We start from the raw sequence: 57,671 nt of genomic DNA, 5'->3' as shown, positions 1-57,671 counted from the left end.
CATCGACGCGATCGGAAAGCGCCTCATCCCTCTGCCAAACTCCAGGCGAGAACTAGCTGGCGGAGCTAACGCGCAACCCGCGCAGATAAGCTTCACCCCAGATGGCAACGAGATACTCGTAACCGAGAAGGGAACACAGCTCATTGATACCTTCCACGTCGGCACGCTCGGTTATACGACCGGTCCCGTACCGCATCCTTCGAACGGGGTGACGCCTTTCGGGTTCTCTATCACCAATCGAGGCTATGCCATGGTAGCCGAAGCGGGTTCAGGATCCGCGTCTTCCTACGAAGTCGAAGACAATCGGCACCTCACTTCGATCAGCACGTCTATCCGCTTGACGCAAACCGCTCCGTGCTGGCTTGTTACCACGGGCGATGGCCGTTACGCTTATACGGCAAACGCTGGCAGCCAAACGATCAGCAGCCTCAGAATTGGCGCGGATGGCACGACCCGCCTGGTGAACGCAACTGCCGCTGTGCTGAGTGCACCGTTTGATCTCGCGATTACCAAAAACAGCAAATTTTTATACGTACGCGAAGGAAACGGCGCCATCAGCGGTTTTCGCGTTTCCACTGACGGTACGCTAAGCCCGGTAGGGAGCGCGACTGGAGTACCCGCAGGTGCACAAGGAATTGCGGCACGCTGAATCCGGCACAGCGAAGTGAGCACACCGATCCTCACGCCGCGGTGGCGAACGTTGCGCAACAATTGAAACGCGGCAGATTTGATGGAGGCTCAACCTCTTGGGAAGTGGAGCCATCCCCCATCATAAGGAGTGCGGGTTTGGCTTTTCTTTTAGCCAATATTGCTTGCGCAGATGGATGGATTTAACTGCCGTTGCCACGCAGTCTCTATCGCTTAGCGAGACAGCGCACGAGCACGGCGTTAAGTTGCTCTGTACTCACGTGTCCGTCCGCGTCCGGAAGACGAATGCCGAAAGTATGCTCGAGCACATGACGCAGTTCCGCAACGTCTCTCAGTTCGCGATGCGATGGCGTGGGTGCGTAGTGGCCAAGCTTACTGTTAAGAAGCGTGTGACGCTCGCCCTCAGCGACACGCGCCACCATCAGCTGGTTGACGAACAGCGACTCCGGATGGGCGTTCACGTAGAAGTTCGACACCGCGTAATCCGCATCGTGCTGAGGGGTGAGATCAAAGCGATACACGTCCTGCCAGCGTTCGCCGAGCTGCACCTGCAACAGCCAGTCTCCTCCTTCCAGCAAATTGAGGCGGAAGGTCTCGTGAGGTGTTTCCTGCGCGATGCCCGCTTCGAGCCGCAGCGGCGCCGAAAGCGTGACACCACCGAACCCGACGTCGGCAATCCAACGCGCACCACCCACGTCGACGAGCAACAGCATGTGGTTACGCGGTGGCAACGCGGGTCGCGGCGGCCCCCACAGCACGCGGGCTGCGAGCGGCACGGTCTGAAAGCCGATCGTTTCGAGTGCCGTGCGAAAAAGATGCCCGTGCTCGTAACAATAGCCCCCGCGATGCGCGCCGACGAGCTTCGCCGCAATATCGCCGATATCGAGGCTCACGGTTTGCCCGAGGAGCGGCGTGAGGTTTTCAAAAGGAATCGCATCTGGATGGCGCGCATGGAGTCCGCGCAACGTCTCAAGTGTGGGGGTTCGCGGACCTTCGTAACCGATACGGTCGAGGTAAGCATCGAGATCGAACAAGGCTTCTCCCGTGGAGTGATGTCTCGTCGGTGATTGTAACCATCTTGACTCCTGATTACCTGACTACCTCGCGAAGTCTATACATTCGTATACGGGCTACGACCCCTGGATCAATCCCCGCGGCTTAGCACCTTGAGCATCGCGTCCATCAAACGTTGGTCCGCGCTAACGGAGCCCACACCGCGCCACGCGACATGTGCGTCTGGCCGCACGAGAATGCAACCCGCTTCGTCGATCTCGCGAATGCGCGCCCATTCACCGTACGGATCGTCGAACTGACGGCCCGGACCAATCACGAAGCCTTCAATCGGCACGCCTAATACGTCATGAACGTGCTTGATCGCGCCCATCCATGGATCGCCGCCGATGCCCGTCAGCAATACGAAACGCGTCTTTCCCACCACGTCCAGAGTCGAAACGCGATGACCGCCGCGCGTCAGCCACGCATGCGGCAGGCGTGCGCCGGGCCACGTGGTGGGATGGTAGTAAAGCTCCTGATCACGTTCCCACGCCGGTTCGTCGGTGCCATCGCTGACGATCGCCGCAGAGCGATAGCGCTGGTTCATTTCCACGCCATGGGCGTCGAACTCATACGCCTTGTCTGCGATCGCCTCGCGTAACTTCTGTCGCTGCACGGTGGCAGCCGTACTGTCATGCTGGCGCGCGGCCATATTGGCCTGCATTCTATCGACGTCGGTGGTGTCGAGCAGGCCAAGCGCGTCGAAGATCGGCCCAAACTCCCGAATACTCTGATTCGCGCGCGTGACAATCTGCTTCGCAACGGGCGAACGCTCGACGTCGTAGGTGTCGAGCAGAGGCGGATTCGCGAAGCCTTTTAGCACGGCAGCGAGCTTCCAGCAGAGATTGTAGGCATCTTGAATCGACGTATTGGAGCCAAGACCGTTCGACGGCGGATGACGGTGCACGGCATCGCCCATGCAGAAGACGCGCCCGACCGTGTTTCGCGTCGCATACATATCATTGACGCTCCACAGCGACGTCGAACGAATCTTGACAGCGATGTCAGCATCGCCGACGAGGCGCCGCACGATCGCCGTCGCTGCCGCGTCATCTATCACGGGCGGTGGCTGGTCGATATCGAAACCCCAAATGACCATCCACTGATGCCACGGACGCACCATCCGTATCAGGCCCATGCCGATACCGCCGATGTCCGAGCCGGGTTGCAGCACCCAGTACAGCAAGCTTGGCCGATGCGCGACATAACGCGTCAGATCGGCGTCGAATACGATGTTCATGCTGCCTGCCACCCCCATGCGGCCTTGCATCGGCAAGCCGATATCCTCGGCTACCTTGCTGCGGCCGCCGTCCGCGCCTATCAGATATCGCGCGCGAATCTGGTATTGCAGGCCGCTCAGACGGTCCTGCACAGTCGCCGTCACGCCGTCGGCATCCTGCTCGAGCGACAGGTATTCCGTATCGAAGCGCACGTGCGAGCCGCGTGACGCAGCATTGCCGAGCAGGATGGGTTCGAGCAGGTTTTGTGGGAGATCGCAGCAACTGGACGGACTGCCGAGAGCGTGATCCGCACGGCGTTGCGGATGCGTTCCCCAGGTCTGGATGCGCCCAAGTTCATCGCCGGCGAGGCTGGTGCAGAACACCGTATCGCCCAGCAATTTCTGCGGTGTTGCGCGCGCGATGGCTTCCTGTTCGATGTCAAGGTCGCGGAGTATTTCCATCGTACGTTGATTGGTGAAGTGTGCGCGTGGCGTGTCGGCAAGCCAGCGATATTTCGTCACCACAATGTTCGCGATGCCGTACGTGCTCAGCATCAGTGCGGCAGCGGAGCCGGCTGGGCCGCTTCCTACGATCAAAACGTCGGTATGAATCACACTCTATTCCCTTGATTGCTGTCCTCGCCAAGAGTTGCATTCCGATGATCTTCAGGTAACGACCGTCAACCGTTCGCAAGAGCGAGGACATGGACAGCGCACATTCTATGAACTCCGTCACATGTCGGTTGGCGCAACATTCGCATTAGCAGGCAAGCGTTCGCATAGGCCGTGCGGGTATCCGGAAATTCATCAGCGCTCGTCGCCGATACTTACGTATAGAAAATGTGTACTCCAACGCCGCGAACAACTGGCATCAAGATCTTACAATTGATTGACGGCATCGTTCTCGCGAAACGCTTTGGTATCCATAGGACCCGATGCAAGCGCCTTGGCGGCAGTGCTCGCGCTGATCTCGCTATCGCATTCCCACGACAATGTCTGCGCTGAGGACATCCGTCGAAACACAACCACGATGCAATCTTCTCTTTTTGAACAAACGATATGAGTTTTGACGATACCCCCACTCTGTCGGGCAGCACGTCCGGATGGGCGCGCGAAGCACCCGATAGTTACGACTTCATCGTTTGCGGTGCTGGCCCGGCGGGCTCGGTCATCGCCGCTCGGCTTGCCGACGACCTGAACGTACGCGTACTGTTGATCGAAGCCGGCGACAACGACGCCGCGCCCGAAGTAGCGACGCCCGAGCAATGGCGGGCGAATCTCGGCTCGCCGCGCGACTGGGCGTTTACCGCGCAGCCGAATCCACATCTGAACGGCCGCGCGATTCCGTTGAACATGGGCAGGGTGCTCGGCGGCAGCTCGAGCATCAACGTGGGCGTCTGGGCGCGCGGACATAAGAACGACTGGGAACGTTTCGCCGCCGAGGCCGGCGACCCCGCATGGGGCTACCAGTCCGTGCTTTCGATCTATCGGCGTATCGAAGACTGGCAAGGCGTACAGGATCCACTGCGGCGCGGCGTCGGCGGCCCGGTGCACGTCGAAACGTGCAAAGACCCGATTCCGGCAGCCAATGCCCTGCTTGACGCAGCGCGCGAGCTCGGGTTGCCGACCTTCGACAGTTCAAATGGCGCGATGATGGAAGGTCGTGGCGGCGCCGCTATCACCGAGCTGATCGTACGTCGCGGCCAGCGCCAGTCGATCTTTCGATCCTACATCGGCGACCCGGAAAGCGTCAGTTCGAACCTGACCATCATGACTGGAACGCTCGTCAGCAAGGTGTTGCTTCGTGGTACGACGGCAATCGGCGTCGAGATTATCGCCAATGGCACACGCCGGCGCGTTCTTGCACGACACGAAGTGATCCTGTCGCTCGGTGCGATCCACACGCCGAAGGTATTGATGCAGTCGGGTCTCGGTCCACCAGACGAACTCGAGCGTCACGGCATCCGCGTGATTCAGGCGCTGCACGGGGTTGGGATGAACCATCAGGATCATGTGGCGTTTGGCTGCGTGTTTGAATATCGCGAACCGCAACGCATCGGGAATACAGGTTCCGAAGCGACGCTCTACTGGTCGAGCGACGCGCGCCTTGCCGTGCCTGACATGTTCCACTGCCAACTCGAGTTTCCGATCGCGAGTCACGAGACAGCGGCACGCGGGATGCCGGAACACGGCTGGTCGATGTTTGCCGGCATCGCACATCCAAAAAGCCGCGGGCAAGTGCGACTGTCCGGTGCCGACGTAATCGACCCGGTGCTGATCTACGCGAATACACTGTCCCATCCGGACGACCTTGCGAGCGGCATCGCGACTATCGAACTGTGCCGTGAGCTGGGAAACAGCCAGGCATTCCATGGTCTGGTCAGCCGCGAAAGACTGCCGGGCAAATTGAACGCGTCGGCAATGCTGGACTTTGCGCGCGACGCGGCGCTCACCTTCTGGCATCAGTGCGGAACAGCAAAGATGGGACGCGACGAGATGTCGGTCGTCGACGCGCGACTCAAGGTGTACGGCATCGAGAATTTACGGGTCGCGGACGCGTCGATCATGCCGGAGATTACGAGCGGCAATACGATGGCACCGTGCGTTGTGATTGGTGAGCGGGCGGCAGAGATGATTATCGACGATCACTGCGTCGATGGAGCCTGGCGCCCGCGCTGCTGACGGGCGGAGCTGCTGCAAGCGGGACGGCCGCAGTGCCGTCCGTACGCGGAAAAATATGGTCTTATGTTGCTTTACCCCCCCATGAGTTAGCCGGGCGGCTAGAATCCCGCCAATCCCTGCGGACTGTTGTACGGAATCTCTATTCTCGTGTGCTCTTTCAGAGAACCGTCGTCCTGCACCGCATAGCCAACCAGTACAGAGGCATTGCCGTATATCTGGTAGAGGTGTTTTCCGTCCGGAGACAGCCAGTTGTCGCTTGGGCCGCTGCTTACGAGGCCATTTACTGCGCGGAACGTGCCATCGCCGGATATCGCATCGCTGGCCGGATCTTTCGCGACATGGAGCCCATTGTCTGAAATCCGATAGCTGCTGATGTTGCTATAACCGAAATTCGTCGCGAACACCCACCTGTTATCGGGTGTGATCGCCAACCAGCATAGCTCGGATGGCTTGCCAGCTTCCGTTGCAATCGTGACGAGCTCGCCGACACTAATCCTGCCCTCGCGATCAATCCTGCTCATGACCAGGCCGTCGCCGACCGCCGTGCCATTCAAAAACATCTCGGTACTTCCGTTGAGAAAGGCGATGTAAAACGGCCCGGCACCGCCCGCATCCTGAAAGGATGGTGCACCGAGCTCGCCGCTTGCCGCAACCGGGAAGACTACGACGCCGTCGTGGTCCGGCGCATTCGCCACGATCAGCTGCGTCATACCGTCCGCCGACGTCGTCGGCCTTGCATCGAAAAGAATGTCGACAAGCAGAAACCTGGCGTCCGGCGACAGTACTGCCTGAGTCGGAACCCTGTCCGTCTTGTGACCGACGTTTACCGTATGTCGTTCGCTTCGCAGAGATAAGGCGCCATCCTCATTGACCGAAAAGAGACGTATATGGTCGGGACCGAATGCGTGCAACGCATAGAGCGTGCGACTTGACGCCGCATAAGCAAGCGACTTCACCGTCCCACTTTTTCCTGCCACCTCATTTCCGGTACGCTCGACTCCGATAAGGCGGAGATCGCCATCGCTGCCCACTGCAAAGCTGGAAACACTGTTGTCTCCTCCATTCGTGGCAAAGAGGTACTTGCTGTCTGCCGAGAGAATCACGCTACCGGCGCCTTCGAATGCGTTCGGCGCACTTGCCTGACCGCTGACAGGCTTGAACACACCGGATCCTTTTCCGCCAGTCGCGATGCGCTGCGTCTCTTCCAGGCTACCGGTATGCGCGCGTCGGTAGTGAACGATCGAATTCTGGAGTTCGTTGGTTTGCATGTAGAGGTGGCCGACGCTCGCTGCCTCGCGGTTGGTATCGCTTGTCGGGAGCTTCGTGTGCTGCGACATATTCATGTTTATCTCGGCAAGAAGGGCGTGCGTGCCTCCGGATAGATCAGGTGCGCACTGGTAACAACGATGAACACAACTTTAGGCGGAGTAAGCCTTGGTCGTCAGCGCGCGTAAGTACACTGAAAAATACGAACATATAGCGCAACGCAATGTCCGGCGCACACAGTCACGCGCACAGAACGAAGCCTCATCAGCATCAGTGAAGAAGCGATATACGAATGTATCGACACACATACATCTTTCTGATTGCTGTCGATCGTGGTGTCGACTTAAATTCGCATACGGGATGTGTCACGGCATGCCGCCACATACGCCCCAAGCAAATTGCGCCTAATGAAAACGGGCGCATTCCGATAATCGATCTGATGTTAAGGAGCGCCTATGTTCAGGACACGCATTCCACTCGCTGTGGCAGCAGCTTTGTTAGCTTCATCGGCTCTGCCGGCGCTTGCGCAGTCGCCGTCGACACGAAGCCACGGACAACCCGCGCGCTATCTCCCCGAGTACACGGCCTCCGGAGATCTGAAGCTCCCGAAGAATTTTCACGAATGGATCTATGTCGGATCGCCGCTCACGCCAAATGGGCTCAACAACGGCAAGGCGAATTTTCCGGAATACCATAACGTCTACATCGAGCCGGGCTCCTACGCGATCTACAAGAAAACCGGGCAGTTTCCGGAGGGAACCATCATGTTCAAGGAGCTCCAGCTGACCAAAGACGCGCAATTCCCAGATGGCTCACGCGCCGAGCCGTCGGGCCGCGGGTATTTCCCCGCAGGCTTCAATGGCGCGGACGTAACAGTGAAGGACTCGAAGCGCTTCGCGCTGACCGAGGGTTGGGGCTTCTTCAATTTCAACCATCACGAGCCCAAGGCGATGACCGCGTCGGTCAAGCCGAAAAGCGAGTGCGCTTTCTGCCATATTGCGAGCGCCAAGAAAGACCAGGTCTGGACGCAGTTTTACCGCCTGCTCGACGACGATACGAAGACCCCCTGATCCACTTTTGACGAATGACTGGGCAGCACTCGGACGAGGCAACCGGCGTGCCGGCCGGGCTCTCGTCAATTGCCGGCCGCATGTTCCAGACAATGCCATGGCGTGCGAAATCTTACAGGTCGACCGATAGACAGCGAATGATTTTTAGCGAAGAGCATGAAGCCGATATCGAAAGTATCGTGCAAGCGGGCCCAGCGGGAGCGATTGTCGTCGCAGGCACGGCGACGACAATCGTCATCGCGCTATGGTTTGCCTTCTATTTTTTCGTCTTCCTGCCGCGCGGAGTCATTCAATGAGCGCTCGCGGAACCGGGGCGGCATCGCGCAGCGTCATCGAGCGTATCGAAAGGAAGTGGGCCATCGCGATGAGCACCCTCCTCTTTTTGCTCGTGGCCATCGTGGTCTTTACCGGGCTGCACTGGGCGATGATGCCGCCTTCACGAGTCGAAACCGTTCGACCTGAAACGCTGAACAGCAGTGGTGAATTTGTCGAAGAGAATCTAGGCACCGAGATCACGCCCGACGGGTCGGTCACGGTGCGCATGGTCGCTCAACAGTACTCGTTTACGCCGCAATGCATCCTTGTACCTGCAAACGTGCCGGTCACGTTCCGCGCGACTAGCGCCGACGTGATTCACGGCATGCTGATCACCGATACCAACATCAATTCAATGATAGAACCCGGCTATGTATCGACGTTTCGCACGAAGTTTGCGCATCCCGCCGATCATCTGATGCCGTGTCATGAATTCTGCGGAACCGGGCATCAAGGCATGTGGGCCCACGTGAAAGTGATCGACAAGCAAGCTTTCGACGCTCTCGAACGCAATAGCGCCGGGCGGAGGTTGAGCTGTGCTGGTTAACCGACGACTCATACTCGCTCATTTCTGGCTGGCATTCGCGAGCTTCGCCATCGCAATTGTATTGGGCACGTGGCAGATGTACGCACGCAGCCCGTTGCAGACGCCGCTCGACAACCCAGACCTCTACTACCGGTCGGTAACCGCGCACGGTACGACAATGGGCTACGTGTTCCCCACCCTGGTGGCGATGGCGTTCGGCTACGCGATCACCGAGCTTTCGCTAAAGACTGCGCTCATTGGCGTGCGGTGGGCGTGGACAGGGTTCGCGCTGGTGCTCGGCGGCTTCACGATGGCCGTGATTGCGATCGCCATCGGCACGGCGTCAGTGCTTTATACCTTCTACCCACCCCTGATCGGCAGCGCGCTGTATTACGTAGGCATCGTCCTGATCGTCGCGGGTTCGTGGATCTGGGTGGCGCTGATGTCCGTCAATCTGTTTGTCTGGAAGCGCGCGCATCCGGGTGCGCCCGTTCCGCTCCCCATGTTCGCGAGTGTCGCTAGCGCCTATCTGTGGGGCTGGACGGCGGTCGGCGCAGCGATCGAACTGGTTTTTCAGATACTTCCCGTGGCGCTGGGGTTCAAAACGACTATCGATGCGGGCCTCGCTCGCGTGTTCTTTTCGTGGACCCTGCACGCGATCGTCTACTTCTGGTTGATGCCGGCGTACATCGCGTATTACACGATCGTGCCACGAGCCATTGGTGGCCGCCTTTACAGCGATTCGATGGCGCGCATTTCGTTTGTATTGTTTCTGGTCGTGTCGATGCCGATCGGCATTCATCATCTGTTCGCCGATCCCCAGGTGGGCTCGGGCTTCAAGTTTCTTCACTCCGTGTTCACTGCGCTCGTCGCCGTTCCGACGCTACTGACAGTATTTACGATCTGCGCATCGATCGAGATCGCCGCGCGCATGCGCGGAGGGACCGGCAGGCTAGGTTGGCTCAAGGCGCTGCCGTGGGACAACCCGATGATGCTGGCCATTTGCTTCTCGTTCATCATGCTCGGCCTGGGTGGCGCAGGCGGGCTTATCAACATGAGTTATCAACTCGACTCGACGGTTCACAATACGCAGTGGGTGACCGGACACTTCCATCTGATCTTCGCGGGCGCGGTGGTCATCATGTACTTCGTGATCGCCTACGACCTCTGGCCACATCTGACAGGTCGCGCGCTGCCCTGCTTCCGGCTGATACGCGTGCAGTTGTGGCTATGGTTCATCGGCATGCTCGTGCTGACACTGCCATGGCATCTGACCGGCATTCAGGGCATGCCGCGGCGCATGGCCTATTTCGACTATACGAATAGCGGGATCGCGGCGCAGGCCGTGCCGGTCATCGTATCAGTAGTCGGCGCACTGATCGTGCTTGCTTCGGCGGCGTTGTTTATCGCGATTCTATTGCGCGCGCATACGGCGCCGCGCATCGAACCGGTCGAGTATCGCTTCAGTCTCGCGGTCCATCAAAGCGATGCCGTGCCGGTCGCACTGAACAGTTTCCGGCTGTGGCTCGCGCTGATGATCGGCCTCACGGTGTTCAACTACGGGTATCCGGTGGTGTCGCTGCTCATGCGGACCGGAACTTCCGTACCGGCGATCCCGGTTGCAGGGGAACGCGTCCGTGGATAACGAACCACTCTTCTCGCTGCGCAACCGCTGGTTCGTCGCTTCTGCGGGCGGCATGCTGGCCGTCGCGTTGACCTCGACGCTGATCGGCTTCGTATGGCTCCCCGGAGCGCAGCGCGACCCGCAATTCCAGGGCATCTGGAACGCCATTTGCAGCGCGGCCGGCGTCCCGCATCGCTGGCTTGCGCAGGGCAGCGTGATACCCGATCAGCGCTCGACCAGGAGCACCGTTACGGTGACACCGCAACTGCTACGCGTTCCTGACGAAGAGGCGATAGGCCGCGGCGCGTCGCTCGCGGCACGCTGCGCCGGCTGCCACAACGCAAGCCTTCTGGTTGCGCCGGATCTCGTTGCACAGGACCCCGCTTTCATCTACAAGCAACTGATCGATTTCAAATCCGGGGCACGCTCGAACGTCATCATGACGACGATCGCAGCGGGGCTGACCGAGCGTAACGCGCGCGATCTCGCCACCTACTTCGGCTCGAGAAAAGCCGACGGGCCGCGCCGCTACGGTGACGAACCCACGGCGCCGCCGATCGTCGCACGAGGCTCGCCGACACGCAATATCGTGGCCTGTGCGGCTTGCCACGGAGGTGTAGGTCACAAAGCGGCGGCGCCGTTTTTACAGAGCATGCCGGAAGTCTATCTGCGCGCACAATTGACAGCCTTTGCGACCGGAGAGCGTCACAACGATATCGCCGCGCAGATGCGTAATATCGCTCGAAACATGACCGATGCCGAAATCGCGGCGGCTGCCCGCTTTTTTTCTACCAGCGGACAGCAGCCGGCCCGCAGTCACAAATAATCGCAGCTCGCGGCCGGGACAATGCGAAACCGCGAAGCGCAAAAATCGAATGGTTTGTGGCGGGAGCGCTAGCGTGAGGCAAATATGGGTTTTATAGCCACAGATGAAAAAGCGAAGCCGGGCAGGCCTGCGATTGGCCGTTTTCTGGAGCTCGGCGGTTCGATGCGCTTTGCGATCGCCTTGCTGGTCATACTGGCTGTTGCCAGCACGATCGGCACTGTGGTGGAGCAGGGTGCCCCGTATCCGGACTATGTGAACCAGTTCGGCCCGTTTTGGGCCGAACTGTTTCGAGGGCTCGGCCTTTTCGACATATACGGTGCGTGGTGGTTCGTCCTGATTGTCTGCTTTCTCCTTGTCTCCATCGCATTGTGCGTGTCGAGAAACGGGCCGAAAATTCTCGCCGACATGCTGTCATGGAAAGACCGTGTCCAGGAGCAGGGACTGCGTGCGCACAGGCTTCACTACGAGCGCATGGCGCCCGCTGCAAGGCAGGACGTCGTCACCGCAGTCAACAACATATGTGGCACGCTGGGCTACCGCTTCGTTACGCGCGACATATCGCCACTTGCCACACTGGTCGCAGCAAAGCGCGGTTCGTGGGGCCGGCTGGGCTACCTGTCCTCTCATCTCGCGGTGATCGTCATTTGCCTGGGTGGCCTGCTAGACAGTGAACTGCCCGTCGCCCTACTACGCTGGACGCTGCATAAAACCTGGGTAACACCCGGCACGGCAGACAGTGGAAACCCCGAATCGCACCGGCTCGCGTCGTGGAATCCGGCGTTTCGCGGCTATGCGTGGATTCCCGAAGGACAGCAGGTCGATTCAGCGACGCTGTTCCAGCAAGGTGCGACATTGTTTCAGGCCTTACCGTTCTCGATCCGGCTCGAGCGTTTCAGGATCGAGTATTACACGACCGGTATGCCCAAAGCCTTTCTGAGCGACATTGTCGTAACGGACGCTCGCAGCGGTAAATCGGTTCACGCGTCGGTGTCCGTCAACAAGCCGTTTGCGTACGACGGGGTATCGATTTATCAGTCGAGTTATCAGGATGGTGGCTCGACACTCGATCTGACCGCATGGCCAATGCAAGGCGTCGACGCGCAAGGCTACGCGGCAGTCGGCGTGGTTGGCAGCAGCGACACTGTCGATCCGCGGATTGCCGGCGACACGGGTCAGTCTGTCGAATTCACCGATTTCCGTGCCATCAACGTTGAAGATATAACCGACCCAGGCAGCATTCAATCTGGGTTATCCGGACCCGCGCGTGCGCCGCAGCAAGCGCTTCGCGCGTTGTTAGGGTCTGCCGTGAAATCAGGCGATCGGCCTGACAAGCGGAACGTCGGTCCGTCAATTCAGTACAAGGTGCGTGACGCCGACGGCCAGGCGCGCGAATTCAGGAACTTTATGCTGCCGATGGAGATGGATGGCGCCCGCGTGTTTCTAGCCGGGGTTCGTAGCGAAGAAAGCGCTCCATTCGAGTACATGCGCATTCCCGCCGACGAACACGGTTCGGTTAGCGAATGGATTGCGCTGCGAGCCGCGCTCTCGCAGCCGGCACTGCGCGCCGAGGCCGCGCGCAGCTTTGTCGATCGCACATTGCTGCGCGCATCAGCGACAGAACGCAATGCAGCAGAAAAAGAAGCTCGAAATCTACTGGACCTGTTTGCACAAGGCGACCAGTCGACCCGTCAGGCACAGGGTCGCGTGCGCGGCTTCCGTGCGCTTGCAACTTACCTGGAGGAATCTACCCCCGCCTCAGGGCGGCGCGCGGCGGTGATCTCGACCTTGCGCACCCTGCGCGGTGCAACATGGGACTTGTGGCAACTCGCTCGTGCCCGCAGCGGGCTAAGCCCGCGCGAACATGCAGTCGACGACGATCGTTTCATAGCACTCGCGGTCGACGCCCTGTCGGATAGTGCATCGTATGGCGCACCAGTCTTCTATCAGCTCAACGCGTTTAGACAGGTTCAGGCATCGGTACTGCAATTGACCCGATCCCCAGGTGAGCCCGTCGTTTTTCTTGGCAGCGTGATGCTGGTAATAGGGATCTTCGTGATGTTCTATGTACGCCAACGCCGCCTATGGTTCGTGGTCAAGACAACCGAACGAGGTACGCAGGTGCTGATAGCAATGTCCGCAATCCGTGGCACGCTCGATGTTCAGCGGGAATTCGATGAGTTGCGCGCGCTTGTCGACAGGCGCCTGATAGAGCCTTCCTGAGCCGGTTTCGAATGCATGAATCGGCGAACGACGACGTGTGTTGTCGTGCGGAACCGGAGTCACGGCTCGCGCGTTCGTCGGGTGTCGGATCCAATACAGATTGCGAGGCAATAGCCTCGCGACCGCTCAGCGATTAAGCCTTCTTGACGTAACCCGCGCACCAGCCCTTGCCACTAACCGCTTTGCTACCCAAGAGCGGACACGGTGCGCTCGGCGCGGTCGCTTGCCCCTGATAGAACTGGCAATTCGCGCAAGTCTCGCCAGCCATATATGTGCTGTACTTTGCCCTGTCGACTTTCGTTGCGTCGGCTTTATACCCAAGCGCTTGAGCGGTCGGATCCGACTCGGAAATGGTGCCGTCGTCCGCGTATGCATCGCTTATGAAAGGCAGACCAGATGCAAACCCTGCAAGGGTAGTGACAAATGCGCGGCGAGAGAAAGGCATACTCTTCTCCTATGAGAGATAGCTTTGACCGTTAGAATCGTTTTGATAATAGCGTCATATATCCTGTATTTCCGTATGAAATTGGTATAACTACATATCCATGAATGTCCGGCTAACCCGACGGGGACGCTCGAGACCAGGTGGCGATTATCCGCAGGGGTCAGGGAATCGCCCCCAGAGTCATCCGCGTATTCGCCGGTTCATCGGCGCATAGCCGCAGCTTCCGATGCTAAAAGCTATGCCGGACTGCGTTTCCAGAGAAGCGGCCGCGGCGTAAAGCCGAGTTCCTGCTTGGCACGCCTGTTTGAAGCTCCAGTCAGACGGGTATGGTAGTAGACGGCTTCCTCACCCACTGCCCTTAGCGCATCCTCCACACTCACTCGCGGCGGCTCCGGTGCGTCGACCCAACGGGCGAAAGCCGGAAGCCATTCAGAGACGGGCAGCGGATCGTCGTCGACGATGTTGTAGACGCCAGTTGCCGACTCCAACGATGCAACGGTCGCCGCAATCGCGTCGTCGATATGGACGAAAGACCACACGGCATTGCCTTCACCGATGATAGTTGCTTCGCCATTGCGTACCTGATCCGCGATCGCGCCGTCAGGCCTGTACCAAGTCCCAGGACCATAGAAGAAACCGTAGCGCAGAACAATTCCATCCAACGAAGTGGCGGCGAGCACATTTTCCTCATATTTGCCGATCGCGCGCGCACTGTCGCCAATCTCGCCCGGAGCGTCGTATCGGAGTCTGGCTGCTTCGTCCGCAAGCGCTCCCTCCGGAGCGTCCAGGTAGAATCCGCGAGATTGCATGATATAGCGACTAACGCCAAACTCCTGCGCTGCCGCGAGGAGATTGGCTCCTCCCTCACGATGAAGGCGTGTGTCGTTGGGCATGGCCTTGATAATGTCTGCGGGATTCGCCGGAAGCCAGGTCAACTGGTCGATCACGACGTCCGGCGAGGCCGCGTCGATCGCCGAACGGACCGCCGCAGAGTCGAACGCATCGGCAAAAGAAGGCTTGGCGCCTAGTTCCCGCAACAGGGCAACCCCTGCTCTCGCAGCATCGGATCATTTGACTGGGGTCGTCAGAGCCTTGTCGTTGGTATCTACGACAAACACCGCAAGCAACTTCGCAGGCCTGGTCTTGCTCGCATTGCGGCTCACACGATGCAGCGCACCAGGTTCCTCGAAGAAGCTCTCACCAGCGTGATAGATGTGCTTCGGTCCGTCGCTCACCTGGGACTCGATCGCGCCCGAAACGACATAGGCATAGATGAACGCCGACTTTGCATGCTCATGAGAAGGCGACGCCCCACCGGGAGCATAGTCAACCACCACGGCAGTCAGTGACTTGCCAGGAATATTGGGAATGACGTGATCAAAGTTCGGCGTGACGGTTTCTCCATTGCCGTGCGCAATAGCAGGCGGCGCGATCGTCAATGTTAGAGCTGTGCAGGTCGCGCCGATGACCGAACGGATGTTCATGAATGGTTTCTCCTTGAGAGGAACCTGTATTGTTGTTCCGTTTTGGGTCACTGGGAAGAACCAGGACTCAGTCTTTTTCATGTACTAAGAAGCGAAGATGGCCGCCGGAGATCCGCCTCGGTATCTTGTCGAGGTGAACGCGAGCTCGGGAACCATGTTCTTGGTACACACGAAAATCGCTCATCTTGGTTCTTTCATTTGCACCATCGAAAGCACAGAATATAGCGGTCGAGACGGAGCAAGTTGAGACATGATCATATGTCCGATTCTGACTGCATTTCGCGCGACAGTTGCGACCTTCGCCAAGGTCGGCTTTGCGACGAACGGGTTCGGTGAAAATCGCGAAAGCATCTTCCGAGCAAACCACCTCCGATTTTCCGAACGGATCGCTCGTCGAAATAGACGGTAATTGCCCTCCTGGTGTTGCCTCGCTACGTTCCGTCCTGCGGCGATCGGCGTCAGCGAAGCGCCAGTACGAGTGCACCCGATCGAGATCCTTAATACTGGATCACATTTCGTTTAGCGCACTGAAACGAATATTAGACATACTGATAGTGGCCCGCTAGCCCGCTCCAATTCGTCGCCGGGCATCGGAAAATAATGTTGAGTCTCGCTGGCTTGCGCCAGCTCAAGCGCTCTCGAAGCCACCGACATCGGTGGCGCCGCGGATAGGTCCCGTTACTCCTGCAAGATATGCACAAGCGCTGACTCCAGGCGGTAGGTCATTTCGCTTGCGCCGCCCTCGTGTGACGTGCGCGTTTTCTGGCTGTTTAGCCCCGCTATCACACTTTCCATTTTTATAAGTTGCGCAAAGTTGCGTGCCTTCATTTTTCTCATCAACGTGCGCCGCCCTACCTTGACGGTGATTTCGCTTACACAAAGTCTCGATGCAATCTGCTTGTTCATCAGCCCATCGCCCAACATTCTCAGAACCGCGCGCTCGCGATCTGAAAGAGAACGATAACGCTCCTGCAGACTTTCGCGCGACTCGACGATCTCACGCATCTGCTGGTCATATTTCAGCGCGGCCACAACTGCATCGAGCATGTCCTGGTCGCGAAATGGCTTCGGCAGGAAATCTCTCGCACCAGCCTTCATCGCTTGCACCGTCATTGCAACGTCGCCGAACGCCGACATGAAAATGATCGGCGGAACGCGAGGCCCTTTCACGAGACGGCTTTGCAGATCAAGACCGCCCATTCCGGGCATACGTACGTCGACAATCAGGCAGCTCGCGTGTAAATCAGAGCCGCTCCTGTCGAAATCGAGGAATTCCTGGGCGGTTGCAAAAGCCCTTGAACGGAGGCCGACCGATGACAGCAGTCCTTGAAGAGCCTCTCGAACTGAATCGTCATCGTCGACAACGAAAACCGTCGAAGCAAGCTGATCGCCCGATCCGATTTCAGATGCTGCCACGCTTGGCTCCTATGCGATAGTGTGCGAAGTCACTTCGGCGCCCTGTGTCCACGCCAGGTGGAACCACATGAACGGACAAGAGAGTACGGACGACTTCCAAGTTTATAGAGCAGTTCGAAACAGAAAATCCCAAACAAGTCGCTATTCGTCCATTTTTTGGATTGCGCTCTCTTTAGCCATGGCACCCGACTGAAACTGTTGCTTAAAATGTCGCGCCGGCTAGCAGCATGACAAGCGGCGGCCTTGCGGATACGCCGTAAGGCTGCGTAGTAGCAGTGAAGTATCTAAAATGGAAGAATCAGGAATGATGCAAACGATCAGAGTGCAGTGGTGTTGGCTTCCGGGTTACGGAAAGCCAACCTGTGCAAGCCGCTTCGCGGCAGCTGCGGCTCGGAGCAAAACCAGGATGTGGCAATGACGCGAATTTCCAGAATCTCGACGAACGATCTCGACATCCTGCTTACTCGACTGGATGTGAGATTTGTCGACCTTGCCGAATGCCATGTGAGTTCAGGTTGGCGCCTATCGTTTACTCCTTCGAAAATGCCGGCCTTGCACTACAACCTCGACGGAACCGGCGAACTTGTGGTGGGCGAAAGTGCTCCGATCCGTCTTTCGCCGCACATGTTGATCATCGTGCCGGCTGAGCGCCCGTTCCACATTACCGCTTTCGATCACAACAACCGCGCTCCGATGCTAAAAATGGTGGACCTGCAGGCCATCGAGCCGACTGGCGCTCTGATGCGATACGTGGCGGGAAAGGAGAAACCGGAAGTTATGCTCGTGTGTGGCTATTTTCATGCAACCTATGGCACAACGATCGAGTTATTCTCGGGCCTGACGTCACCGATCGTCGAGCATTTCGAGGCGAAAGACCGGCTCGATCAAAAACTGAAATCGGTGCTTGACGAGCTCGCGGAGCAGCAGATCGGCGTCGGCGCGATGACCACGACACTACTCAAGCAAGTGCTGGTGATGCTTCTGCGCCGTTCGCTCACATCGACTAGCGTGTTAGGCGACCGCTTCTCGATGCTTAGAGACCCGCAGATCGCACGCGCATTCTCGGAGATGGTCAATCGACCCGGCGCGCCACATTCGATCCGCTCGCTCGCGGAGCTGGCCGGGCTCAGCAGATCGTCGTTCATGCTACGGTTTGCCGACCTGATCGGCGAGTCGCCGATCGCCGTACTGCGGCAATTGCGTATGCAACAGGCGGCGGCAATGCTCACCTCGAATGATGAATCCTCGATCGACCAGATTGCGCGGAACGTCGGCTATTCGAGCCGAAGCAGTTTTCTGCGAGCATTCCGCAAGGTTTACGGCATGGACCCCTCTGAATATATGGTTACCGAGCAGCAATAACGTGCGGTAGCCCGATGCTATCGGGACAACGGCTCTCTTTGCTGGCGCCACAGCTAACGTGGCGAATCAGGTATCGATTTCTATACAAAAGTATCAACCAGCGGACACACACTTCACAAGAGACTAAACTGCTTCGGTACGCCATAAACATTTCGCTTCACAGTGCGGTCTCCATGATCTGGTTATTCGCATAACCAACAAATTCCAAACCTGACTGTCTGATGTGTTGAGAATCACATCATCGCTTTGCGGGCGCCACGCGCGTCTCCCGCGGCAGTGCATATCCATATCCATGCCTAACGCATCTCAATGAGATATCGAGTTTCCCAATTTCTATGTCATCGCTTAACGAAGCTGCGGTTCGATACGTGACTGGACTTTCGGCACTATTGAACTGGTCTTCGAAGATTCGCAACGCGACCGATTCGCGAGAAATTATCGATATCCTCATAAGAGGTGCGCTTTCATTGTGCGATGCGCGTCGCGCATTGATCGTTTCGCGTGTGCCTGGCAAGCCGGTCATCCTTTGCCAGGCCAGTCGTATTGCCGACGATGTCATCACGCAAACGCACGACAAAGTCACGGAAGACGATCACGTAGCAGCCGCGTTGGCCCGTCTCGCGCATGTTTTTGCGTGCGTACCCTTTGATGAGGCCGCTGACCGCAGCAGCGGGGCGCAATCCTCGGTGGCGTCCGATGTTCATTGGGTATCGCTCGATGCGGACGAAATCGGCGGAGACCTGTTGTTGATCGGTGATGCGGGTGACAGGTTCGCGCTAACGACTACAGCACGCGCGTTCATTCTCCTGCTCTGCGCACATGCGGACCTCGCGTTGCGCAACATTCGTCTGGGCATGTATGCCGTCCAGGCGGAAAGCGCGAGGCAAGCCGCCGAGCGTGATCTGCTCGCGAGCGAACTTGCGCTCGCGGAAGGGCAAAGAATCAGTCGCACAGGCAGTTGGCGATGGAACGCACGCACCCAACGGATGATCGGATCGAAAGAGTTTTTTCAGATCTACGACCTGCCGGATGAACACGAACTGTCTCACCAGGCCTTTGTCGCGCGCGTGTACGCAGACGACCGACCTCTTTTCGAACAGACATTGGCGGACGCGGCGACGCGATGCAGCGTGTTCAAGCTTGAATACCGGATCCTTGTCGAGGACGGCAGTATCCGCTATCTGAGCGCGGAAGGACATCCCAATCTCGATGCGCAATGCGGCCTGGAGTTCGTGGGCATTGTGATGGACACGACAGAAAGACGGCTCGCGGAAGAGGCCCTGCAGGCGGCGCAGGCCGACCTTGCGCGCTCCCTTAGATTTTCGGCAATGGGCGAACTGGCCGTGTCTATTATCCATGAGATCAATCAACCGCTGACCGCGGTCGTGACGAACTCTGAAACCTGCTTACGCTGGCTCACGCGTTCCAGACCGGATATCGAGCAGGCTCGACAGGCCGCAACCCGTACGACGCGTGATGCGGAACGTGTCGCGAAGGTCGTCACCGGATTGCGCGCGCTCGCATGGAAAACCGGCTTCGTCAAAACGGAAGTGGACGTTGACGATGCGATACGCGAAGTCGCGATGATGTTGCGCAGCGACATCGAGCGCAACATGATCGGCCTGAGATTAGTGCTCGCTGCAAGCCGCCCGGTGCTCGGCGATCGCGTACAACTTCAGCAGGTGCTGCTCAATCTGATGCGCAATGCAATCGAAGCGATGGCTACGAAGGAGGGGCCACGGCGATTGCAGGTGTCGACAGCGGTGATCGGGGATGAAGCGGTGCAAATTACCGTGCACGACAACGGCGTGGGATTCAGCTCCGATCTGAAGGGTAGCGTATTCGAAGCAATGTATTCGACGAAGAAAGACGGAATGGGTATGGGACTGTCGATATCCCGCTCGATCGTCGAAGCTCATGGCGGAAAACTGGCTGTGTGCTCGAGCCCGGAACAAGGGACGTCGTTGCAGTTCGCTGTACCGTTCGCCGCCAATTGAGCGTGGCCGATCATTACGCACGCGTGGATTAGCGAAGTTGAAACAAAGCCGCGCGGTGAAAATAATCATTGCCGGCTAGAATCATGGCGATTCGCGTGATGACAGCGCCCTTTCGATCTCTCCAATCAGCGCGGCACAACTGAAAGGCTTTACCAGATACGCGGCGGCGCCACACGCTCTCGCCTCTCGCATTGCACTTTCGTCGAAATATGCGGTCATCAGAATGACAGGTGCGGGACAACGAATCGCACGGAGATACTTCTGCAACTGCGTACCACTCATTCCCGGCATCTGAATATCCGTTACCACACACCTGACCAGGTCAAAATTGCCTGATGCGATGAATTGCTCAGCGGAACCGTAACTTTTAACTGCAAAGCCCGCGGATGCAATAAGGTTTTCGACGGCCTCACGAACTGAGGGATCGTCGTCTATCACTACGATCATCTTGTGCTCTCGAGAACAGAAAGCGGGATCTGCTTGAACGACAATGTCAGGCTCGGCTTCATTGATTTTTTTCGGCGAGCCCCCTCCCCGCGCAAACCGATCGATGTACAGGACGAAACACGCGGCGTTAGAAGAATATTACGCCAGACCTGACGGACCCTGCTTATACATTCGTATCGACTTTGCCGGTTCCTTTGGCAGGCTGCCGTATGAATATAACCATTCTGGACGAATGTGCAGCACTGACTTAAGTCGCAATCAGGCGTACGCCGTGGACGACGGTATCCCGCCAGCCCGCAATCCAGGACACACCATCGGGGCATCAGATTTTATGGCATTCGAGATATGTCGTGCATGTAATCTCATAGGATCGAAATGAATACCTTGGTCTAATTGTTTAATCTGCCTGACTATGGCGTAATGGGTATGCGGGCTGATTGCCGATATTGGCTGGCGCGACGTAGCGTGGGACGTAGACGCAGACGGGCGGCCATCTGTGAAAGCACCGGCAGGCACATCAGAGGGTACTGCTTTTGAGCGCTAGCTCATGCGTAACCCGGATGCCCGTCGGCCCTCATCGTTGACGCGCGCAACTCATACGTTTCGATTAGTTAGTATGCCTATAGCAGTATAAAAATGGAAAATAAAATGGAATACGCGACTTTCCCAGCGGAGCGGAGTTATTGCAGGGAAACGACCTTCGATGTGCGAGTCGCCATTCTTTCAGCCGTTACGAGGTCACTCATGCATGCAGCAACCAGATAGCCGGGCCCACTGACAGCTTGAAGAACTATCACTGGAGGGAAAGTATGAACCGGATGGGAAAAGATGAAGTCATCGCGCGTGCGCTCGTGGACCTCGTTGTTCAACCAACACAAACCACCCAGGAAATACGCGCGCGAATTCACAAACGATGGGCAAAGATCCGCGTGTGTAGCGCGCTAAACGACGAGACTGACACAGTCAGCGCGGATGCGACAACGCTCAAGGCCGCGATTCTCGACAGGTTGACTTACAGCACAATCGCGGTGCGCTGGAGCGATTCGCAATCGGGTTTCTATGGCGAGCAGATCTGGCGTATAGGGAGGGCTTATCGGCACTCGCATTGTGCAGCCACGGGGCTGCGAATCCAGCCTGGCGATATCGTATTCAAACCAAAGATCAGCCAGTACAAGATGCCATTCAACGGAAGCCGGATGATTCTGGCGTCGGCGGTCGAATCGAACATGATTGGATACGGAGAATAGAGGCCGATATTCCGATCCCGAACGCACCGCGGCGAGCAGATTCCATCTGCTCGCCGCTCCGATCATACTGATCGCATCCCGTTACTCTTCGGCGATGCGCAGAATCGCCTTGAGGGTGGTGCCGTTAGCGCTGTCCTCGGCAGCCTGGTTGATCTGTTCGAATGGGTAGAATCTGACCAGCCGATCGAAGGGAAACCGTCCCTGCTGATACAGTTCGACCAGTTGAGGAATGAACACCTGAGGCACGCTGTCACCCTCCACGATCCCTCGAACGCTGCGCCCGCCCAAGATCAGATTGTTGATGTCGAAGCTTGCCGTGGTCCCCAGTTTCGGCACGCCGACGATACCCAATGTACCCATTCCACCAAGAGCCTCGACGCCAGCTTCGACGACTTCCGGCCGGCCCGTGGATTCAAGTGCGAAATCCGCACCGCCGCCAGTAATCTCCCGGACAGCTTTGACGACGTCGACCTCCCGGCTGTTTATCGTGTGTGTCGCGCCGAGATCGCCGGCGAGCTCCAGCCGGGAATTCACCACATCGACCGCGATGATGGTCGTGGCGCCTGCAATGCGCGCGGCCATCACCGCGCTCAATCCCACTGCGCCCGCGCCATAGGCGACGAAGCTGCTGCCAGGCCGCACCTTCAGCGAATTGATGACAGCGCCTGCGCCAGTCTGGATGCCACAACCCAATGGGCCAAGCAACTCCAGCGGAGCCTCCGCCGGTACTTTGATCGCATTTCTCTCGCGGGCCAGCGCGTAGCTGGCGAACGATGACTGCGAGAAAAAGTGGTCGTGCAGCGGCTCGCCGTCTGCACTTTGCAGGGCGATGTCTCCGTCCAGACCGATACCGCTAAAATTATGGGCGTAGAAGTTATTGCAATACGTTTCATGCCCACTGACACAAGGTGCGCAATGTCCGCAGGCACCGAAGGTCAATACGACATGGTCGCCCACTTCAAGATTCTTGACGTCCGGCCCGATCGCTTCCACCACGCCCGCACCCTCATGGCCGAGCACTGCCGGTAACGGCACGGGATAGTACTGGTCGCGCGCGATCAGGTCCGTGTGACACATGCCTGTGGCCACTATCTTCACCAATACCTCGTCGTTTCGGGCGGTCCGGATATAGGCCCGCTCGATTGTGAATGGCTGCTCTGCGGCTCGCGCCACGGCTACGGTAACCCCACGATGATCGGCGGTTGTGTGCATGAAGACTTCCTCCTCAGATCGGGTAGGCGGGCGCTTCGCCCGTGACGGTAAGCCAATGCCAGCGGGTGAACTCTTCCCAGTTGGCGGGACCTCCGATGCTTGTGCCGTTTCCGGAAGCGCCGACACCTCCGAACGGATTGATTACGTCGTCATTGACCGTCGTGTCGTTGATATGCAGCATCCCGGTGCGCAGTGACTGGCCGAGTTTGAGTGCGCGCCCGACGTCGCGCGAGATAACGGCCATCGACAAACCGTATTCGGTGTCGTTGGCTAGTCTGATGGCGTCGTCATCGGTATCGAAAGGTGTGACCACCGCCACCGGCCCAAAGATTTCTTCACGGAACGCCGGGTTGTTCGAGGTCACTTCGCCAAGCACGGTGGGCGACAGGAACAGTCCGTCATGGTTACCACCGGCGAGCACTGTGGCACCGGCTTCACGCGCCGCATCGATGATCCGCAATGCGTTGTCGCGCTGTTGCTGATTGATCAGCGGACCTATCTGTACGTCTGGGCTGGTCGGATCGCCTACCCTGAGGCTACGGGCCTTGGCCGTGAGCTTGTTCAGGAACCGGTCGTAGATGCGCCGCTGCACCAGTACCCGCCCGGTGGCCATGCAAATCTGCCCTTGATGTAGATAAACACCCCAAGCGGTGTTCGCGATCGCAAGATCCAGGTCGGCGTCGTCGAGAACGATCAACGAATTTTTGCCGCCCAACTCCAACGATACTTTCTTCAGATTTCGACCGGCTGCCTCGCCCACTTTGCGGCCGGCCGCAGTGGAACCGGTGAACTGGATCATCGCGATGTTGGGATCGCTTGTCATGGCAGCACCGGCAGTTCCATCACCGGGCAGAACTTGCAGTACACCGGCCGGTAAACCAGCCAATTCGAACAGACGGGCAATCACGAAACCGCCACATACCGCGGTACGCGGATCGGGCTTCAGTACCACCGCGTTTCCTAGTGCTAGCGCTGGAGCAACCGCGCGCATCGCCAGGTAAAGTGGAAAATTGAAAGGAGAGATTACCCCGACTACGCCGAGCGGACGGCGACATGCCAGACTCAATCGGCCTGGTTGCGACGGCAGAACTTCTCCCGCGCTGCGCGACGGCAGCGACGCCGCCTCGTGCAGCGATTTGGTGGTTATCGCGACCTCAAAGCTGGCTTTCAAATAGACAGAGCCGCTTTCGCGCGCCACCCAATCCGCGATCGCCTCTGCATGCTCTTCGGCAAGTCGTGCGGCTTTACGCATCACTTGTGCGCGTTCGTCATAGGGCAAGGCAGCCCACATTAGCTGGGCGCGCGCAGCTGCTGCCGATTGTTGTGCAACCAGAGCCGCGTCAGCCAGTCCGATTTGACCCAGTTGCTTGCCGGTGGCAGGTTCCGTGACAGAAGCGATATTGGCGCCCTTGCGCCATTGTCCGTCGAACAGGCAGCCATTCCAGATTGCTGCAGGTAAGAAGGGTTCAGGTTGAATCATTGCAACTCCTATAGACGAACATGCCGGATCACAGACCAGAAGCGAAGAATCCAGCGTTAAGACGACCCTCATAGATGTAGCAGCCGGTATGCTCCCTTCGCGCTCCAGGACACCGCCTACTTAACCGGCATCATCAATTCCTTGACGTTGTTGTCAACGAAGCATGCCGCCAACCGTTTTTCTTGTTCAGTTTTCCTTGTGTTCCATCCGACGGCGACCGCCTTGGACGCCGAGCCAACGCTGGTAAAGATCGCAACTGTCGCGCAAAATGCAGTCAGAATCGAACGGATGATCATGGTCGGCGAACCCTGTCTCGATCTCCGCATTCTGTCCTTTCGATGACGGCAACAGAAGACCCAAGACCCCCTACCTTTGTATGTACTAAGAATATGGAATCACGCTTGAAGATTCATCTCGACCGGGCAGCGAAGCAACCCCTGTCGGAACAGATTCGCATGAGCATCGGCAGGGCAATAGAATCGGGCCTGCTTGCACCCGGTACGAGACTGCCCTCCTGGCAAGACCTGGCCGCGCAGCTCGGTGTCTCGCGCGGTACTGTTCAAGCCGCATACGAACGGCTATCCGATTCCAGGATGATCGAAACGTTTGGAGCAAAAGGCACCCGCGTCGCGCCCCTACTCAAAGCAGCCGCCGCCGTTCAAGCAAAAGCGCCTCGGCCCAGCGCCTTCATGAACATTTATCAGGAGATGCACGCCGGGCCGGCTATCTTTCAGCTCGGCATTCCAGCGTACGAAGGATTACCCGAAAGGCTTTTCGCGCGCGCGCGCTCCTCCGGTCTATTGAAGACGGGATCTTTCTCGTCACTGCTCTATCCCGATCCTAGAGGTGAGGTCGAGCTGCGCCAGGAGATCGCGCGCTATCTTTCCCTCTCAAGAAATCTCCACTGTTTCCCGGAGCAGGTTCATATCACTTCCGGATACAGTTCCGGCTTGGGTCTTACACTTCGGGTCTTAGGTTTGGACGGCAAGAAGGCATGGATGGAAGAGCCTGGCTTCCTCTTGACCCGAAAGGGCTTAGAGCTAGCGAACCTGAATATCGCTCCGGTTCCGGTGGACGCCGACGGCCTCAACGTAGGCTACGGAATCGAGCACGCGCCGGACGCCGCGCTAGCCGTCGTGACGCCGGGTCAACAAGCGCCGTTGGGCTCGACTCTGTCTTTGAAGCGCCGACTCCAGTTGCTTGAATGGGCGGTCTCGAGCAACGCCTGGATCATCGAAGATGACTACCTCGGAGAGCTACAACTGGAAGGCAGGGCGGCGCCCGCCCTTGCCTCTTTGGACGACGGAGGACGGGTTATTCACATCGGTTCGTTTAGCAAAACTATCAGCCCCGCGCTGCGACTCGGATTTGTCGTCGCGCCAAACGAACTGTCCGCCGCGTTCTCCGAGGTAGCCGCAACGCTTGCGCCCGCGCCGTCGCCGGTCGTTCAGCTCGCCACCGCTCAATTTATGCACGATGGCCATTACGTCCGGCGCGTGCGCCGGCTCAAGGCGCTATATTGCGCCCAGCGCAATGCGCTATGCGACCATTTGCGCATGTACGACGCAGAGTGGGTGAAGGCAGGCCTGGCAATACTTCTCAGGCTCCCGGATGGCGCACCCGATGTGCAGATCGTTCGTGAAGCCAAAACCTTCGGGATGGCACCATCGCCGTTGTCCGCGTGGTATGCGACTCCATCCTGGGCCTTGCCAGGTCTGTTGCTGGGTGTCGCTACCGCGCCACAAAAGCACCTTGTCACATCATGCCGTCGACTGTTCGACATCATCGACCGCCATTGCTAGCACGCCCCGTGTCACATGAACTATCAGAGGAAGTCTCGGTAGCCCAGGCACATCCTAAAGAAAAACGGCCTGGGATTCGGAACAGTAACCCGGTACAGACGAGGCCAGAATCATTTGATCGCGTCTCGCGGGATGAGCGCTCCGGTTGGACAGCGGACGAAAGACGGCTTCTCCGCGCCGAATCGGTCTCCCGCTCACGGCACAACGAGCGTCGAAGCGCGCACGACCGAGGCGCCAGACTTGCTCACTGTAGCGTCCGGCGCGGGGATCGCTCCAACTTACGCTAAGCGTCTGCGACGACAGCTTTTCAATGATCGAGACACCGCCCACTTCGTTCGGGCCTGCCTCGCAGAGGAAAGTCTTCCGTGAGTCAGGTTCATTTATCAAACGTTCCATCTTGATCGCCTATGTCAATCCGCCAGCTAGTGGTGTCTTGCATCGCTGGCTAAGCTAGTTCAACAAACCCTGATCGCGAACGACTCCGCGTACTCGATCCCTCGCGGTTTCCTTTATTGCCTGGCCGTCACCGGTACTACCGCTTTGCCTCTTTCGGGTCGCTAGCTTTGAGCCACGGCCCCTGCACAGAGGCCCCGAGCAGACACAGTGACGCAGCGAGCAGCACGAGATCCTTAAGAAGAAACTGGCCGGGCGCAGCTGAAATTGCCGGAAATCCACCGGCTGTCGGCTCTGCAACGCCGGGCGTGGTTAGGAAGAAGGTGAGCGTAATCAGATAGGTCATCGCGGACATCGCGGCTCCCAACGCAGAGAAGAAAGGCTTGGCTGCGCCGACGATGAGCGCGACGGCAGTCGACAGCTCAAGGACCCCAATGACTTCACTCGCCCCCCGGACGCCGAACACTGCGTGCAGCCAACTCATGAATGGGCTGTGCGCGATGAATGGTGCGATGCCATTCGCTTCATACGCGGTGAATTTCATCCCTCCAAACCAAAGAAAGACCACGACCAGAGCCCATCTGAGTAGAGCGAAAACAGATAGCGATCCAACGCTCTTTTCCGCGATTTGTAGACGAAGGTGATTTTCTCTATCTGCCATTTTCAATTTCTCATTCAATTACGTTATATGTCTCTATCGGAGGGCGTCTCAGGGTGCAGAAACAAAAAGCAAGGCTAAATGAACAGAGGGAACTGAGACCGCCCATCTGCTCGCTCCGTCAAGAACCAACTCGGGGGTGCCGCCAAACAATTCTAGTGTCATCATGACCTTTGTTCACGGCGCCGGGGGTACAGAGTTTCTATACATAGGTATTGACGACCGGCACGCCGAGAACTCGCTCGGGATTGCGGCGGCAATTCACCCCGGAAGGCCCTGCGTATCGCATACATATACCAAAGGAACGTTGACCTTCATCCGCGGATTTAATCTAATTGAGACTCGGAAGCGATTTTTAGTGAGCTTTGTAGATTCAGCGATGAACACTGATATCCAGACCTCCGAGTATTGCTAACTTCTGGCCATATTATATTTCTCTTGCCTGTTAGCTTACCGCCTATCCGCTTTTTAAAACAAATCGGTCAGCTTTGGTTCATTCCGGCAAGACAATAGATCATGAGTCCGTTAGCGGAATTTTCATGAGATGACTTACCGCATTCAACCCGACAAAGCGGATCAATGGGTCCGCATCCTGATAGACCTGCCGGGTGCCACACAAGAAGCACCATGACCCCTGGCATCAGAGTCGAACGGGCTCCTTCCCTGCAAAATTTCCATCGAAGAGAGCGGAAAAAGTCGCATACCTGAGTATCCCTTTACAGACAGGAATCACCATGAGCAACGCAGTCATCGAATGTATCCTGGGCCGCAGCGCCGCCAAGTACTACGACCCCGCCGCCTCTTTGAGCGACGACCAGATCCGCGAGCTGGTGCGCATCGGCACCAGCGCCCCGACGTCCTTCCACTTGCAGAACTGGCGCTTCATCGCCGTACGCACGCCTGAGGCCAAAGCCCGGCTGAGTCCGATCGCCTGGAACCAGCCCGCCATTACCGAGGCAGCCGTTACCTTCATCGTCTGCGGCCAGCTGGCCGATTCCAGCGTGATACCGGATCGCCTGGCACCGCTGGTAAAAGCGGGCGTCATGCCGGAAAAGATGGTGCCGGAATGGGAAATCCCCGCACGCGACCTGTACATGGCGTTCCCGCAGCGCCGGCGCGACGAGGCCGTACGTACCGCCACTTTCGGGGCGGCAGCGATGATCTATGCGGCCCGCTCGATGGGCCTCGGCTCGACGCCGATGATCGGTTTCGATGCCGAATCGGTACACAGCGAGTTCGGACTGACCAAAGACGAGGTGCCGGTCCTGCTGCTGGCCGTCGGCACAGAGCGCCCGGGCAACTGGGCCCAAAAGCCGCGCCGTCCGGTGGCCGAGGTGCTCGATCTCGTATAGGTGCATCGCCGCGCGACAGTGATCGCGCTGCACCACTGAGGCGAGTGTCGGGGCGGGAGGTCGTCAGCAGACTTCTGCCGATTGATGGCCCGCCCCGCTTCGACCCACGACGCACGACCCGGGCACGCAGCTATCCGAAGAACGACGCCCACCGACGTTCTTCAATTTGTGAACCAGTAACTTACGGAGTTTATGATGGCAAGAACTGCAGCTCTAAAGCCGGAGCAGGTGCCGGCGGATTCAAAGCCGACTCTCGATGCATTCACCAAAAACATCGGGTTCACGCCCAATATGATGGCGACCTTCGCGCAGAGCCCCATCGCGTTCAACGCGTGGGCTTCCCTGCTCGGCTCGCTGAGCAAGGCACTCGACGTGAAGACGCGTGACAGCATCGGCCTCGCCGTCTCCGAAGTGAATGGCTGCAACTACTGCCTGACCGTTCACAGCTTTACGGCCGAGCATATGGCCAAGCTGCCGGCCGACGAAATCATTCTCGCCCGCAAGGGTCATGCCGCCGACCCGAAGCGCGACATCGCCATCCAGTTCGCGCGAAAAGTCATCGTGAGCCGCGGCAAGGTCGCCGACACCGACCTGCAAGCCGTTCGCGATGCCGGCTACACCGATGCCAACATCATGGAGATGGTCGCGCTCGTAGCGATGTACTCCCTGACGAACTTTATCAATAACGTGTTCGATCCCGACAAGGACTTTCCGAACGTCGCGCCGGCGGGCTCGATCTGAACCCAGGCGGTTTGTGCCAGCTTCCCCGGGGGTCCTGGGAGACCCTCGTCTGATGCGGGCGTAACGCCAAACGGCCCGGAACTGACGGAGTACTCTGTTCTTCTTCCTACCAACGGGCCGTTGATCGCTCAGATCGACTTCTTCAACAATTAGCGGGCGAAACATTTTCGGAGCATTCGATGAAATCGGTCGAGATCAAAGTACCTGACGAAAACGACTTTGATATCTGGCTTCCTCTGTGGAAAGGGTATCAGCGATTTTACGAAGTGGACATTCCCGAAGCGGTGACGCTCAAGACCTGGGCGCGTTTTCTGGACCCGGTCGAGCCGATGTATGCCGCACTTGCCATCGTAGACGGACAAGCAAAGGGCCTGGCGCATTCGATCTACCATCGATCATCCTGGTCTGCGGGCAACTACTGCTATCTCGAGGACCTGTTTGTCGCGCACGATGCGCGTGGCAGCGGCGTTGGCCGTGCGTTGATCGCGTATGTCTATGCGGATGCGAAACGTCGTGGAGCATCGCGTGTGCACTGGCTAACGCACGAAACCAACCACAACGCCATGCAGCTCTATGATCGCGTCGCTGAACGCCCGGGCTTCGTCCAGTACCGGGAAATACTCGCCTGAAACACCGGTGCGGATCCTTCGTTATGACTCGAGCCGCGCATTGCTGTTTTCCGCCGTTTCAAGTTGCCGAATTCCTATGCCACAAGTCGACTGGCTGAGCCATCTGCTGCAAACCATCACGATCACCGGCCAGCTGGAGGTTCGCTGTGCCTACGGTGCACCATGGCGTGTCGCCTGGCCCCAGTCTGCGGCGCACGAAATTCCGTACCATGTCGTGCTCAAGGGCCGGGCTATTATTGAGGATCCGAAGACTGAGACGACCAGAGAATTGATGGGCGGCGATATCGTGTTATTGCCTCACGGCTCGGCGCACGTATTGCACGACGGCAGTGGACACACGCCGGGACTCACGTACGAGCGACAAGGTTCCGCAGGATGGACACTCAGCGAAAACGATGGCCAGGGCGAGCATCTGGACATGTTGTGCGGACGGTTTTTCATCAAGCCGCCACATGATCAACTGATTCGAGATTACCTGCCCATTGATCTGGTGGTACGTGCCATGGACGACAATGAAAACGCCATCGAGTCCGCTCCGAATCGTCTCGCCTTTCTCGTCCGGCTGATGCGCATGGAGTCCGCCCGCGATCAACTGGGCGGCTATGCAATCCTCAACGCGCTTAGCGCGGCGCTCTTTACGCTGGTACTGCGCGCGGCGAGCGAATCCGATGAGGCCCCGGCAGGCTTGTTGGCCCTCGCTGGCCATCCACGACTGGCTCCGGCCATTTCAGCAATGCTCGCAGATCCGGCGCGGCCCTGGAACCTGCCTGAGCTTGCGGAATTATGCAGTATGTCGCGCGCCACCTTCATGCGGCACTTTCAAGACAAGCTCGGCCGCTCGGCCGCGGAGCTGTTGACCGATATACGGATGAGTGTGGCCGCCAACGAGCTGAAGAAGCCTGCAATGACCGCCGAGGTCGTCGCCGAATCGGTAGGATATCGATCCGTCTCCGCATTCGGGCGCGTGTTTTCAGACAGAATGGGGATGACCCCGGGACAATGGCGTCGTCAAGCGCGCGAGGGCCAATAAGATGCGTCGCTTTAGGCGCGGCGGGCTTTAGGCGCTGCGGGCTTTAGGCGCGGCCGGCTTTAGGCGCGGCGGGCTTTCGCTGATCAAACCGGCTGGTGATGAATTCCCGCTTGCGGCGCAGGAGCACGTTCAAACATTGCGATTTCGCCGAATTCCACCGGGGCGCTGTCCTCAGTGCCTCGGCAACAGACTATCAATTCCTGAATAAAGCACATGAGCACATCACACAAGGTTGTCGTCGTCACGGGCGCGTCGCAAGGCATCGGTGCCGAAGTCGTCAAGGCTTTTCGCAAACTCGGCTGCCGCATCATCGCGACTGCCCGTTCGATCAAGCCGACGGAAGATCCGAACATCCTGACCGTCGCCGGTGATATTGGTGATCGGGACACCGCTCGCCGCGTTATTTCTGAAGGTATTGCTCGCTTTGGCCGGATCGATACGCTAGTGAACAACGCGGGTATCTACATCGGCAAGCCTTTCACTGAGCATACCGAAGAAGACTATGCTGCAGCCACGAACGTAAATCTGACGGGCTTTTATCACATCACGCAACTCGCCATTGCCGAAATGGAACGGAATTCGGGCGGACACGTAGTTAGCGTGACGGCCAGTGTCGTCGATGGCGCGCGCAGCGGCGTGTATTCCGTATTGGCCGCGCTGACGAAAGGCGGTCTCAACGCCGCGACAAAGTCGCTCGCGATCGAGTACGCCAAAAAGGGGATTCGCGTGAATGCCGTCGCGCCAGGAATCATCAAGTCGCCCATGCACCCGCCGCAAACCCACGAAGCGCTAGGCGCTTTTCATCCGCTCGGGCGCATGGGCGAGATGAGTGATATCGTAGATTCGATTCTGTTCCTTGATTCCGCACCGTTCATCACGGGAGAGATCCTGCACGTCGATGGCGGTCAGAGCGCGGGTCACTAAAGCCCTCGCGCATCGCGAAACGCATAGTCAGTTTCCGCGCTGGAAACGTCACATCGAAGCCACGTAAAGACTCCACGGACCGTGGCATCGCGCGTTGGACAAGGTGCCTGAGCGTTGCAAGCTCGCGAGGTGCCCTTTGTTCATGACGCGGAAAAATCACTAGAAATAAAACTACAGCTGATTTTAAACATCCGCACATAACCAGTGGCCACAATCTGGCTTGGTGAACAGATACTCCTGATGCACGTCTGTCGGAGCAATCACGCTCGTGACTGTGAGCGGGTGTTTTCCGGATACGCTCTGGCATTGTTTAACGATGGACAGAGGCCGTATCGGCTATCTTTTCACTACACGCGTCGTGGCGTTGACGCACCCGCCCTTCCCTCGCTGTGGCGACGTCCGACTGCACTGAAAGGAGAACATCGCATGATCGAAGAACGCTGGACCTTGGCAACGCGCGGATTGCGCGCCGCGGCCGATTTCTGGTCGGTGCGTTTCGTGGACGAACGCACGGACGACCACACGGTGCGCAACGATGTAGCGCTGCCCCCGTGCCACATACGCGAGCGGGGCGCAATGGTCACGGCCTGGGCCGGTGCAGGTGCGGGCTATGCGGCTACCGCCGATCTGTCGGCAGGCGGCGTACAGCGCGCTCTGGAGATAGCGACATCGCGGGCTAAAGCGTGCGCGGCGCACACGTTGATCGACCATCGCGAGATCGCACGGCCCGCGCAAAGCGGCTTTTATGTTTCGCCGAACGCGCAGAGTGCGCTGCCGTCGCGGCGCGAGTGGGTCGAGCGTCTGGCGCGCGAATGTGCGGGTGCCAACCTCGATGCGCGCATCGTTGAGCGTGTCGCGGGCATGCAGGTCACGCATAGCGACCAGCTTTACCTGAGCAGCGACGGCGTACGTATCGAACAGCAGTTCCGCTTTCTGATGCCGAGCTTGTCCGCCGTCGCCCACCATGATGGTGACACGCGGGAGCGCACGCTCAACGGGCACTTCGCCACACTCGCGCAAGGCGGTATTGAAGTTCTGGCGCGCTATGGCTTCGATGGCGCAGGCGCGCGCGTTGCCGACGAAGCGCTGCAACTGCTCGCCGCGCCCAACTGCCCGAGCGGGCGACGCGATCTGCTGTTGATGCCCGATCAGATGATGTTGCAGATCCACGAGTCGATCGGCCACCCGCTCGAACTCGACCGCATTCTGGGCGACGAGCGCAACTTCGCGGGCTCGAGCTTCGTGAAGCCTGAGATGTTCGGCCACTACCAGTACGGCTCCGCACTGCTGAACGTCACGTTCGATCCGGACCTGCGCGAAGAAGCTGCCGCCTATGCGTTCGACGACGATGGTAGCGCGGCCAGCAAGCAATATCTGATTCGCGCAGGCGTGCTGGAACGCGCCCTCGGTGGCGCACTGTCGCAGCAGCGCGCGGGCCAGCCTGGCGTGGCAAACTCGCGCGCGGCTAACTGGAACCGGCCATCCATCGACCGCATGGCCAACCTTAACATCGAACCAGGCGACCAGTCGCTCGAGTCGATGATCGCGGGCATCGAGCATGGCATTCTGATGAAGACGAACACCTCATGGTCGATCGACGACCATCGCAACAAGTTTCAGTTCGGTTGCGAGTTTGGCCAGCTCATTGAGCAAGGCAAGCTCACGCAGGTCGTCAAGCGACCGGGTTACCGCGGCATTTCCGCGAGCTTCTGGCGCAGCCTCACGGCGGTCGGCGATGCATCGACGCGTGAAGTCTACGGCACGCCAATGTGCGGCAAGGGCGAACCCGCTCAGGTGATCCGCGTGGGCCACGCGTCGCCCGCCTGCGTGTTTTCCGACGTCGAAGTATTTGGAGGCGCATGATGGCCGAGATGCATTTTGCGGGCGGCACGGAGGCAATCGACCGTCATGCGCACCTGACCATGCTCGCCGAGGCAATCGAGCGCATGTGCCGTCGTGGCGAAACGATTTTGAGCGTGTTCGCAGGCGAGCAATCCGATTTCATCCGCTTCAATGCCGGCAAGGTGCGTCAGATCGGTCAGGTTGTGCAGGGACGTCTGACCCTCCGTCTTGTGCATGGTGCGCGTCAGGCGTACTCCACCATTGATCTCAGCGGCGACGCGCATGCCGACGTGAGCGACGTGTCCGATGCGCTCTCGGTACTGCGCGAAAGCCTGATTGACGCGCCCGACGATCCGCACCTGCTCCTCGACACCCGTTCGTGGACGCACAGCAGACGCCGCGACGGCAAATTGCCTGATCCGCGGGCACTCGTCGAACTCGTCGCGCGCGCGGCGCACGGGCTGGATTTTGTGGGCTTTTACGCAGGAGGAACGCTTTCGCGAGGCTTCGCATCCACCCATGGCAGCCGCGGCTGGTACGAGGTGGAGAACTTCAATTTCAGCTGGTCGCTCTATCAGCCCGACGGACGGGCGATCAAGACAAACTATGCCGGCGACGCCTGGGACGACGCCGTATTCACCGACAAGGTGCGCGAGGCGGCCGGGCGCCTGCCGGTTCTGTCGCGACCTCCTCGAGTGCTGGCGCCGGGTGGCTATCGCGCCTGGCTAGCGCCGTCGGCGATCGCGGAATTGCTTAAATCGGCGGCGTGGGACGGCTTCTCGGCGCGCGCCCAGGCGTCTTCGACAAGTCCGCTCTACAAACTGAATACCGGCACGGCCGCCCTCGACGAACGTGTGTCGCTCGCGGAGTCGCTCGAACTCGGAATTTCACCGGCGTTCAACGACGACGGCTATCTGCGCACCAGCGTGCCACTGGTCAACGCGGGGCTCGGCGTCGGTCTGCTCACGAGCGCGCGTTCGGCGCGCGAATATGGGCTTGAACCCAACGGCGCGCTACCGCGGGAAATACCCACCTCGCTTGCGATGCCAGGAGGCGATCTTGCACAGGACGACGTGCTCGCGCGGCTCGGTACCGGGCTCTATATCGGCAACCTGTGGTACGTGAACTTTTCGGACCGCATGAATTGCCGGCTGACCGGCATGACACGCTTTGCCACCTTCTGGGTGGAAGGCGGCGAGATCGTCGCGCCCGTGGATGCCATGCGCTTCGACGACAGCCTGTATGGCCTGCTCGGCGATCGGCTCGAAGCACTCGGCGCGCGGCCCGAACTGATGCTCTCCGATTCCACTTGGGGACAACGCGCGACCGGTGGACTGCAATTGCCGGGCGCGCTCGTGAAGTCGTTGGAGTTGGTGCTGTAGTGCGCAAACGCGGCGACGTGTGTGCAGGTGGCGGCACGGACAAGTCCATGTGCGTGCCGCCGTTACCGTGCATCGCTACTACCAGACATCATGCAAAAAACCGTGTGAACATGTAATTCGCGGACATCGTACCGCTGTAGCATGCATTACAAAGAACCCACTATTCCCGCCGTAAACGTATACACACCAATCGGCCTTACTTGCGGCTTTTTTGGGAGCGCCCAGAGCTTTCCTATGACCAAAAGACGCAAAGGAGACAATCGTGGTTATACAAACATCGGATCGGAGCGAATCGAAAACCCGGTCATCGATCGTTTTCGTCGCCGATGACGATCCGCAGACGAGAGAAGCGATCGCGTCGCTGTTGAGATCCATTAACGTCGAGACGCAACTTTTTTCCCAGGCAAACGACCTGCTCGTCAAGCTCGCAAAGCTGACACCTGACTCCCCCGACTTCCCAAACTGTCTGATACTCGATGTGCGGATGCCAGCGATGGGCGGGCTCGAGGCCCAAACACGCCTGGCTCACGCGAAAGTGCATATTCCGATCATTTTTGTCTCCGCCTACGGCGATGTCATTATGAGCGTGCACGCGATGAAGGCCGGCGCGTACGATTTCCTGCCTAAGCCATTCAGAGGGCAGACGCTGCTCGATACCGTGCTATCGGCACTCGCCCTTGACCAACTGTGCCGGGGAGCGAATCGTTTCCGGCGAGAGTTGAGCGACCGTTATGCTTCGTTGACCGTGCGCGAGAAAGCTATTCTGGAGCTGATTGCGCGCGGCTTGCTGAACAAGCAGATCGCCTGGGAACTCGGCGTCAGCGAAATCACCATAAAAGTCAGTCGCGCGCAGCTGATGCGTAAGATGAAGGCGACCTCAATAGCTGAACTGATCAAGATGGAAGACCGTCTCAACGCAAAGGACATGTTTTCTGAGCACTCGATGGAACAGGTCAGTCCATGCGGCGCCCTGCGCCGAATGTAACGCCGGCGAAGACCTGTCTCGGCCTTCTCCGCCTGACATAGGTAACTGTCCGATGAAGGAGATCGGCAGATGAATACGCCGATTCAACTCGACGCGGATGGGGATTGTGGCTGGCGAACGCTGCAGCAGGACAGTGAGCGTGTCCTTCGGCGAGGCTGGGGTCGGGACGCCGCAGGCCACAGAAGCTCTGTGCTGCTGGTTTCGCCTGCCACGGAGCAGCCGTTACGTGGAACCCTCGATCGTCTCGCTCACGAATGCCGGTTAAAGGATGAGCTGGATGGCGCGTGGGCGGTGCGGCCGCTCGAGCTCCGCCGCGCATACGGCCAGACCATGCTGCTGCTCGAGGATCCTGGCGGCGAACCGCTCGATCGACTGGCCGGCGTGCCGATGGCGATGGAAAGCTTCCTGCGTCTGGCGATCGGAACGGCTACGGCTCTAACCGGCATGCACCAGCGCGGACTCATCCACAAGGACATCAAGCCAGCGAATATCTTCGTGAACTGCGCGAACGGAGGGGTCCGGTTGACCGGTTTCGGTATCGCATCGCGATTGGCCCGCGAACGGCAGGCACCCGAACCACCTGAAACCATAGCGGGCAGCCTCGCCTACATGGCGCCCGAGCAGACCGGCCGGATGAACCGCTCGATCGACTCCCGTAGCGATCTCTACTCGTTCGGCGTCACGCTTTATCAGATGCTCACGGGCGAGCTTCCTTTCACGGCCTCCGATCCAATGGAGTGGGTCCACTGCCATATCGCCCGAAAGCCATCGGCGCCGAGCGGGCGGTTCGCAACTGTGCCGGTTCAGGTTTCCAGAATCGTCATGAAGCTCCTCGAAAAGACCGTCGAGGACCGCTACCAGACGGCCGCCGGCGTCGAGCGCGATGTGCGGCGCTGTCTTGCTGAATGGCAGGCCAGACGCAGCATAAGCCCATTTCCTCTGGGCGAACGGGATACGCCGGATCGGCTCGTCATTCCCGAGAAACTGTACGGGCGCGAGAAAGAGGTCGGGATCTTGCTCGCCGCTTTCGATCAGGTCGTCGCCGGGACCAGGCCAGAACTGGTGCTTGTATCCGGATACTCGGGGATTGGTAAATCCTCGGTTGTCAACGAACTTCACAAGCCGCTTGTGCCGCCGCGCGGCCTTTTTGCATCGGGCAAATTCGATCAATACAAGCGCGACATCCCATACGCCACTTTGGCGCAAGCTTTTCAGAGCTTGATACGCCTGCTTCTGAGCAAGAGCGAAACGGAACTGGCCCAATGGCGTGGCGCGCTGCGCGATGCGCTGGGTCTGAACGGCAAGCTCATTGTCGACCTTATCCCGGAGTTGAGTCTCATCATAGGAGAACAGCCGGCTGTCGCCGATCTTCCGTCGCAGGACGCGCAAATCCGATTTCAGCTGGTGTTTCGAAGGTTTATCGCGGTATTCGCGCGGCCGGAACACCCTCTCGCTCTATTCCTTGACGATTTGCAGTGGCTCGACGCGGCGACGCTTGACCTGCTCGAGCATCTGCTGGGCAGCACAGATATGCAACATCTAATGCTGATCGGCGCCTACCGCGACAACGAGGTCAATCCCGCCCATCCGCTGATGCGCAAGCTGGAAGCGATTCGCGAGGCCGGAGGGAAAGTGCACGAGATCGTCCTTGCCCCCTTGACGCATGAAGACCTCGGGCAACTGATCCGGGATTCTATTCGCTGCGATCCGCGCTCTTCCATTTCGCTGGCGCAACTACTGCACGAGAAGACCGGGGGTAATCCATTCTTTGCAATCCAGTTCCTTTCCTCGCTCGCGGAAGAGGGCCTGCTCACCTTCGACCATACCCTGGCCCGGTGGTCATGGGACTTGAAGAGAATCCATGCCAAAGGTTACACCGACAATGTGGTGGACCTGATGATGGCCAAGTTAGGTCGCCTGCCCGTTGAGACACAAACCGCGTTACAACGATTCGCATGCCTGGGGAACAGTGCACCGTTCGCCAGGCTCAGCATGATTTTCCAGAACGGCGACGAGGACATGCACGCCCTGCTCTGGGAAGCAGTTCGAGCCGGGCTCGTGCTCCGTTCGGAAAACTTCTACCAGTTCCTCCATGACCGCGTCCAGCAAGGAGCGTACTCGCTGATCCCCGATGCCTCGCGTGCCAGGACCCATCTCGAGATCGGCCGGTTGCTTGCGACAAGGATCGCTTCGGAAAGGAGACAAGAGGAGATCTTCGAGATCGTCAATCAGCTCAATCTTGGTGTCGAGTTGATCACCTCTGCCGAGGAGCGCGAAAACCTGGCGGAGCTAAACCTGATAGCGGGCAAGCGCGCCAAGGCTTCGACAGCCTATGCGTCAGCATGCAAGTATCTTTCCGCAGCCATGTCTTTGCTCGGCGAACAAAGATGGGACACCCGTTATGAGCTGGCTTTCGCTATATGGCTCGAGCGCGCCGAGTGCGAATTCCTCAATGGGAAATTCGAAGAAGCAGAACGGCTAATCTCGGAGCTTCTCGACAAAAGCGCGTCAAAAATCGACACCGCGTCGGTTTGCCGGCTCAAAATCGATCTCCATGTCGTGAGGTCGGAAAACGCCAAGGCGGTCAGCTGCGCGCTCGAATGCCTGCGTCTGTTCGGTATCGACATTCCGTCACATCCCACTCGCGAAGAGGTGCAGGTCGAATACGAGGAAGTCTGGAAGAACCTCAACGGACGCTCGATCGAGAGCCTGATCGACCTGCCTCTGATGACCGCCCCCGAGATGCTGACTGCGATGAGCGTACTCTCGGCTCTGACTGCACCGGCGATTTTCACCGACGACAATCTGTCGCATCTGCACACCTGCCGGATGGTGAGCCTCAGTTTGTTACATGGCACGAGCGGCGCAGCGACTCATAGCTATGCCGGGTTCGGTACGATGCTCGGGCCACGCTTCCGGCGCTATCCCGAAGGCTATCGATTCGGAAAGCTTGCCTGCGATCTCGCCGAGAAGCATGGCTTTGACGCATATAAAGCGAAAATGTATTTAACGATGGAGATGATCGTGCTCTGGAGCGAGCCGATCGCGACCGCCCTTCACTATATCCGTAAAGCGTTTCGTACCGCGACGGAGACGGGCGACCTCGGACGGGCCTGTTATAGCTGTAACCATACGGTTACCGACCGGCTCGCGCGCGGGGATCCGCTCGACGAAGTGTGGGACGAAACAGAGCGGGCCCTCGATTTCGTCCGCAAGAGCAAATTCCGCGACGTTGCCGATATTCTCGTGAGCCAGCAACGATTTATTTGCGACATGCGGGGAGAAACGACGACCTTTTCGACTTTCAGCGGTGAGGGGTTCGATGAAGCGGCCTTCGAGGCCGGACTGAACGAAGACCGCATGAGCTCGATGGTCTGCTGGTACTGGATACTCAAGCTTCAGGCGCGCTTCCACTCAGGTGACTACGAGGCAGCCATCGCAGCGGCTGAAAAGGCAAAGGAACTGCTCTGGTCGTCCGACGCGCACATCCAGTTGCTCGACTACTACTTCTACAGTTCGCTTGCGGTGGCAGCGGTCTACGAGACCGCGTCGCCAGACAAGCAGATCGTATGGCGCGCTTTCCTCGGCACGCATATGGAGCAACTGCGAGACTGGGCGGAAAGCTGCTCGGTGACGTTTCACGACAAGCACGCGGTGGTATCAGCGGAGATCGCACGTCTGGAAGGCCGCGATCTCGACGCCATGCATCATTACGAAGAGGCCATCCGCCTCGCGCATGCAAACGGCTTTGTCCACCATGAAGCACTGGCGTATGAACTCGCCGCACGTTTTTATGCTGCACGTCGTTTCGACAAGATCGCCGATACGTATTTTCGTGCCGCCCGCTCCTGCTATGTCTATTGGGGAGCCATTGGCAAAGTGAGGCAACTCGACAGCTCATATCCGCATCTCAAGGAGAAAAAGGCGGCTGGCGGAGCAGCGAGCACGATCGGGACAACCGTCGAACAACTGGACCTGGCAACGGTGATCAAGGTCTCGCAGGCGGTGTCGGGGGAGATGATGCTGGACAAGCTGCTCAACACGCTTATGCGCACCGCGATCGAGCAGGCGGGCGCCGGGCGCGGTCTGCTGATGCTTGCCCGCAGCGGCGAGCCGCGCATCCGGGCGCAGGCGTTGACCGACGGCGACACGGTCGCGGTGCAGGTGTGCGACGCACCCGTGACTGCGACGATACTGCCGGAAGCCGTGCTGCACTATGTCATGCGCACCCGAGAAAGCGTTATTCTCGACGACGCGTTGAATCAGGACCCGTTTCGCGCGGATCCTTACGTCAGGCAACATCGCGTCCGCTCCGTGCTAAGCCTGCCGCTGATCAACCAGGGCGAACTCATCGGCGTGCTCTATCTCGAGAACAGTCTGACGCCATCGGTATTCGTGCCGGCCCGGATCGCCGTATTGAAACTGCTGGCTTCTCAAGCCGCGATCACGCTGGAGAATTCCCGTCTGTACGGCGATCTGGCTGAACGGGAAGCAAAGATCCGGCGCCTCGTCGACGCAAATATTGTCGGCATATTTATCTATGATCTCGACGGTCGGATTTCCGAAGCCAACGATGCGTTTCTCCGTATCGTGGGCTACGACCGCGACGATCTCGTCGCGGGCCGTTTGTGCTGGACGGAGTTGACGCCGCCCGAATCGCTCGAACGTGACAGACAGGTGTGGATGCCTCAACTCCTGGCGACGGGGACCTTGCAGCCCTTCGAGAAGGAATACTTTAGAAAGGACGGCAGCCGCGTGCCGGTGTTGGTCGGCGCGGCAAGCCTGGAAGAAGGCGTGAATCAAGGCGTCGCGTTTGTGCTCGATCTGACCGAACGCAAGCGGGCCGAAGCCGAGGCACGCGAGAGCGAGCAGCGGTATCGCGAGGTGCAGATAATGCTGGCGCACGCGAACCGCGTCACGACCATCGGGCACCTCGCGGCCACGATCTGCCATGAAATCAAGCAGCCGATGACCGCGAATGCCATCAACGCGCAGGCGGGTCTATGCTGGCTGAGCGCCCAACCGCCGAATCTTGATGAAGCCCGCCAGGCATTTAACAGGATTATCGAAAGCGCGATGCGGGCCGGCGAGATCACTACCCGCATTCGTGGCCTCGTCAAGAACGTTCCACCGTGCAAGGAGCGGCTGCAGATAAATGAGGCGATTGACGAGGTCATCGCGCTGACGCGCGGTGAGGCCGACAAGCACGGGGTTTCTGTACGGATGCAACTTGCTAGTGATTTGCCGCTCGTCGAGGGCGATCGTGTGCAGCTTCAACAGGTGATGCTAAACCTGGTCGTCAACGCCATCGAGGCGACCAGTACGGTTGATCGGGGGCCGCGGGAACTAACCGTCAGCACCGGCAAGTTTGATTCAGACAGCGTGCTTATCGCGGTGCTCGATTCGGGGCCGGGTGTATCTCCTCAAAACGTCGAGCGCCTGTTCGAGGCATTCTATACGACGAAAGCTTCGGGGATGGGCATGGGGCTGTCCATCTGTCGTTCGATCGTGGAAGCGCACGGTGGACGGATATGGGTAAGCGCGCTCGTGCCTCATGGCGCCGCCTTTCGGTTCACCGTTCCTGTCCAGCAAGGCAACGCACGATGAGCGCGATGCGGTCCTCCGTCGATGCCCGGAGGATTTGCGTGCATTGGGCCGAAGCAAATGCCGGCATAGCTGCCTTCGCGATTTCATCCATCGCTGCGCATGACACCGTATATGCGCATATCAGCGAGCGTCCTCGCAACGCCGAATCGATCCGGAAAGCATAGACATTGGTATATTTTGACATGCTAAGTTCATAATCAACTGAGGACGATAAAAGCTATGATCGATAGTCAGGTTTCTGTTCTCCTGGCTAGTCCCACAGGAAGCGATTAGAAAATAACTGAACCGATAGACGACCACGTGCGGTCACATACCTCCCATTGCAGCCCTGCTTAACCGCCGGAGCAATGATGGACCTGACGCAAACATACTCAGCAATGCGATCCATGAGTGAATTGAAGAAGCCGCCACCGGGCCACCCGGGTGTCGATCCGTTTGATGACGCCACCCTTGCGCACACGGTGTCCAATGCCCTTTGAAGAGATCAGCGACGCCCTTAACGGGGAACTCGTGCGCACAAAGCGGGATGGCTCCGAGCCGTTGTGCGTGCGTCGACTGTCGAAGGGGATGACCAACATTACATCGGAGCGGTAATGGACATTACGGTGGCGAGAAAAGCAAAAACGCAACTACACGATGCACAAAACGAACTGGCCCGGCTGACGCGAGCGCCCTCGCCTGGAGAGTGGAATTCAACGATTGCTCATGAGGTTAGCCAACCCCTTACCGCAATTGCCGCTGATAGTGAAGCCGGGCTACGCTGGCTAAACCGCCTCTCGCCGAATATTGCCGAAGCGACAGCATGCTTCGAGCGGGCCGCCGCGAACGCGCAACGTGCAGCACAAATCATTCACCGGATTTGTCTGCTCGCGACGAAGGGAGTCGTACACGTGGCTCCCCTCGACATACGCGATGTCTTGAGCGACGTCGTGTCCCTTACGCGGCACGAGGTTGCAAGCCATCGCGTGTCGATGCGAGTCGACCTGGCACCATCGTTGCCACCGTTGCTTGGGGACCGGGTTCAGATGCAGCAGGTACTGATCAATCTCGTCATGAATGGCATCCAGTCGATGGAGGCCATCAGCGACCGGCCGCGCGATCTGTTGATAGCGTCACGGCTAGACGAGACCGGGAACGTCATACTTGAAGTGCGGGACTCGGGCACGGGGATCAGTCTGGAAATCGAAGACCGGTTGTTCGAGGCGTTTTTCAGCACCAAGCCGCAAGGCATGGGAATGGGCCTATCGATCTGCCGGTCTATCATCGACGTTCACGGTGGACGAATTCGCGCGTTCAACAACGAAGGACATGGAGCGACTTTTCAGTGCACGTTGCCACCGCTCGGATCGTGCGATGTCGTAAGCCGCTTCAAGCAGGATAGAGCCGTCAACCCTTGAGCGCACATCGCTCAACGCGATCGTTCTCGAGCGAGGACCGTTCAATACGGCTCGCCTGATGTCGCGCCATGCGAAGACCAGGCCACGCAGCGCCTCTCTGATGCGCTTTATCGATGCGGCGAATCTCTTTGAAAGCCTCAGATGTTGCTTGCCTATACCAATGCAACATTGACCTGCATTCCGAGATTTCATTAAATCGAGATGTGGTAGCAACGCTTGAGAGGCAACGGTCGGCATTGTGGGCGACTGGCACTGTACGCAATCCAGAATATATCTCTGACAGGTCTTTCGTTTGAAAGACACCGACGCGCGCCCATCGCCGCAACATTTTCACCAGGGAGAATTTTTCATGAAGGCAATCGTTGTGACAGACGAAGCTGCAGGAAAAGGCGGGATGCGTCTGATGGAGCGGCCGATGCCGCAGGCAGCGATAAATGATGTCGTTGTTCAGGTTCATGCATCGGGATTCACCGGAGATGAGCTGACATGGCCGCCGACCTGGTACGATCGCCTCAACCGCGACCGAACACCGTCGATTCCGGGGCACGAGCTGGCCGGAGTGGTTACCGCTCTCGGCTATGGCACGACGGGGCTGTCAGTCGGACAGCGGGTGTTCGGTCTCACGGACTGGACTCGCGACGGCACGCTGGCAGAGTACGTGGCCGTTGAGGCACGCAACCTCGCGCCGCTGCCGGGCGACGTCGACTTCACAGTTGGGGCAAGCCTGCCGATGCCAGGCCTGACTGCATGGCAGGGACTGTTCGAGCACGGCCGGCTCCGGTCCGGACAGAGCGTCCTCGTGCACGGCGCGGCCGGCGTAGTCGGATCGATGGTGGTCCAGCTTGCACGTGAGTACGGCGCCTACGTCATCGGCACCGGACGCGCCGCGCACCGTCAGACCGCACTCGACTTCGGCGTGCAGGCGTTCGTTGACCTCGAGAATGACGCACTGGAAGACATCGGTGGCGTCGATCTGGTTTTCGATGTCTTCGGTGGAGACATCGCGAAACGGTCTGCGAGCCTGATTCGCGATGGAGGAACGCTGGTGACTATCGCCGGGCCGACCGACGCGCGGCCTGCGCACGGCATCGTGGTCGACTTCGTCGTCGAGTCCGATCGAGCTCAATTGAGCAACATCGTCCAGCGCGTGCGGGACGGACGACTGCGGACGAACATCGGCACGATCTCGACCCTCGATGATGCGATCGCCACCTTCAACGGGACCCGGCGGATCAACGGGAAGACGATCATCCGCGTTCGGCCGTGAACGGCACGCACCTGTCGAATATATCCTGAGCGGCAGCGGGCCGTTCCGGATAGCGGCCCCCAATCGCATTCAACGCATGGGCTACGTCGCGCCGGTGTCCGCGCACACCCTGAGAAACGTTTTCAAAGCCTGCCAGATCCCGGCAAGGACTTCCCCCCGCCGCTACGCCGGCTGGCTCGACCTGAACTGCGTCAGGGTATCAATCTGTATTGTCATTCCGACGTCTGTTCACCGGGCGGATCGCAATGCCCCTGGGCAATGGCGCGCGCTCGCGCGCGAGTCTGTGATGAGCGAATTTTTGCTTTGCCCTATGGGTACAGCCTGGAAGACGCGCTAAAGGCGTCGCCGCAAAGCGACCGCTCATTCGCACAAGCGACTTGATCCTTTTCGACGTTTCATTGAGTAAATCGAGGCTCCAAATCGGTATGACGGAGGCCTACAGTGGAGACTCCTATTCACCCGATGAAAGAGGCGCCACATGAGCCGTATTGCAATTCCCGCCATCGAGTCTGCCACGGGCGTCACCGCTGACATCTATGCACGGGTCAGGTCGATTTCCGGTGGCCGCATCCCGAACACGTACGCCGCGCTGGGCTATCTTCTCCCGACGTCCTTGAATGCGGTGCTCGACGCTCAACGCACATTGGACATCGGCGGCCTGAGCCGGCAAGAGCTCGAAACCATCAAGCTATTGGTCAGTGCGAAAGCGGGTTGCGACGTTTGCGTGGCCGCCCACAGTTTTGTGGGCAAGAAAGTGGGCCTGCCGATCGACGCGTTGCGTGCCATTCGCGCGGGGCAAGCGACGGGTGACGCCAGGCGCGATGCGCTGGTGCGTTTCGTGACCTGCCTGCAGACCACTAGCGGCACGATCGACCAGGACGAGCTTACTGCCATCCGCGCGGCCGGCTACACCGATACCCAATTGGCAGAAATCTCTCTGACCATCGCACTCGGTGTGTTCACCAATACGTTCAATCGTATCAACAGTACCGACATCGACTTTCCACCCGTCGAGTAAGTCACCTTGCCGGGCGCATGGCATCACATGTCCAGTTGCTCCCGGCACCTGAAGGACGTAAAGGAAGCGAATACAAGAGAGCGACTTATGACCACACAAGCCTTCGAATTCGATGGACCACGAGGCTACCGGCTTGCCGGAAGATTGGAACTGCCTGACGGCCAACCACAGGGCTGGGCGATACTCGCCCACTGCTTTACATGCGGCAAGGACAGCCAGGCTGCCACTCGCCTGTCACGCGCCCTGGCCGCGCGTGGCATTGGCGTGTTGCGTTTCGAGTTTTCCAGACTGGGAAATAGCGAAGGAAGCCTGGCCGACGCGACTTTCGCCGCGCATGTGGAAGATCTGGTCGCGGCCGGCGACGCGATGACCAGAGAAGGCAAGTCGCCGTCCATTCTTGTGGGCCATAGCTTGGGTGGCGCGGGCGTCTTGATGGCGGCGGGCGAGATGCCGGGCATTCGCGCAGCGGCCACGCTGGGTGCGCCCTTTAATATCAGCCATGTCCTGCACCGGTTCGACCCGCAAAGCATTCAAGCTAACGGGATGCAGGAGGAAGTCGAGTTATTGCTGGCCGGTAGGCCGTTCTTCGTGCGTAAGAGCTTTGTAGACGATCTGGCGTCGCGGATCGCCCGCTTGCGAATTCCATTGCTGGTCCTGCATTCACCTCTGGATGCGACGGTCGATATCGAGAACGGCGCGCGCATTTTTGCGGTTGCGAAACACGCCACGAGCTTCATTTCCCTGGACAGCGCCGACCACCTGCTTACGCGCCGCACCGATGCAGACTACGCCGCCGCAAGGATATCCACCTGGGCCAGCCGGTATCTGGTTTCCGGACCTTGAATGGTCAATGCAGCTGCTTGAAGCATTCAAACAACGGAAAATCCCACAATGTGGGTATAAAGTTCGCAGATATTTGTTCGGGATTCGTGGCGTCGCAAATACAGGCCTTTTTGCACGCCGACCACAACCGCAACCCTAAAGACAGAATGGCCTTTGGCCATATCGTCAAAATACGATATAAGATTCGGCTCCTGACGATGCAGGTGCGCAGCGCCAGCCGTCAGATGTCCGATTGATCCTGTATCCGCTGTTAGCCGAACCAATGCAGTCCCAATGACGCTCGATATCGACGCGATCCACAAAGCGCTCGCCAACCCGGTGCGCCGCGAGATTCTCGCGAAGCTACGCGACCCTGCCCGGCATTTCGCCGATCAGGAGTTGCCGCTGGATCACGGCGTGTGCGCAGGAAAGATCGACGCGTGCTGCGGCCTGTCGCAGTCGACGGTGTCCGTGCATCTCGCGGCGCTGCAACGCGCCGGGCTCGTCACTGCAAAGCGGGTTGGCCAATGGGTCTTCTTCAAGCGCAACGAAGAAGTGATCAAGGCGTTTCTCGAACAGATGAACTCGGACCTTTGACGGCGGCAGCCGCACCCGCAGCGGCGCCGCACAGCCGTAACACACCAGCCACGGGCGCAAGCCCAACCAGACGAGGTAATCCCGAATGCCGACACTTTTCGATCCGCTACAGATTGGCGATCTCACATTGCCGAACCGCGTCATCATGGCGCCGCTCACGCGCCAACGCGCCGGCGACGTCCGCGTGCCCAATGCGTTGATGGCTGCGTATTACGCGGAGCGCGCCTCTGCCGGGCTGATCCTGTCGGAAGCGACCTCGGTCACGCCGCAAGGCGTCGGCTATGCGGCAACGCCGGGCATCTGGTCGCAAGAACAGGTTGATGGCTGGAAGCTCGTCACCGAAGCGGTGCATGCCGCCGGCGGCAAGATCTTCCTGCAACTGTGGCACGTCGGCCGCGTGTCCGATCCGATCTTCCTCGACGGCGCACTGCCGGTCGCACCGAGCCCGATCGCGCCGGGCGGCCATGTGAGCCTCGTGCGTCCGGAGCGTCCGTTCGTCACGCCGCGCGCGCTGGATCTCGAGGAAATTCCGGGCATCGTCGCGGCTTACCGCAAGGGCGCGGAAAACGCGAAGCTGGCCGGCTTCGACGGCGTCCAGGTGCACGGTGCGAACGGCTATCTGCTCGACCAGTTCCTGCAGGACAGCACCAACAAGCGTACCGATCAGTACGGCGGCCCGATCGAAAACCGCGCGCGCCTGATGCTCGAAGTGGTCGACGCGTGTATCGCCGTGTGGGGCGCGAACCGCGTCGGCATGCACCTCGCGCCGCGCGGCGACTCGCATACGATGGGCGATTCGAACGCGGCTGCGACTTTCGGCTATGTCGCGCGCGAACTCGGCAAGCGCAAGATCGCGTTTATCGCGGCGCGCGAAGCGGTCGGCGACGACCGCATCGGACCGCTGCTGAAGAAGGAATTCGGCGGCCCGTACATCGCCAACGAGAAGTTCACGAAGCAAAGCGCCCAACAGGTGCTCGACGCCGGCGACGCCGACGCGGTGGCCTGGGGCAAGCTGTACATCGCAAATCCGGACCTGGTGCGCCGCTTCGAGCTGAACGCGCCGCTCAACGAGCCGGATGCGTCGACGTTCTACGCAGCAGGCGAGAAGGGCTACACCGACTATCCGTCGCTGGCAGCAGTCTGATCGGCCGCGCAGCCTGTTATCCACGGCTGCGCATGCGAAGATGCGCCCGGACTGGTTCCGGGCGCTTTCGTTTGCAGGGCAGCATAACGCCTGCGGGGCCACGCCCGCTTGACGCCGCGGCCCACACGGCTACACTCGCCGCATCCGCCCGGGTCTTGCGCCGCGCGCTCACGCGAGGCAACCGAAGCAACCGAACCACCTGATGCATCCGACACACCCGGCACACACCATGCGCCGTGTAAACCGCACCACGTCACCCGCCCCCGCCCCATCCGCCGCGGGACACGCCCAACGCCATCACGCCCCGCCCGCACCATGGATCTGATGCACCTGTTGCAGACCGCCCTGCACTTCGACCGCAACCTCGGCAGCCTGATTGCGCAGTACGGCACCGCCGTCTACGCGATGCTGTTCGCGGTCGTGTTCGTCGAGATCGGCTTCCTGCCGCTGTTCTTCCTGCCCGGCGACCCGCTGATCTTCATTTGCGGCGCCTTCGCGGCCACCGGTGCACTGAACGTATGGCTGGTCGTACCGGTGCTGTTCGCCGCGACGGTGGCCGGCAGCATCGTCTGCTATCTGATCGGCCGCGCGCTCGGCGACAAGCTCGGTGACAACATATACAGCGCGCACTACCGATGGCTCGACCGGCGTGCATTGCAGCGCGCGCATACGTTCTACGAAGCACGCGGCGGCCTGACTTTCCTGATTTCGCCGTTCCTCGCGGTAGTGCGGACTTTTGCGCCGTTCGTCGCCGGTGTGGCGGGCATGACGTTCGCACGCTTCGTGGCTTTTGCAACGACCGGCGCGGCGTTGTGGATCGTGTCGCTGGTCGCGGCGGGTTATCTGTTCGGCAACGTGCCGCTGGTGCGCGACCATATGAGTTCGATCGTGCTGCTGGGCGTGGCGCTCGGCGTCGGCTCGCTGGTGCTCGGCGCGCTGTGGCGGCAGGTTCAGGCCTGGCGCCGCAGAGCCTGATGGGCCCGGCCCGCGCGCCACGCCCTATCCGTCACGTTTCGAACAACGCGGTATAGCGGCGCTGCATTTCCTCCGGCGTCAGCGTTTCGAGGTGCCCGCCCAGCAGCCATATATGCCCAAACGGATCGCGCACCGACGCGGTCCGCTCGCCATAGAACTGGTCCTGCAGCGGCCGGATCGCCACCGCACCCGCGCTGAGCGCACGCTCGAACATCTGGTCCACGTTTGCCACGTGCAGATGCAGGCGAAAGCCGATGGCGCCCGACGCCGCCGGCGCATCGATGCCGTATTCCGGAAACGCATCGGCGAGCATGATGGTGGCCGGGCCGATTCTGATCTCGGCGTGACCGATCCGGCCGCTGGGTTCGGTCAGGCGGAACAGTTCGACAGCGCCGAATGCGCGCGCATAGAAATCGATTGCTTCGGCAGTGTTGCGCACGCTCAGGTAAGGGTAGACCTCGTGCACCTCGTTCACTTCGCTCATGGCAACCTCCGTGTGTCGGCAGCGACGTGCCGCGTCAGCTCGAGCGCAAAGTTCAATGCGATTCTGGCCGCGTTTCATCCGATGCCGGGTAGTCACGCACCACGCCGCGCATCACGCATCGCGGGTGAAATCCGTCTGATCACAATAGACTGTATGCGGCACTTTTTCCGCCATCGCTATAATGACCCGTCCCGGCCACCGCTCGCGCGGCCCACTGCAGCATGATCACCGGAGAAGATCCGATGGCCCTATCAGGTTTGCTGGTCTTCGCGCTGGCGCTGGTCGTCGCAGCCGGCTCGCCCGGTCCGAGCATCGCCGCGCTGGTCGCGCGCGTGATGACCGGAGGACTGCGCAGCGTACTGCCCTTCCTTGCCGCGATGTGGCTCGGCGAAGCATTGTGGCTCGGCTGCGCGGTAGCCGGTCTTGCGGTCCTCGCGCATACCTTCGCGCTGGTGTTTACCGTGCTGAAATTTGCCGGCGTCGCGTACCTGCTGTGGCTTGCATGGCGGATGTGGTTCGCCCCGGCCGACGTGCATACCGACGCACTGCCCACCCACCGCTCGCCATGGCGCATGTTCGGCACCGGCCTCGCCATCACGCTCAGCAACCCGAAAATCGGCATGTTCTATCTGGCGCTGGTGCCGACCCTCATCGATCTGTCGCACGTCGGCGTGCTCGCGTGGCTCGAATTGACGCTGACGATGCTTGCCGTCCTGAGCGCAGTCGACCTCGGCTGGGCGCTCGTCGCGCACCGCGCGCGCAAGCTGCTGACGAGCCGGCGCGCCGTGCGCGTCGCGAATCGCACCGGCGCGGCCATGATGGCCGGCGCCGCCGCGGCAATCGCCACGCGTTAACCGCGCGCGCCGCTGCCCGCACCGGAACCGGAGCCGCCCGTTGACCAATTCGCTGCTTTCGTACGTGCAGATCAGCCGCGCGGCATTCGTGTCGCTTGGCCGCGAGCTCGCCGCGTGGAAACCGCCGCTACCGCGTGCGCTGTTCGCCGCCGAAGCAGTGTTGTCGGTGGCCTTGTCGGTGGCGCTCGCGCACTGGCTGAACCTGTCGAACACCTGGTGGGCCGCGATCAGCGGCTTCGCGGTGATGCAGGTGAGTTTCAGCGGCTGTCTCGAACGCGCGATGCACCGCGTGCTCGGCACGCTGCTCGGCGCGCTGCTCGGTGCGGTGATCGGTCCGCTGATCGGCGATCGTCCGTGGCTGTTCATTCCCGTGCTCGGTGTAATCGGCGGCTATTGCGTCTACCGCGCCAACGGCACGGCGTTCACCTACGCATGGGTGCTCGGCGGCATTACGTCGATGATGGTGACCTACGAGGCGCACGCACTCGCTTCGCTGGAAAAAACCGCGTCGTTCGCGGTGCTGCGCGTCGCGGAAGTGCTGGTCGGCACGCTGTGCTGCGTGCTGGTTGCGACGCTCTTTCACTTCGGCATCCGCTGGTATCGGCGCGTACGGCCCGCGGCGCCTTCTGCAACCGCCGCGGCCGCCGCGCAAGCGGCTGCGGCCGCGCCGCCACAGCAGGCGGTACAGGCCGCCCGCGTGCTGCTCGGCGTGCAGTCGGGCCTGGCGATCGCGATCATCGCGTCGCTCACTTATGCGCTGAAACTGCCCGGCTTCCAGCAGGCTCTCGTCACCGCAGTAGCGGTGATGGTGCTGCCGGTCGCGTCGCTCGTCGTACCCGACCAGCGGCCCGTCGTACAGAAGATGGTGCAGCGGCTGATCGGCTGCCTGCTGGCCGGCGCGCTCGGCGTCGCGCTGCTGCCGCTGATGAACGGCCAGATGCTGCTATGCATGGCCGCGCTGTCGTGCGGCATATGTCTCGGCTGCCACGTGCAGACCGGCAGCGCGGGCGCGAGTTACGTGGGGCGGCAGTTCACGATCGCGTTCATCATGGTGTTCGTCCAGGATCACCAATGGTCGGCTGATCCGATGCCGGCGCTGCTGCGGCTGGCCGGCATCCTGATCGGCATCGTGGTGCTGGGCGCGGTCATCCTGGCAAGCGCGAACCTGCCGCCGCTGCGCATGCCGGACGAAGCAAACCCGTAAGCGCAGCGCGCGGCTTTTGCGCTGCTTTTGCGCTACTTGCCGGCCTTTTGCCGCGCCTCTTCTGCCGCGGCCTTGTAGTCGTAGGTCGGATAGAACTCGGTGCGATACCCGCCCCACGCGGTTTCCTCGACCACCCGATTGACCTCGCGCAGACGGTTGGCGGGCACGCGCAGCGTGACCACCTGGCCGATGCCCATCATCACGTACCACGACACCACTTCGACGCCCGCTGGCGGGAACGCCTTGTAAAAACCTTGCCTCGCGAGCTGCTGGTTGATTTCGGGCAGCGTTTTCGACTCGTCGTGCTTGAGGAAGATGGTCAGCAGGAAGGTGCCGTCGCCGACCGGCGTCGCAACCGGCGCGCCGCCGGGGCTCGTTTGCACAGGTTGAGCAGTTTGCGCGATGGCGGGCACGCTGCTCGCGGCCACTGCCAGCAGACTGATCGCCGCGATCAGCTTTCGGACTGAATACATCGATTTCTCCTGGAACATGGATGGGGTGAACAGGCAGCGCTCTTTATACCGGAATCGGATGGGCGTTGCTGCCCCGTTTTCAGCCAAGGTTCGCAGAAGGCAAATCAGGAGGAATGCGCGGAGCGCAGGCGCGTGCGCGCGGGGCACTGACACGGACGCAGCGCGCGCGGCCTGGGCCTGCGCGATGCAGCTGCGCCGTATGAATCAGGCCTTCGGAAAGCAGAAACCGAAGTCCTCGCACCCCGGACAACCCGGCGCGGGTCCCGGCGTGCGCCCTTTGGCAAGCGCAAGCTGTTGCGCGAGAAAGCGCTTCCAGCGCAGGTTGTCGTTGTTACGCGCGACGAGCCGCGGATAGTGCCGCGTGAGGATCTCGGTGACATCCTCGCGGCCCGTCAGGCCGAGGTCGCGCCACAGGTGATCGGGCCGCAGGCACGCAGTCGCGATGATGGTAGCGAGGCACCACGCGTCGATGGCATTGGCGACCGGCGGCCGTTCATGCCGCAACAGCAGCTTGCGCAGGTCGTCGACGAACGGCTGGTGCTGTGCGTCGGCAATCCGTTCGGGGAAAGCTTCGATTTCGACCGCACCGGGGAAGTGGCGCGCGGTGAGCGCGCCAAGCATGTCGCGCGCGAGCCCGAGATGCAGCAGTTCGCCACTCGCGAGCTTCGCACCGATCAGGCGCGCGAAGGCCACCGTATCGGCATCCGTGCGCTTCGGCGCACTATTGAGCAGAATCGTGACGCACGCATCGCGCGGCACCCTGTCGTGTTCGGTCGGCAAGATCGTCATGTTCGAGCACCCCGAAGTGCGGTCGGCGCGTCGTGTGTGCCGGATCGTTCCGGTCCGCGCGCTGACTCGTCTGCACAATACCCCGAAAATGGCTGCCACGCGAATTTTCCAACCTCGCAGGCGCGCTGCCGAGCGCGGGTGTGCGCAATCCGGCCGGCCTCGTACGTACCGTTCGCCGGTCACGAACGATCGCTTTCCAGCCCGATCTGTACCCCAGCCCAGCCACCCGTCACATCTTCTTAACAATATGTGATCTAAATAATTGCAGGGTCGCGTCGATAACCAGTGACGGAGTTATCTAAACGCGGAACCCGACATGCTGAGTTCGTACAATCCTGCGCTGGTCGCCCTTTCGATCGCCGTCGCCACGCTGGCGTCCTACACGGCGCTCGACCTTGCCGGCCGCATTTCGCTGCTGGCGGCGGCGCGCCAGCGTCACCGGTGGCTGGCGGGCGGCGCGGCGGCGATGGGAGTCGGCATCTGGTCGATGCACTTCATCGGCATGCTGGCCTTCTCGCTGCCGATCCCGCTCGGCTACGACCTGCCGATCACCGGCGCGTCGCTCGGCATCGCGATCGTGGTGTCGTATTTCGCGCTGGCGGTCGTCACGCAGCGCGCGCTGACGCCGCGGCGCCTGGTTGGCGGCGGGATCCTGATGGGCTTCGGCATCGCCGGCATGCACTACTGCGGGATGGCCGCGATGCGCATGACGCCCGCGCTCCACTACCATCCGGGCCTGTTCGCGGCGTCGCTGGCGATCGCGATCGGCGCGTCGCTGGCCGCGCTGTGGATCGCCCACACGCTGCGCGATTCGAGCCAGCGCCGCATTCTCGCCAAACGCATCGGCGCCGCCGCGGTGATGGGCGCGGCGATCGCCGGCATGCACTACACCGCGATGGGCGCCGCCGACTTCCCGCCCGGCGCGATCTGCGGCGCCCTCACCGGCGCCGATCCCAGCGTCGCGTCGAGCGCCAACACGCAGTGGCTCGCCACCACGGTGATCCTGTTCACCTTCGGGATTCTGGTGGTCACGCTGGTGCTGTCGCGGCTCGACGTGCGCGCCACCTTTCTGGCCGGCTCGGTAACCACGCTGAACAACCAGATCGTGCGGCTCGCGACCTTCGATACGCTGACCGGCCTGCTGAACCGCGCGTCGCTGACCGAACGCATCGAACGCGCGATCCACGTGTCGCGCGCGCGCAATACGCTGTTCGCGATCCTGTTCATGGATCTCGACGGCTTCAAGACGATCAACGATTCGCTCGGCCACGCGTTCGGCGACGAAGTGCTGAAAGCCTTCGCGCAACATCTGCAGCAATGCGTGCAGGCATCGGACACGGTCGCGCGGCTGGGCGGCGACGAGTTCGTGATCCTCGCCGAAGACCTCGCGACTCCGCAGGACGCGACGCAGCTCGCCGAAACCATCCTCACCCGGATGCGTCACGGCATCGTCGCGGACGGCCAGCCGCTGCAGGTGATGCCGAGCATCGGCGTCGCGCTGTTCCCGCAGGACGGCGAGACAGTCGACACGCTGCTGCGCCACGCCGACGCCGCGATGTACGAAGCCAAGCGCGACGGCCGCAGCACCTATCGGTTTTTCGAAGCGCGCATGAACGAAGCCGCGCTGCGCACGCTGAAGATCCAGCGCGCGCTGCACGAAGGCATCGGCAAGGGCTACTTCTCGCTGCACTTCCAGCCGAAATTCCGCAGCGAGAACGGTGCCGTAGCCGGCGCGGAGGCGCTGATCCGCCTCGATCATCCGGAGATCGGCCAGCTCGCGCCGATGGATTTCATTCCGATCGCGGAGCGCTCCGGCCAGATCGTGCAGATCGGTTACTGGGTGGTGCGCGAGACCTGCCGGCAGATTCGCCGCTGGCGGGCCGCCGGCCTGCCGCCGCTGAAGGTGGCGGTCAACCTGTCGCCGCGCCAGATGCAGCAGCAGGATCTGGTCGACGCGCTGCTCGAGATCGTGCGCTCCGAAAACGTGCCGAGCGAGCAGCTGATGTTCGAGATCACCGAAAGCGTCGCGATGCAGGACGCGCCGAAAACCATCGCGATGATCCGCGAGTTCCAGAAGAACGGCTTCGAGATTTCGATCGACGACTTCGGCACCGGCTATTCGAGCCTCGCGTATCTGCAGCGTTTTCGCGTCAAGCAGCTGAAGATCGACCGCTTCTTCACCAACGGTCTCGACGACAACGGCCACGAGGGCCGCGCAATCGTATCGGCGATCATCGCGCTCGCGCACTCGCTGGAAATGGACGTGGTGGCCGAAGGCGTCGAAACCGAGTCTCAGCTCGACACGTTGCGCGGCATGCAGTGCGACGAAATGCAGGGCTTCCTGCTCGGCCGGCCGCTGACCGCCGACGCGTTCAGCGCACTGATGCTCGAGCAGCTGACCAAGCCCGGCGCGGCGCTGATGAATTAATTTCTTGACTTCGCGCGTCACCGAACTAATATACGCACCGCGTATATCAACCACAAAAAGGTGACCCGAATGACCGTTCCGCAACAAGCCTTCCTGCGCGACGCGATGCGCCGCATGAACCTCACGCGGGACGGCTTCGCCAGCCGCATCGGCGTGTCCCGCCGGGCGCTGGACACATGGCTGCTGCCGGACGACTCGCAGGAATCGCGGGCCATGCCGGAGATCGTCGAGCGCTTTGTGTCGGAAATCGTCGTCCATTCCGATACGCCCGACCGATATACGCAAAGCGTAGACTCCAAGCAGTCGCTCGCCAGCCAGATCCTGTTCGAAGGCAAGCCGCAACTGCTGTCGGTCGACCAGTTCTCGCGCGACTCGGTCGAGGCGCTGTTTCGCGTGGCGGACATCATGCAGCCGATCGCACGGCGCCGCAAAATCTCGCGCGTGCTCGAAGGCGCGGTGCTCGGCAATCTGTTTTTCGAAGCCAGCACGCGCACCCGCGTCAGCTTCGGCGCGGCGTTCTGCCGGCTCGGCGGCTCGGTGTGCGACACCACCGGTTTCACGTTTTCGTCGATGGCCAAGGGCGAATCGATTTACGACACGAGCCGCGTGATGAGCGGCTACGTCGACGCGCTGGTGATCCGCCATCCCGACCAAGGCTCGGTGGCCGAATTCGCGCGCGCCACCAACCTGCCGGTGATCAACGGCGGCGACGGCCCCGGCGAGCACCCGAGCCAGGCGCTGCTCGATCTGTACACGATCCAGCGCGAGTTCTCGCGTCTGGGCAAGATCGTCGACGGCGCGCATGTGGCGCTGGTCGGCGACCTCAAGTACGGACGCACCGTGCATTCGCTGGTCAAGCTGCTGGCGCTGTACCGCGGCATCAAGTTCACGCTGATCTCGCCGCCGACGCTCGAAATGCCCGCCTATATCGTCGAGCAGATTTCCCGCAACGGCCACGTGATCGAGCAGACCCACGACCTGACGAACGGGCTGCGCGGCGCGGACGTCGTCTATGCGACGCGAATCCAGAAGGAACGCTTCAACAACGAATCGTTTGAAGGCTACACGCCGGACTTCCAGATCAACGAGGCGCTGGTCGACACCATGTGCGGCCCGGACACGCTGATCATGCATCCTTTGCCGCGCGACAGCCGGCCGGGCGCGAACGATCTGAGCACCGACCTGAATCACGATGCGCGGCTCGCGATCTTCCGCCAGACCGACAACGGCATTCCGGTGCGCATGGCGGTGTTCGCGGTGCTGCTCGGGGTCGAGAATCTGGTCCAGCATTCGATGCGCGACGCCGCATGGCGGCCGCCGGTCTACCTCGGTCCGGACGATGCGGTGTTTCACGGCATCGACTGATTCACGCAGATACATGCGCGCGCTGCGACGCTCAGCATCGCAACGCGCGCATACCGTTACAGCGCGATATCCGCTTCTTCGCTGATGCTGTACTGCTGCTGCGACTCCGCCATCATTTCGATGACGAAGTCGACAAACGAACGGACTTTCGGCGAAAGCTGCCGCAGCGTCGGATAGATGATATGAATACTGCGGCGCGGCGTGCTGTACTCGCCCAGCACGCGCTCGAGCGCACCATTGCGCAGATGCTCGGCCGCCGCGTAGTGATGCACGTACACGATGCCTGAACCGGCCAGCGCCGCATCGAGCAGCGCATCGCATTGATCGACCACCTGATGCGCGCTGTCGCCGACCCGCACGGTCCAGTCGCGGCTGCCCGACATGAAATGCCAGTCGCGACAGCGCCGCGTTTGCGCCGACATGTAGGCGACGCATTCATGCGCGGCGAGATCTTCAGGAGTGCGCGGCCGGCCGTGTTCTTCGAGGTACGCAGGGCTTGCACATGCGATCCAGTACGCGGCGCCTACTTCGCGAGCGACGAGGCGGCTCGACGGCAGATCCCCGATACGAATCGCAATGTCGTAGCCTTCTTCGATGATGTCCTGCATCGCATCGGAAAAGCTCGCTTCAACCGTGATGTCCGGATAGCGACGCCGAAATTCGACCAGCGCCGGCACCAGCACCGAGCGCCCGAACGCAATCGGCGCGGCGACCCGCAACCTGCCCGACGGCACTTGCGCGGACTGCTGCAACGCTGCTTCGGCATCCTTTAGACCCGTGAGAATTTCGCGGCACCGATCGAAAAAAGTCGCGCCTTCCGCAGTGAGCCCCACACTTCTCGTCGAACGATGCAGTAACATCACACCCGTTTGCGTTTCGAGCCTGGTGACCGCTTTGCTGACGCCCGATGCAGTCAACCCCATTTGTTTGGCTGCGCTGGTAAAGCTCTTCGCTTCTGCGGCGCGCACAA

At 60.0% G+C, this 57,671-nt stretch carries 49 protein-coding genes (2 of these 49 running past the window's edge); 32 read left to right on the top strand and 17 right to left on the bottom strand.

Features of this window, described 5'->3' with window-relative positions:
* Positions 1 to 649 carry the 3' portion of a lactonase family protein gene (locus ACYVNQ_RS22625; RefSeq protein WP_460904912.1) on the top strand. The gene continues 464 nt to the left of window position 1, outside the view, so 649 of the gene's 1,113 nt are visible here — the last part of the coding sequence; its start codon lies off the left edge, out of view; the stop codon is at positions 647 to 649.
* A gap of 205 nt (positions 650 to 854) precedes the next feature.
* Here the strand turns inward: ACYVNQ_RS22625 and ACYVNQ_RS22620 are convergent, their stop codons facing one another.
* Both ACYVNQ_RS22620 and ACYVNQ_RS22615 read right to left on the bottom strand, forming a co-directional pair.
* On the bottom strand, positions 855 to 1,682 hold the full coding sequence (locus ACYVNQ_RS22620) for an arylamine N-acetyltransferase family protein (RefSeq protein WP_460904911.1): 828 nt from the start codon (positions 1,680 to 1,682) through the stop codon (positions 855 to 857).
* 110 nt (positions 1,683 to 1,792) lie between these two features.
* Positions 1,793 to 3,535 carry an FAD-dependent oxidoreductase gene (locus tag ACYVNQ_RS22615; RefSeq protein ID WP_460904910.1) on the bottom strand — a complete coding sequence of 581 codons (1,743 nt, stop codon included), beginning with the start codon at positions 3,533 to 3,535 and terminating at the stop codon, positions 1,793 to 1,795.
* Between the two features lie 444 nt (positions 3,536 to 3,979).
* Here ACYVNQ_RS22615 and ACYVNQ_RS22610 point away from each other — a divergent pair, with 444 nt between their 5' ends.
* Positions 3,980 to 5,602 (top strand): GMC family oxidoreductase, encoded by a 1,623-nt coding sequence (locus tag ACYVNQ_RS22610; protein WP_460904909.1) that lies wholly within the window; start codon positions 3,980 to 3,982, stop codon positions 5,600 to 5,602.
* A 98-nt stretch (positions 5,603 to 5,700) separates the two neighbouring features.
* On the opposite strand, the gene ACYVNQ_RS22605 is transcribed toward ACYVNQ_RS22610, so the two are convergent.
* Complete coding sequence (locus ACYVNQ_RS22605) at positions 5,701 to 6,945, bottom strand: lactonase family protein (RefSeq protein ID WP_460904908.1); 1,245 nt, start codon at positions 6,943 to 6,945, stop codon at positions 5,701 to 5,703.
* Between the two features lie 378 nt (positions 6,946 to 7,323).
* Here ACYVNQ_RS22605 and ACYVNQ_RS22600 point away from each other — a divergent pair, with 378 nt between their 5' ends.
* The 6 genes from ACYVNQ_RS22600 (at position 7,324) to ACYVNQ_RS22575 (ending at position 13,449) form a co-directional block, all read left to right on the top strand.
* The gene (locus tag ACYVNQ_RS22600) at positions 7,324 to 7,938 is read left to right on the top strand and encodes a cytochrome P460 family protein (RefSeq protein WP_460904907.1); all 615 of its coding nucleotides are present in this window, start codon (positions 7,324 to 7,326) and stop codon (positions 7,936 to 7,938) included.
* Between the two features lie 137 nt (positions 7,939 to 8,075).
* Positions 8,076 to 8,234, top strand: coding sequence for a hypothetical protein (locus tag ACYVNQ_RS22595; RefSeq protein ID WP_460904906.1), 159 nt, complete (start codon positions 8,076 to 8,078; stop codon positions 8,232 to 8,234).
* On the top strand, positions 8,231 to 8,800 hold the full coding sequence (locus ACYVNQ_RS22590) for a cupredoxin domain-containing protein (RefSeq protein ID WP_460904905.1): 570 nt from the start codon (positions 8,231 to 8,233) through the stop codon (positions 8,798 to 8,800). Before ACYVNQ_RS22595 ends, ACYVNQ_RS22590 begins: the two co-directional genes overlap by 4 nt.
* Entirely contained in the window at positions 8,790 to 10,424 is a 1,635-nt protein-coding gene (locus tag ACYVNQ_RS22585) for a cbb3-type cytochrome c oxidase subunit I (RefSeq protein ID WP_460904904.1), read from the top strand. The genes ACYVNQ_RS22590 and ACYVNQ_RS22585 overlap by 11 nt, the downstream gene beginning before the upstream one ends.
* Positions 10,417 to 11,229, top strand: coding sequence for a c-type cytochrome (locus tag ACYVNQ_RS22580; RefSeq protein WP_460904903.1), 813 nt, complete (start codon positions 10,417 to 10,419; stop codon positions 11,227 to 11,229). Before ACYVNQ_RS22585 ends, ACYVNQ_RS22580 begins: the two co-directional genes overlap by 8 nt.
* An 84-nt stretch (positions 11,230 to 11,313) precedes the next feature.
* Positions 11,314 to 13,449 (top strand): cytochrome c biogenesis protein ResB, encoded by a 2,136-nt coding sequence (locus ACYVNQ_RS22575; RefSeq protein ID WP_460904902.1) that lies wholly within the window; start codon positions 11,314 to 11,316, stop codon positions 13,447 to 13,449.
* A gap of 133 nt (positions 13,450 to 13,582) precedes the next feature.
* Here the strand turns inward: ACYVNQ_RS22575 and ACYVNQ_RS22570 are convergent, their stop codons facing one another.
* The 4 genes from ACYVNQ_RS22570 to ACYVNQ_RS22555 all read right to left on the bottom strand — a co-directional run bounded on the left by ACYVNQ_RS22570 (position 13,583) and on the right by ACYVNQ_RS22555 (position 16,794).
* Complete coding sequence (locus tag ACYVNQ_RS22570; RefSeq protein WP_460904901.1) at positions 13,583 to 13,894, bottom strand: high-potential iron-sulfur protein; 312 nt, start codon at positions 13,892 to 13,894, stop codon at positions 13,583 to 13,585.
* Positions 13,895 to 14,130: 236 nt separating this feature from the next.
* Positions 14,131 to 14,931, bottom strand: coding sequence for an NAD-dependent epimerase/dehydratase family protein (locus tag ACYVNQ_RS22565; RefSeq protein ID WP_460904900.1), 801 nt, complete (start codon positions 14,929 to 14,931; stop codon positions 14,131 to 14,133).
* A gap of 30 nt (positions 14,932 to 14,961) precedes the next feature.
* Entirely contained in the window at positions 14,962 to 15,378 is a 417-nt protein-coding gene (locus ACYVNQ_RS22560) for a cupin domain-containing protein (RefSeq protein WP_460904899.1), read from the bottom strand.
* Positions 15,379 to 16,056: 678 nt separating this feature from the next.
* On the bottom strand, positions 16,057 to 16,794 hold the full coding sequence (locus tag ACYVNQ_RS22555) for a response regulator transcription factor (RefSeq protein ID WP_460904898.1): 738 nt from the start codon (positions 16,792 to 16,794) through the stop codon (positions 16,057 to 16,059).
* Positions 16,795 to 17,208: 414 nt separating this feature from the next.
* Between ACYVNQ_RS22555 and ACYVNQ_RS22550 the strand changes: the two genes are divergently transcribed.
* Positions 17,209 to 18,156: an AraC family transcriptional regulator gene (locus ACYVNQ_RS22550; protein WP_460904897.1), complete on the top strand. Its 948-nt coding sequence runs from the start codon at positions 17,209 to 17,211 to the stop codon at positions 18,154 to 18,156.
* A 389-nt stretch (positions 18,157 to 18,545) separates the two neighbouring features.
* Entirely contained in the window at positions 18,546 to 20,153 is a 1,608-nt protein-coding gene (locus ACYVNQ_RS22545; protein ID WP_460904896.1) for a sensor histidine kinase, read from the top strand.
* 81 nt (positions 20,154 to 20,234) lie between these two features.
* Here the strand turns inward: ACYVNQ_RS22545 and ACYVNQ_RS22540 are convergent, their stop codons facing one another.
* Positions 20,235 to 20,600 (bottom strand): response regulator transcription factor, encoded by a 366-nt coding sequence (locus tag ACYVNQ_RS22540; RefSeq protein ID WP_460904895.1) that lies wholly within the window; start codon positions 20,598 to 20,600, stop codon positions 20,235 to 20,237.
* Between the two features lie 809 nt (positions 20,601 to 21,409).
* Between ACYVNQ_RS22540 and ACYVNQ_RS22535 the strand changes: the two genes are divergently transcribed.
* Positions 21,410 to 21,847, top strand: coding sequence for a DUF3331 domain-containing protein (locus ACYVNQ_RS22535; protein WP_460904894.1), 438 nt, complete (start codon positions 21,410 to 21,412; stop codon positions 21,845 to 21,847).
* An 81-nt stretch (positions 21,848 to 21,928) separates the two neighbouring features.
* On the opposite strand, the gene ACYVNQ_RS22530 is transcribed toward ACYVNQ_RS22535, so the two are convergent.
* From ACYVNQ_RS22530 to ACYVNQ_RS22520, 3 genes are all read right to left on the bottom strand, one after another.
* Positions 21,929 to 23,059: an NAD(P)-dependent alcohol dehydrogenase gene (locus tag ACYVNQ_RS22530; RefSeq protein WP_460904893.1), complete on the bottom strand. Its 1,131-nt coding sequence runs from the start codon at positions 23,057 to 23,059 to the stop codon at positions 21,929 to 21,931.
* Between the two features lie 13 nt (positions 23,060 to 23,072).
* Positions 23,073 to 24,539, bottom strand: a complete 1,467-nt coding sequence (locus ACYVNQ_RS22525) for a benzaldehyde dehydrogenase (protein ID WP_460904892.1) — start codon at positions 24,537 to 24,539, stop codon at positions 23,073 to 23,075.
* 116 nt (positions 24,540 to 24,655) lie between these two features.
* Positions 24,656 to 24,835, bottom strand: coding sequence for a hypothetical protein (locus ACYVNQ_RS22520; RefSeq protein ID WP_460904891.1), 180 nt, complete (start codon positions 24,833 to 24,835; stop codon positions 24,656 to 24,658).
* A gap of 93 nt (positions 24,836 to 24,928) precedes the next feature.
* On the opposite strand from ACYVNQ_RS22520, the gene pdxR reads away from it, so the two are divergent.
* Positions 24,929 to 26,341 (top strand): MocR-like pyridoxine biosynthesis transcription factor PdxR, encoded by a 1,413-nt coding sequence (pdxR, locus tag ACYVNQ_RS22515; protein ID WP_460904890.1) that lies wholly within the window; start codon positions 24,929 to 24,931, stop codon positions 26,339 to 26,341.
* Positions 26,342 to 26,395: 54 nt separating this feature from the next.
* Here pdxR and ACYVNQ_RS22510 read toward each other — a convergent pair whose 3' ends face one another.
* Together ACYVNQ_RS22510 and ACYVNQ_RS22505 are read right to left on the bottom strand one after the other, a co-directional pair.
* Positions 26,396 to 26,737 (bottom strand): DUF3331 domain-containing protein, encoded by a 342-nt coding sequence (locus tag ACYVNQ_RS22510; RefSeq protein ID WP_460904889.1) that lies wholly within the window; start codon positions 26,735 to 26,737, stop codon positions 26,396 to 26,398.
* 136 nt (positions 26,738 to 26,873) lie between these two features.
* Complete coding sequence (locus tag ACYVNQ_RS22505; RefSeq protein ID WP_460904888.1) at positions 26,874 to 27,395, bottom strand: YkgB family protein; 522 nt, start codon at positions 27,393 to 27,395, stop codon at positions 26,874 to 26,876.
* 731 nt (positions 27,396 to 28,126) lie between these two features.
* On the opposite strand from ACYVNQ_RS22505, the gene ACYVNQ_RS22500 reads away from it, so the two are divergent.
* The 16 genes from ACYVNQ_RS22500 (at position 28,127) to ACYVNQ_RS22425 (ending at position 49,104) form a co-directional block, all read left to right on the top strand.
* Complete coding sequence (locus tag ACYVNQ_RS22500; protein WP_460904887.1) at positions 28,127 to 28,744, top strand: nitroreductase family protein; 618 nt, start codon at positions 28,127 to 28,129, stop codon at positions 28,742 to 28,744.
* A 195-nt stretch (positions 28,745 to 28,939) separates the two neighbouring features.
* Positions 28,940 to 29,485 carry a carboxymuconolactone decarboxylase family protein gene (locus ACYVNQ_RS22495; RefSeq protein ID WP_460904886.1) on the top strand — a complete coding sequence of 182 codons (546 nt, stop codon included), beginning with the start codon at positions 28,940 to 28,942 and terminating at the stop codon, positions 29,483 to 29,485.
* A gap of 179 nt (positions 29,486 to 29,664) precedes the next feature.
* On the top strand, positions 29,665 to 30,114 hold the full coding sequence (locus ACYVNQ_RS22490; protein WP_460904885.1) for a GNAT family N-acetyltransferase: 450 nt from the start codon (positions 29,665 to 29,667) through the stop codon (positions 30,112 to 30,114).
* A gap of 76 nt (positions 30,115 to 30,190) precedes the next feature.
* On the top strand, positions 30,191 to 31,144 hold the full coding sequence (locus ACYVNQ_RS22485) for an AraC family transcriptional regulator (RefSeq protein WP_460904990.1): 954 nt from the start codon (positions 30,191 to 30,193) through the stop codon (positions 31,142 to 31,144).
* A gap of 213 nt (positions 31,145 to 31,357) precedes the next feature.
* Positions 31,358 to 32,068, top strand: coding sequence for an SDR family NAD(P)-dependent oxidoreductase (locus tag ACYVNQ_RS22480; RefSeq protein ID WP_460904884.1), 711 nt, complete (start codon positions 31,358 to 31,360; stop codon positions 32,066 to 32,068).
* Between the two features lie 426 nt (positions 32,069 to 32,494).
* Positions 32,495 to 33,931: a TldD/PmbA family protein gene (locus ACYVNQ_RS22475; protein ID WP_460904883.1), complete on the top strand. Its 1,437-nt coding sequence runs from the start codon at positions 32,495 to 32,497 to the stop codon at positions 33,929 to 33,931.
* Positions 33,931 to 35,292 carry a TldD/PmbA family protein gene (locus ACYVNQ_RS22470; RefSeq protein ID WP_460904989.1) on the top strand — a complete coding sequence of 454 codons (1,362 nt, stop codon included), beginning with the start codon at positions 33,931 to 33,933 and terminating at the stop codon, positions 35,290 to 35,292. The genes ACYVNQ_RS22475 and ACYVNQ_RS22470 overlap by 1 nt, the downstream gene beginning before the upstream one ends.
* A 262-nt stretch (positions 35,293 to 35,554) precedes the next feature.
* Entirely contained in the window at positions 35,555 to 36,277 is a 723-nt protein-coding gene (locus tag ACYVNQ_RS22465; RefSeq protein ID WP_460904882.1) for a response regulator transcription factor, read from the top strand.
* Positions 36,278 to 36,346: 69 nt separating this feature from the next.
* Positions 36,347 to 41,884 carry a trifunctional serine/threonine-protein kinase/ATP-binding protein/sensor histidine kinase gene (locus ACYVNQ_RS22460; RefSeq protein ID WP_460904881.1) on the top strand — a complete coding sequence of 1,846 codons (5,538 nt, stop codon included), beginning with the start codon at positions 36,347 to 36,349 and terminating at the stop codon, positions 41,882 to 41,884.
* Positions 41,885 to 42,477: 593 nt separating this feature from the next.
* Positions 42,478 to 43,281, top strand: coding sequence for a sensor histidine kinase (locus tag ACYVNQ_RS22455; protein WP_460904880.1), 804 nt, complete (start codon positions 42,478 to 42,480; stop codon positions 43,279 to 43,281).
* 349 nt (positions 43,282 to 43,630) lie between these two features.
* On the top strand, positions 43,631 to 44,548 hold the full coding sequence (locus tag ACYVNQ_RS22450; RefSeq protein ID WP_460904879.1) for an NADP-dependent oxidoreductase: 918 nt from the start codon (positions 43,631 to 43,633) through the stop codon (positions 44,546 to 44,548).
* Between the two features lie 478 nt (positions 44,549 to 45,026).
* Complete coding sequence (locus tag ACYVNQ_RS22445; RefSeq protein ID WP_460904878.1) at positions 45,027 to 45,566, top strand: carboxymuconolactone decarboxylase family protein; 540 nt, start codon at positions 45,027 to 45,029, stop codon at positions 45,564 to 45,566.
* A gap of 87 nt (positions 45,567 to 45,653) precedes the next feature.
* A complete protein-coding gene (locus tag ACYVNQ_RS22440) occupies positions 45,654 to 46,409 on the top strand; it encodes an alpha/beta hydrolase family protein (protein ID WP_460904877.1) in 756 nt (251 codons plus the stop codon).
* Positions 46,410 to 46,682: 273 nt separating this feature from the next.
* Positions 46,683 to 46,985, top strand: a complete 303-nt coding sequence (locus ACYVNQ_RS22435; protein WP_460904876.1) for an ArsR/SmtB family transcription factor — start codon at positions 46,683 to 46,685, stop codon at positions 46,983 to 46,985.
* 85 nt (positions 46,986 to 47,070) lie between these two features.
* Positions 47,071 to 48,129, top strand: coding sequence for an alkene reductase (locus ACYVNQ_RS22430; protein WP_460904874.1), 1,059 nt, complete (start codon positions 47,071 to 47,073; stop codon positions 48,127 to 48,129).
* A 315-nt stretch (positions 48,130 to 48,444) separates the two neighbouring features.
* On the top strand, positions 48,445 to 49,104 hold the full coding sequence (locus ACYVNQ_RS22425) for a VTT domain-containing protein (protein WP_460904872.1): 660 nt from the start codon (positions 48,445 to 48,447) through the stop codon (positions 49,102 to 49,104).
* A 31-nt stretch (positions 49,105 to 49,135) separates the two neighbouring features.
* Here ACYVNQ_RS22425 and ACYVNQ_RS22420 read toward each other — a convergent pair whose 3' ends face one another.
* A complete protein-coding gene (locus tag ACYVNQ_RS22420; protein WP_460904870.1) occupies positions 49,136 to 49,588 on the bottom strand; it encodes a VOC family protein in 453 nt (150 codons plus the stop codon).
* A gap of 242 nt (positions 49,589 to 49,830) precedes the next feature.
* Here ACYVNQ_RS22420 and ACYVNQ_RS22415 point away from each other — a divergent pair, with 242 nt between their 5' ends.
* Complete coding sequence (locus tag ACYVNQ_RS22415; RefSeq protein ID WP_460904868.1) at positions 49,831 to 50,442, top strand: LysE family translocator; 612 nt, start codon at positions 49,831 to 49,833, stop codon at positions 50,440 to 50,442.
* 40 nt (positions 50,443 to 50,482) lie between these two features.
* Positions 50,483 to 51,646: an FUSC family protein gene (locus ACYVNQ_RS22410; protein ID WP_460904866.1), complete on the top strand. Its 1,164-nt coding sequence runs from the start codon at positions 50,483 to 50,485 to the stop codon at positions 51,644 to 51,646.
* Positions 51,647 to 51,678: 32 nt separating this feature from the next.
* Here ACYVNQ_RS22410 and ACYVNQ_RS22405 read toward each other — a convergent pair whose 3' ends face one another.
* Positions 51,679 to 52,119 carry a hypothetical protein gene (locus tag ACYVNQ_RS22405; RefSeq protein ID WP_460904864.1) on the bottom strand — a complete coding sequence of 147 codons (441 nt, stop codon included), beginning with the start codon at positions 52,117 to 52,119 and terminating at the stop codon, positions 51,679 to 51,681.
* Positions 52,120 to 52,323: 204 nt separating this feature from the next.
* On the bottom strand, positions 52,324 to 52,908 hold the full coding sequence (locus ACYVNQ_RS22400; protein WP_460904862.1) for a nitrogen fixation protein NifQ: 585 nt from the start codon (positions 52,906 to 52,908) through the stop codon (positions 52,324 to 52,326).
* A 316-nt stretch (positions 52,909 to 53,224) separates the two neighbouring features.
* Here ACYVNQ_RS22400 and ACYVNQ_RS22395 point away from each other — a divergent pair, with 316 nt between their 5' ends.
* Together ACYVNQ_RS22395 and ACYVNQ_RS22390 are read left to right on the top strand one after the other, a co-directional pair.
* Entirely contained in the window at positions 53,225 to 55,336 is a 2,112-nt protein-coding gene (locus ACYVNQ_RS22395) for a putative bifunctional diguanylate cyclase/phosphodiesterase (protein WP_460904860.1), read from the top strand.
* A gap of 69 nt (positions 55,337 to 55,405) precedes the next feature.
* The gene (locus ACYVNQ_RS22390; RefSeq protein ID WP_460904858.1) at positions 55,406 to 56,701 is read left to right on the top strand and encodes an aspartate carbamoyltransferase; all 1,296 of its coding nucleotides are present in this window, start codon (positions 55,406 to 55,408) and stop codon (positions 56,699 to 56,701) included.
* Between the two features lie 56 nt (positions 56,702 to 56,757).
* On the opposite strand, the gene ACYVNQ_RS22385 is transcribed toward ACYVNQ_RS22390, so the two are convergent.
* Positions 56,758 to 57,671: the 3' portion of a LysR family transcriptional regulator gene (locus ACYVNQ_RS22385; RefSeq protein WP_460904856.1), read on the bottom strand. The gene runs 25 nt beyond the window's last position; only the last 914 of its 939 coding nucleotides appear in the window; its start codon lies off the right edge, out of view; it ends in the stop codon at positions 56,758 to 56,760.

The sequence above is a fragment of the Paraburkholderia jirisanensis genome, assembly GCF_054782355.1.
The sequence above is the reverse complement of the archived record's forward strand: the minus strand, read 5'-3'. Positions and strand labels throughout refer to the sequence as shown.

Excerpts from the sequence above, each read along its gene's own strand:
- ACYVNQ_RS22550 (WP_460904897.1), top strand. The coding sequence starts at position 17,209 with ATGACGCGAATTTCCAGAATCTCGACGAACGATCTCGACATCCTGCTT.
- ACYVNQ_RS22405 (WP_460904864.1), bottom strand. The coding sequence starts at position 52,119 with ATGTATTCAGTCCGAAAGCTGATCGCGGCGATCAGTCTGCTGGCAGTG.
- ACYVNQ_RS22600 (WP_460904907.1), top strand. The coding sequence starts at position 7,324 with ATGTTCAGGACACGCATTCCACTCGCTGTGGCAGCAGCTTTGTTAGCT.
- ACYVNQ_RS22480 (WP_460904884.1), top strand. The coding sequence starts at position 31,358 with ATGAGCACATCACACAAGGTTGTCGTCGTCACGGGCGCGTCGCAAGGC.
- ACYVNQ_RS22470 (WP_460904989.1), top strand. The coding sequence starts at position 33,931 with ATGGCCGAGATGCATTTTGCGGGCGGCACGGAGGCAATCGACCGTCAT.
- ACYVNQ_RS22605 (WP_460904908.1), bottom strand. The coding sequence starts at position 6,945 with ATGAATATGTCGCAGCACACGAAGCTCCCGACAAGCGATACCAACCGC.
- ACYVNQ_RS22570 (WP_460904901.1), bottom strand. The coding sequence starts at position 13,894 with ATGCCTTTCTCTCGCCGCGCATTTGTCACTACCCTTGCAGGGTTTGCA.
- ACYVNQ_RS22415 (WP_460904868.1), top strand. The coding sequence starts at position 49,831 with ATGGCCCTATCAGGTTTGCTGGTCTTCGCGCTGGCGCTGGTCGTCGCA.
- ACYVNQ_RS22435 (WP_460904876.1), top strand. The coding sequence starts at position 46,683 with ATGACGCTCGATATCGACGCGATCCACAAAGCGCTCGCCAACCCGGTG.
- ACYVNQ_RS22445 (WP_460904878.1), top strand. The coding sequence starts at position 45,027 with ATGAGCCGTATTGCAATTCCCGCCATCGAGTCTGCCACGGGCGTCACC.
- ACYVNQ_RS22485 (WP_460904990.1), top strand. The coding sequence starts at position 30,191 with ATGCCACAAGTCGACTGGCTGAGCCATCTGCTGCAAACCATCACGATC.
- ACYVNQ_RS22520 (WP_460904891.1), bottom strand. The coding sequence starts at position 24,835 with ATGATCATCCGTTCGATTCTGACTGCATTTTGCGCGACAGTTGCGATC.
- ACYVNQ_RS22455 (WP_460904880.1), top strand. The coding sequence starts at position 42,478 with ATGGACATTACGGTGGCGAGAAAAGCAAAAACGCAACTACACGATGCA.
- ACYVNQ_RS22575 (WP_460904902.1), top strand. The coding sequence starts at position 11,314 with ATGGGTTTTATAGCCACAGATGAAAAAGCGAAGCCGGGCAGGCCTGCG.
- ACYVNQ_RS22530 (WP_460904893.1), bottom strand. The coding sequence starts at position 23,059 with ATGCACACAACCGCCGATCATCGTGGGGTTACCGTAGCCGTGGCGCGA.
- ACYVNQ_RS22430 (WP_460904874.1), top strand. The coding sequence starts at position 47,071 with ATGCCGACACTTTTCGATCCGCTACAGATTGGCGATCTCACATTGCCG.
- ACYVNQ_RS22420 (WP_460904870.1), bottom strand. The coding sequence starts at position 49,588 with ATGAGCGAAGTGAACGAGGTGCACGAGGTCTACCCTTACCTGAGCGTG.
- ACYVNQ_RS22390 (WP_460904858.1), top strand. The coding sequence starts at position 55,406 with ATGACCGTTCCGCAACAAGCCTTCCTGCGCGACGCGATGCGCCGCATG.
- ACYVNQ_RS22610 (WP_460904909.1), top strand. The coding sequence starts at position 3,980 with ATGAGTTTTGACGATACCCCCACTCTGTCGGGCAGCACGTCCGGATGG.
- ACYVNQ_RS22505 (WP_460904888.1), bottom strand. The coding sequence starts at position 27,395 with ATGGCAGATAGAGAAAATCACCTTCGTCTACAAATCGCGGAAAAGAGC.
- ACYVNQ_RS22475 (WP_460904883.1), top strand. The coding sequence starts at position 32,495 with ATGATCGAAGAACGCTGGACCTTGGCAACGCGCGGATTGCGCGCCGCG.
- ACYVNQ_RS22400 (WP_460904862.1), bottom strand. The coding sequence starts at position 52,908 with ATGACGATCTTGCCGACCGAACACGACAGGGTGCCGCGCGATGCGTGC.
- ACYVNQ_RS22560 (WP_460904899.1), bottom strand. The coding sequence starts at position 15,378 with ATGAACATCCGTTCGGTCATCGGCGCGACCTGCACAGCTCTAACATTG.
- ACYVNQ_RS22450 (WP_460904879.1), top strand. The coding sequence starts at position 43,631 with ATGAAGGCAATCGTTGTGACAGACGAAGCTGCAGGAAAAGGCGGGATG.
- ACYVNQ_RS22540 (WP_460904895.1), bottom strand. The coding sequence starts at position 20,600 with ATGATCGTAGTGATAGACGACGATCCCTCAGTTCGTGAGGCCGTCGAA.
- ACYVNQ_RS22500 (WP_460904887.1), top strand. The coding sequence starts at position 28,127 with ATGAGCAACGCAGTCATCGAATGTATCCTGGGCCGCAGCGCCGCCAAG.
- ACYVNQ_RS22490 (WP_460904885.1), top strand. The coding sequence starts at position 29,665 with ATGAAATCGGTCGAGATCAAAGTACCTGACGAAAACGACTTTGATATC.
- ACYVNQ_RS22595 (WP_460904906.1), top strand. The coding sequence starts at position 8,076 with ATGATTTTTAGCGAAGAGCATGAAGCCGATATCGAAAGTATCGTGCAA.
- ACYVNQ_RS22510 (WP_460904889.1), bottom strand. The coding sequence starts at position 26,737 with ATGGAACGTTTGATAAATGAACCTGACTCACGGAAGACTTTCCTCTGC.
- ACYVNQ_RS22495 (WP_460904886.1), top strand. The coding sequence starts at position 28,940 with ATGGCAAGAACTGCAGCTCTAAAGCCGGAGCAGGTGCCGGCGGATTCA.
- ACYVNQ_RS22425 (WP_460904872.1), top strand. The coding sequence starts at position 48,445 with ATGGATCTGATGCACCTGTTGCAGACCGCCCTGCACTTCGACCGCAAC.
- ACYVNQ_RS22535 (WP_460904894.1), top strand. The coding sequence starts at position 21,410 with ATGAACCGGATGGGAAAAGATGAAGTCATCGCGCGTGCGCTCGTGGAC.
- ACYVNQ_RS22525 (WP_460904892.1), bottom strand. The coding sequence starts at position 24,539 with ATGATTCAACCTGAACCCTTCTTACCTGCAGCAATCTGGAATGGCTGC.
- ACYVNQ_RS22590 (WP_460904905.1), top strand. The coding sequence starts at position 8,231 with ATGAGCGCTCGCGGAACCGGGGCGGCATCGCGCAGCGTCATCGAGCGT.
- ACYVNQ_RS22440 (WP_460904877.1), top strand. The coding sequence starts at position 45,654 with ATGACCACACAAGCCTTCGAATTCGATGGACCACGAGGCTACCGGCTT.
- ACYVNQ_RS22460 (WP_460904881.1), top strand. The coding sequence starts at position 36,347 with ATGAATACGCCGATTCAACTCGACGCGGATGGGGATTGTGGCTGGCGA.
- pdxR (WP_460904890.1), top strand. The coding sequence starts at position 24,929 with ATGGAATCACGCTTGAAGATTCATCTCGACCGGGCAGCGAAGCAACCC.
- ACYVNQ_RS22395 (WP_460904860.1), top strand. The coding sequence starts at position 53,225 with ATGCTGAGTTCGTACAATCCTGCGCTGGTCGCCCTTTCGATCGCCGTC.